61 protein-coding genes and 1 pseudogene are annotated in these 54,416 nt (G+C 62.9%); 36 read left to right on the forward strand and 26 right to left on the reverse strand.

The window, feature by feature from the left end:
• Positions 1–59 precede the first annotated feature (59 nt).
• From H4W01_RS00005 to H4W01_RS00020, 4 genes are all read right to left on the reverse strand, one after another.
• Positions 60–3,029 carry a Tn3 family transposase gene (locus H4W01_RS00005; protein WP_209609247.1) on the reverse strand — a complete coding sequence of 990 codons (2,970 nt, stop codon included), beginning with the start codon at positions 3,027–3,029 and terminating at the stop codon, positions 60–62.
• A 91-nt stretch (positions 3,030–3,120) separates the two neighbouring features.
• Positions 3,121–4,539, reverse strand: a complete 1,419-nt coding sequence (merA, locus tag H4W01_RS00010) for a mercury(II) reductase (RefSeq protein WP_004213247.1) — start codon at positions 4,537–4,539, stop codon at positions 3,121–3,123.
• Between the two features lie 37 nt (positions 4,540–4,576).
• Positions 4,577–4,906: a heavy-metal-associated domain-containing protein gene (locus tag H4W01_RS00015; RefSeq protein WP_004213249.1), complete on the reverse strand. Its 330-nt coding sequence runs from the start codon at positions 4,904–4,906 to the stop codon at positions 4,577–4,579.
• A gap of 12 nt (positions 4,907–4,918) precedes the next feature.
• Positions 4,919–5,314: a mercuric transporter MerT family protein gene (locus tag H4W01_RS00020; RefSeq protein WP_014072602.1), complete on the reverse strand. Its 396-nt coding sequence runs from the start codon at positions 5,312–5,314 to the stop codon at positions 4,919–4,921.
• A gap of 76 nt (positions 5,315–5,390) precedes the next feature.
• Here H4W01_RS00020 and H4W01_RS00025 point away from each other — a divergent pair, with 76 nt between their 5' ends.
• Positions 5,391–5,813, forward strand: a complete 423-nt coding sequence (locus tag H4W01_RS00025) for a MerR family transcriptional regulator (protein ID WP_039330852.1) — start codon at positions 5,391–5,393, stop codon at positions 5,811–5,813.
• Between the two features lie 170 nt (positions 5,814–5,983).
• On the forward strand, positions 5,984–6,544 hold the full coding sequence (locus H4W01_RS00030) for a recombinase family protein (RefSeq protein ID WP_004213255.1): 561 nt from the start codon (positions 5,984–5,986) through the stop codon (positions 6,542–6,544).
• 61 nt (positions 6,545–6,605) lie between these two features.
• On the opposite strand, the gene H4W01_RS00035 is transcribed toward H4W01_RS00030, so the two are convergent.
• Positions 6,606–6,845 carry a hypothetical protein gene (locus H4W01_RS00035; protein WP_209609249.1) on the reverse strand — a complete coding sequence of 80 codons (240 nt, stop codon included), beginning with the start codon at positions 6,843–6,845 and terminating at the stop codon, positions 6,606–6,608.
• A gap of 190 nt (positions 6,846–7,035) precedes the next feature.
• Entirely contained in the window at positions 7,036–7,404 is a 369-nt protein-coding gene (locus H4W01_RS00040) for a DUF305 domain-containing protein (RefSeq protein ID WP_209609251.1), read from the reverse strand.
• A 193-nt stretch (positions 7,405–7,597) separates the two neighbouring features.
• Between H4W01_RS00040 and H4W01_RS00045 the strand changes: the two genes are divergently transcribed.
• From H4W01_RS00045 to H4W01_RS00060, 4 genes are all read left to right on the forward strand, one after another.
• A complete protein-coding gene (locus H4W01_RS00045; protein ID WP_209609253.1) occupies positions 7,598–7,819 on the forward strand; it encodes a hypothetical protein in 222 nt (73 codons plus the stop codon).
• Between the two features lie 157 nt (positions 7,820–7,976).
• Positions 7,977–8,744: a MauE/DoxX family redox-associated membrane protein gene (locus H4W01_RS00050; protein WP_209609256.1), complete on the forward strand. Its 768-nt coding sequence runs from the start codon at positions 7,977–7,979 to the stop codon at positions 8,742–8,744.
• Positions 8,745–8,850: 106 nt separating this feature from the next.
• A complete protein-coding gene (locus H4W01_RS00055; RefSeq protein ID WP_334685088.1) occupies positions 8,851–9,513 on the forward strand; it encodes a DUF2231 domain-containing protein in 663 nt (220 codons plus the stop codon).
• A gap of 10 nt (positions 9,514–9,523) precedes the next feature.
• Entirely contained in the window at positions 9,524–9,994 is a 471-nt protein-coding gene (locus H4W01_RS00060) for a YybH family protein (protein WP_209609258.1), read from the forward strand.
• Between the two features lie 51 nt (positions 9,995–10,045).
• Here the strand turns inward: H4W01_RS00060 and H4W01_RS00065 are convergent, their stop codons facing one another.
• From H4W01_RS00065 to H4W01_RS00090, 6 genes are all read right to left on the reverse strand, one after another.
• Positions 10,046–10,249 (reverse strand): hypothetical protein, encoded by a 204-nt coding sequence (locus H4W01_RS00065; RefSeq protein ID WP_209609260.1) that lies wholly within the window; start codon positions 10,247–10,249, stop codon positions 10,046–10,048.
• Positions 10,250–10,365: 116 nt separating this feature from the next.
• A complete protein-coding gene (locus H4W01_RS00070; protein ID WP_209609263.1) occupies positions 10,366–11,136 on the reverse strand; it encodes a copper resistance protein B in 771 nt (256 codons plus the stop codon).
• Positions 11,136–13,703, reverse strand: a complete 2,568-nt coding sequence (locus tag H4W01_RS00075) for a multicopper oxidase domain-containing protein (RefSeq protein ID WP_209609265.1) — start codon at positions 13,701–13,703, stop codon at positions 11,136–11,138. The genes H4W01_RS00070 and H4W01_RS00075 overlap by 1 nt, the downstream gene beginning before the upstream one ends.
• Positions 13,704–13,855: 152 nt before the next feature.
• Positions 13,856–14,431, reverse strand: a complete 576-nt coding sequence (locus tag H4W01_RS00080; protein ID WP_209609267.1) for an RNA polymerase sigma factor — start codon at positions 14,429–14,431, stop codon at positions 13,856–13,858.
• A 9-nt stretch (positions 14,432–14,440) separates the two neighbouring features.
• Positions 14,441–14,881: a periplasmic heavy metal sensor gene (locus tag H4W01_RS00085; protein WP_209609269.1), complete on the reverse strand. Its 441-nt coding sequence runs from the start codon at positions 14,879–14,881 to the stop codon at positions 14,441–14,443.
• Positions 14,878–15,153, reverse strand: a complete 276-nt coding sequence (locus H4W01_RS00090; RefSeq protein ID WP_209609271.1) for a hypothetical protein — start codon at positions 15,151–15,153, stop codon at positions 14,878–14,880. The genes H4W01_RS00085 and H4W01_RS00090 overlap by 4 nt, the downstream gene beginning before the upstream one ends.
• A 312-nt stretch (positions 15,154–15,465) precedes the next feature.
• On the opposite strand from H4W01_RS00090, the gene copC reads away from it, so the two are divergent.
• Genes copC through H4W01_RS00105 form a run of 3 tightly spaced genes read left to right on the forward strand, consistent with a single transcriptional unit; the run spans position 15,466 to position 17,078 of the window.
• Positions 15,466–15,834: a copper homeostasis periplasmic binding protein CopC gene (gene copC, locus H4W01_RS00095; protein WP_209609273.1), complete on the forward strand. Its 369-nt coding sequence runs from the start codon at positions 15,466–15,468 to the stop codon at positions 15,832–15,834.
• 4 nt (positions 15,835–15,838) lie between these two features.
• Positions 15,839–16,765, forward strand: coding sequence for a copper homeostasis membrane protein CopD (gene copD / locus H4W01_RS00100; protein ID WP_209609274.1), 927 nt, complete (start codon positions 15,839–15,841; stop codon positions 16,763–16,765).
• Positions 16,766–16,808: 43 nt separating this feature from the next.
• A complete protein-coding gene (locus tag H4W01_RS00105) occupies positions 16,809–17,078 on the forward strand; it encodes a flagellar biosynthetic protein FliQ (protein ID WP_209609283.1) in 270 nt (89 codons plus the stop codon).
• 48 nt (positions 17,079–17,126) lie between these two features.
• Here the strand turns inward: H4W01_RS00105 and H4W01_RS00110 are convergent, their stop codons facing one another.
• The gene (locus H4W01_RS00110) at positions 17,127–17,450 is read right to left on the reverse strand and encodes a four-helix bundle copper-binding protein (RefSeq protein WP_334685089.1); all 324 of its coding nucleotides are present in this window, start codon (positions 17,448–17,450) and stop codon (positions 17,127–17,129) included.
• A gap of 94 nt (positions 17,451–17,544) precedes the next feature.
• Positions 17,545–18,390, reverse strand: coding sequence for a DUF4396 domain-containing protein (locus H4W01_RS00115; RefSeq protein WP_334685090.1), 846 nt, complete (start codon positions 18,388–18,390; stop codon positions 17,545–17,547).
• A gap of 330 nt (positions 18,391–18,720) precedes the next feature.
• Between H4W01_RS00115 and H4W01_RS00120 the strand changes: the two genes are divergently transcribed.
• Positions 18,721–20,676, forward strand: coding sequence for an FTR1 family protein (locus H4W01_RS00120; protein ID WP_209609353.1), 1,956 nt, complete (start codon positions 18,721–18,723; stop codon positions 20,674–20,676).
• 47 nt (positions 20,677–20,723) lie between these two features.
• On the opposite strand, the gene H4W01_RS00125 is transcribed toward H4W01_RS00120, so the two are convergent.
• Positions 20,724–21,443: a DUF6118 family protein gene (locus H4W01_RS00125; protein ID WP_209609287.1), complete on the reverse strand. Its 720-nt coding sequence runs from the start codon at positions 21,441–21,443 to the stop codon at positions 20,724–20,726.
• An 8-nt stretch (positions 21,444–21,451) separates the two neighbouring features.
• On the reverse strand, positions 21,452–24,367 hold the full coding sequence (gene traA / locus H4W01_RS00130; RefSeq protein ID WP_209609289.1) for a Ti-type conjugative transfer relaxase TraA: 2,916 nt from the start codon (positions 24,365–24,367) through the stop codon (positions 21,452–21,454).
• Between the two features lie 171 nt (positions 24,368–24,538).
• On the opposite strand from traA, the gene H4W01_RS00135 reads away from it, so the two are divergent.
• The 6 genes from H4W01_RS00135 to H4W01_RS00160 all read left to right on the forward strand — a co-directional run bounded on the left by H4W01_RS00135 (position 24,539) and on the right by H4W01_RS00160 (position 26,671).
• A complete protein-coding gene (locus H4W01_RS00135) occupies positions 24,539–24,907 on the forward strand; it encodes a hypothetical protein (RefSeq protein ID WP_209609291.1) in 369 nt (122 codons plus the stop codon).
• Between the two features lie 8 nt (positions 24,908–24,915).
• On the forward strand, positions 24,916–25,245 hold the full coding sequence (locus H4W01_RS00140) for a conjugal transfer protein TraD (RefSeq protein WP_209609292.1): 330 nt from the start codon (positions 24,916–24,918) through the stop codon (positions 25,243–25,245).
• Positions 25,246–25,258: 13 nt separating this feature from the next.
• Positions 25,259–25,483 (forward strand): conjugal transfer protein TraD, encoded by a 225-nt coding sequence (locus H4W01_RS00145; protein ID WP_031393026.1) that lies wholly within the window; start codon positions 25,259–25,261, stop codon positions 25,481–25,483.
• Complete coding sequence (locus H4W01_RS00150; protein WP_209609294.1) at positions 25,480–25,764, forward strand: hypothetical protein; 285 nt, start codon at positions 25,480–25,482, stop codon at positions 25,762–25,764. The genes H4W01_RS00145 and H4W01_RS00150 overlap by 4 nt, the downstream gene beginning before the upstream one ends.
• A complete protein-coding gene (locus H4W01_RS00155) occupies positions 25,764–26,102 on the forward strand; it encodes a transposase (protein ID WP_209609296.1) in 339 nt (112 codons plus the stop codon). The genes H4W01_RS00150 and H4W01_RS00155 overlap by 1 nt, the downstream gene beginning before the upstream one ends.
• A gap of 95 nt (positions 26,103–26,197) precedes the next feature.
• Positions 26,198–26,671 carry a hypothetical protein gene (locus H4W01_RS00160; protein WP_209609298.1) on the forward strand — a complete coding sequence of 158 codons (474 nt, stop codon included), beginning with the start codon at positions 26,198–26,200 and terminating at the stop codon, positions 26,669–26,671.
• A gap of 329 nt (positions 26,672–27,000) precedes the next feature.
• Here H4W01_RS00160 and H4W01_RS00165 read toward each other — a convergent pair whose 3' ends face one another.
• Positions 27,001–27,456, reverse strand: a complete 456-nt coding sequence (locus H4W01_RS00165; RefSeq protein WP_209609301.1) for a MarR family winged helix-turn-helix transcriptional regulator — start codon at positions 27,454–27,456, stop codon at positions 27,001–27,003.
• A gap of 74 nt (positions 27,457–27,530) precedes the next feature.
• On the opposite strand from H4W01_RS00165, the gene H4W01_RS00170 reads away from it, so the two are divergent.
• The 7 genes from H4W01_RS00170 (at position 27,531) to H4W01_RS00200 (ending at position 34,145) form a co-directional block, all read left to right on the forward strand.
• Positions 27,531–27,833, forward strand: coding sequence for a DUF3861 domain-containing protein (locus tag H4W01_RS00170; protein ID WP_209609303.1), 303 nt, complete (start codon positions 27,531–27,533; stop codon positions 27,831–27,833).
• A gap of 59 nt (positions 27,834–27,892) precedes the next feature.
• A complete protein-coding gene (locus H4W01_RS00175) occupies positions 27,893–29,365 on the forward strand; it encodes an efflux transporter outer membrane subunit (RefSeq protein WP_209609306.1) in 1,473 nt (490 codons plus the stop codon).
• The gene (locus H4W01_RS00180) at positions 29,362–29,844 is read left to right on the forward strand and encodes an MFS transporter (RefSeq protein WP_209609308.1); all 483 of its coding nucleotides are present in this window, start codon (positions 29,362–29,364) and stop codon (positions 29,842–29,844) included. Before H4W01_RS00175 ends, H4W01_RS00180 begins: the two co-directional genes overlap by 4 nt.
• A gap of 322 nt (positions 29,845–30,166) precedes the next feature.
• The gene (locus H4W01_RS00185) at positions 30,167–30,712 is read left to right on the forward strand and encodes a hypothetical protein (RefSeq protein ID WP_126849571.1); all 546 of its coding nucleotides are present in this window, start codon (positions 30,167–30,169) and stop codon (positions 30,710–30,712) included.
• A 156-nt stretch (positions 30,713–30,868) separates the two neighbouring features.
• Positions 30,869–31,513, forward strand: coding sequence for a recombinase family protein (locus H4W01_RS00190; RefSeq protein WP_126849570.1), 645 nt, complete (start codon positions 30,869–30,871; stop codon positions 31,511–31,513).
• Positions 31,513–33,174 (forward strand): IS481 family transposase, encoded by a 1,662-nt coding sequence (locus tag H4W01_RS00195; protein ID WP_126849569.1) that lies wholly within the window; start codon positions 31,513–31,515, stop codon positions 33,172–33,174. The genes H4W01_RS00190 and H4W01_RS00195 overlap by 1 nt, the downstream gene beginning before the upstream one ends.
• Positions 33,174–34,145, forward strand: coding sequence for an ExeA family protein (locus H4W01_RS00200; protein WP_126849568.1), 972 nt, complete (start codon positions 33,174–33,176; stop codon positions 34,143–34,145). The genes H4W01_RS00195 and H4W01_RS00200 overlap by 1 nt, the downstream gene beginning before the upstream one ends.
• A gap of 153 nt (positions 34,146–34,298) precedes the next feature.
• Here H4W01_RS00200 and H4W01_RS00205 read toward each other — a convergent pair whose 3' ends face one another.
• Positions 34,299–34,508: a Tn3 family transposase gene (locus H4W01_RS00205; RefSeq protein ID WP_209609312.1), complete on the reverse strand. Its 210-nt coding sequence runs from the start codon at positions 34,506–34,508 to the stop codon at positions 34,299–34,301.
• A gap of 370 nt (positions 34,509–34,878) precedes the next feature.
• A complete protein-coding gene (locus H4W01_RS00210; protein WP_209609301.1) occupies positions 34,879–35,334 on the reverse strand; it encodes a MarR family winged helix-turn-helix transcriptional regulator in 456 nt (151 codons plus the stop codon).
• A gap of 74 nt (positions 35,335–35,408) precedes the next feature.
• Here H4W01_RS00210 and H4W01_RS00215 point away from each other — a divergent pair, with 74 nt between their 5' ends.
• The 7 genes and pseudogenes from H4W01_RS00215 to H4W01_RS00245 all read left to right on the forward strand — a co-directional run.
• Positions 35,409–35,711, forward strand: a complete 303-nt coding sequence (locus tag H4W01_RS00215; protein ID WP_209609303.1) for a DUF3861 domain-containing protein — start codon at positions 35,409–35,411, stop codon at positions 35,709–35,711.
• Positions 35,712–35,770: 59 nt separating this feature from the next.
• Positions 35,771–37,243, forward strand: a complete 1,473-nt coding sequence (locus H4W01_RS00220; RefSeq protein ID WP_209609306.1) for an efflux transporter outer membrane subunit — start codon at positions 35,771–35,773, stop codon at positions 37,241–37,243.
• Positions 37,240–38,787 carry an MFS transporter gene (locus tag H4W01_RS00225; RefSeq protein ID WP_209609314.1) on the forward strand — a complete coding sequence of 516 codons (1,548 nt, stop codon included), beginning with the start codon at positions 37,240–37,242 and terminating at the stop codon, positions 38,785–38,787. The genes H4W01_RS00220 and H4W01_RS00225 overlap by 4 nt, the downstream gene beginning before the upstream one ends.
• A gap of 5 nt (positions 38,788–38,792) precedes the next feature.
• Entirely contained in the window at positions 38,793–39,824 is a 1,032-nt protein-coding gene (locus tag H4W01_RS00230; protein ID WP_209609316.1) for an HlyD family secretion protein, read from the forward strand.
• A gap of 335 nt (positions 39,825–40,159) precedes the next feature.
• Positions 40,160–40,744: a recombinase family protein gene (locus H4W01_RS00235; protein WP_066659028.1), complete on the forward strand. Its 585-nt coding sequence runs from the start codon at positions 40,160–40,162 to the stop codon at positions 40,742–40,744.
• Positions 40,745–40,748: 4 nt separating this feature from the next.
• Complete coding sequence (locus H4W01_RS00240; protein WP_209609318.1) at positions 40,749–43,727, forward strand: Tn3 family transposase; 2,979 nt, start codon at positions 40,749–40,751, stop codon at positions 43,725–43,727.
• A 33-nt stretch (positions 43,728–43,760) separates the two neighbouring features.
• Positions 43,761–44,972 (forward strand): annotated as a pseudogene (locus H4W01_RS00245) (type IV secretory system conjugative DNA transfer family protein); the annotation flags it as partial.
• A 595-nt stretch (positions 44,973–45,567) separates the two neighbouring features.
• On the opposite strand, the gene H4W01_RS00250 reads toward H4W01_RS00245, so the two are convergent.
• The 3 genes from H4W01_RS00250 to H4W01_RS00260 are packed head-to-tail and all read right to left on the reverse strand — an operon-like array spanning position 45,568 to position 47,507.
• A complete protein-coding gene (locus tag H4W01_RS00250; RefSeq protein WP_133192509.1) occupies positions 45,568–46,521 on the reverse strand; it encodes a replication initiator protein A in 954 nt (317 codons plus the stop codon).
• Between the two features lie 43 nt (positions 46,522–46,564).
• Entirely contained in the window at positions 46,565–46,855 is a 291-nt protein-coding gene (locus H4W01_RS00255; protein ID WP_209609319.1) for a ribbon-helix-helix domain-containing protein, read from the reverse strand.
• A gap of 4 nt (positions 46,856–46,859) precedes the next feature.
• On the reverse strand, positions 46,860–47,507 hold the full coding sequence (locus H4W01_RS00260) for an AAA family ATPase (RefSeq protein WP_209609321.1): 648 nt from the start codon (positions 47,505–47,507) through the stop codon (positions 46,860–46,862).
• A 269-nt stretch (positions 47,508–47,776) separates the two neighbouring features.
• Here H4W01_RS00260 and H4W01_RS00265 point away from each other — a divergent pair, with 269 nt between their 5' ends.
• The 3 genes from H4W01_RS00265 (at position 47,777) to H4W01_RS00275 (ending at position 48,942) form a co-directional block, all read left to right on the forward strand.
• Complete coding sequence (locus H4W01_RS00265; protein WP_334685091.1) at positions 47,777–48,112, forward strand: type II toxin-antitoxin system RelE/ParE family toxin; 336 nt, start codon at positions 47,777–47,779, stop codon at positions 48,110–48,112.
• On the forward strand, positions 48,112–48,426 hold the full coding sequence (locus H4W01_RS00270) for a helix-turn-helix domain-containing transcriptional regulator (RefSeq protein WP_209609323.1): 315 nt from the start codon (positions 48,112–48,114) through the stop codon (positions 48,424–48,426). Before H4W01_RS00265 ends, H4W01_RS00270 begins: the two co-directional genes overlap by 1 nt.
• Before the next feature lie 63 nt (positions 48,427–48,489).
• On the forward strand, positions 48,490–48,942 hold the full coding sequence (locus H4W01_RS00275; RefSeq protein WP_209609325.1) for a hypothetical protein: 453 nt from the start codon (positions 48,490–48,492) through the stop codon (positions 48,940–48,942).
• 77 nt (positions 48,943–49,019) lie between these two features.
• Here the strand turns inward: H4W01_RS00275 and H4W01_RS00280 are convergent, their stop codons facing one another.
• Entirely contained in the window at positions 49,020–49,595 is a 576-nt protein-coding gene (locus tag H4W01_RS00280) for a recombinase family protein (RefSeq protein ID WP_209609327.1), read from the reverse strand.
• Between the two features lie 274 nt (positions 49,596–49,869).
• On the opposite strand from H4W01_RS00280, the gene H4W01_RS00285 reads away from it, so the two are divergent.
• A complete protein-coding gene (locus H4W01_RS00285; protein WP_209609329.1) occupies positions 49,870–50,061 on the forward strand; it encodes a hypothetical protein in 192 nt (63 codons plus the stop codon).
• Between the two features lie 168 nt (positions 50,062–50,229).
• Here the strand turns inward: H4W01_RS00285 and H4W01_RS00290 are convergent, their stop codons facing one another.
• Positions 50,230–50,652 (reverse strand): hypothetical protein, encoded by a 423-nt coding sequence (locus H4W01_RS00290; protein WP_209609331.1) that lies wholly within the window; start codon positions 50,650–50,652, stop codon positions 50,230–50,232.
• Between the two features lie 114 nt (positions 50,653–50,766).
• Positions 50,767–51,117, reverse strand: a complete 351-nt coding sequence (locus tag H4W01_RS00295) for a hypothetical protein (RefSeq protein ID WP_209609333.1) — start codon at positions 51,115–51,117, stop codon at positions 50,767–50,769.
• Between the two features lie 213 nt (positions 51,118–51,330).
• Between H4W01_RS00295 and H4W01_RS00300 the strand changes: the two genes are divergently transcribed.
• Positions 51,331–51,774, forward strand: a complete 444-nt coding sequence (locus H4W01_RS00300; protein WP_443024793.1) for a flagellar hook-basal body complex protein FliE — start codon at positions 51,331–51,333, stop codon at positions 51,772–51,774.
• A 413-nt stretch (positions 51,775–52,187) separates the two neighbouring features.
• Entirely contained in the window at positions 52,188–53,201 is a 1,014-nt protein-coding gene (locus H4W01_RS00305) for a phosphatase PAP2 family protein (protein WP_209609336.1), read from the forward strand.
• Between the two features lie 345 nt (positions 53,202–53,546).
• On the opposite strand, the gene H4W01_RS00310 is transcribed toward H4W01_RS00305, so the two are convergent.
• A complete protein-coding gene (locus tag H4W01_RS00310; protein ID WP_209609338.1) occupies positions 53,547–54,263 on the reverse strand; it encodes a class I SAM-dependent methyltransferase in 717 nt (238 codons plus the stop codon).
• Positions 54,264–54,416 lie beyond the last annotated feature (153 nt).

Raw genomic sequence — 54,416 nt, forward strand, 5'->3', positions numbered from 1 at the left:
GCGTCACCTCAAGGTTTGTTCGCCAGACAACGATTTCTCGGACATAAGCGGAACATGGGCTACGCTACACGCTTCAACCGCGCCATTGGCTCGTTGAGTGGGTGGAATTCACCTGCTGGAAGTCGCCTGGCCTGCTCCCAGAGGTAATCGCCGGTCAGACTGATGTGCGCCCAGCCCATCGGAGAAAGGTGCGCAAGCAGTGCCGCATCGAACGTCGTGCCGACAGCGTTGAGGTGCTGGGCGGCCCGGTCGAGATAGACCGTGTTCCAGTAGGAAATCGCCGCAATCAGCAGGTTCAGCCCAGATGCGCGAAATTCCTGATTTTCCAGCGAGCGATCGGTGAACCGACCCTGCCGGTTGGTATAGATGGCGGCGGCAAGCGTGTGCCTCGCCTCGCCTTTGTTGAGACCGGCCTGACAGGCACGTCGCAGTTCCGGTTGTTCAAGCCAATCGAGCGTGAACAAAGTGCGCTCGATACGGCCCAGTTCAGCCAATGCAAAATCCAGCCTGTTCTGGCGTTTGTAGGCGGCAAGTTTTCGCAAGATTACTGACGGCGCCACCGTGCCATCCTTGATTGAGGCGACAATCCTGACGATGTCATCCCAATCGGCCTCGATCGCTGCCGTTTTGATGGTACGGCCAATCAGATTTTCGATGCCCTTGTATGTCGATGGCGCAGCGATCGAACCCAGCTTGCGGTCGCCAATATCGCGCAGCCGGGGCGCGAAGCGGAACCCGAGTAGGTGGCAGAGTGCGAAAACATGATCGGTGGCGCCGCCGGTATCGGTATAGTGCTCATGCAACGGAAGGTTGCCGGCGCCCAGGACAAGCCCGTCGAGCACGTAAGGCGCTTCACCTGCCGTCGCGGACATGATCCGTGATCCGAATGATGCGAAGTGATCGGAAAGGTGAGAATAGATTTTCACGCCAGGTTCGGCGCCATATTTGGCATTGACGTCCGCCGCCCCTGAACGGCTCCGCCCCGACCGGAAGAACTGGCCATCGGACGACGAACTGGTGCCAGCGCCCCAATGCCGCGCGAAGGGTAATTCGTGATGGGCTGAGATGATCATGGCCAGCGCGGCCTGATAGTTCTCGGGTGAAAGATACCAGTTGTGGGTCCATGCGAGTTGGGCATAGCTGACGCCTTCGCTGGCATTGGCCATCCGCTCCAGCCCGAGGTTGGTGCCATCAGCCAGAATTGCGGCGAGTACCGTGCTGGGGTTGTCGTGCTCCTTGCCTGAGCGCAGGTCACGGAATGCGTTCAAAAAACCAGTGCGTTCGGCGACTTCAAGCAGCAGCTCGGTGATGCGCACGCGGGGAAGCAGGGTATCGAGCTTGCGATCGAGGGCTTCAGCTTCCGGTGGGGTGACAGGCGGCATTTGCTGAAGCTTGAGCCGGTCTCGTTCGAGCGACACTCCCTCAAGCTTGTTTGTTTTCAACTGCTTGGCAAATCGGCGCAGCCGCCAGTCAAGATTTCGTGCCCGGTCAGCGAGGTAGGATGCAGCATTTGAATCGAACGGAAGCACATCCGCCACTTTGGCGGCGTCGCGCCGACCCAGCAAATAGGCATCGAAGCGCTGATAGTTGCGGGTTCCCTCGATCCATACATCACCGGCGCGCAAACGATCACGCAAGGTTGCCATGATCGCAATTTCATAACGTCGGCGGTCGATACGGCCGCTTTCGGTGATGAGACGCTTCCACTGCCGATTGGGGAATGGCAGTGGAACGCCATCGGGAAGGTCGCGCGACTTTCGTGTGTTCGCATCGCGAATGACATCGATGGCTTTGATCAGTGCCGTCCCTGTTCCAGACGCCTTGAAGGTGAAGGCGTCCAGAAATGCCGGGCTGAAACGCCGTAGCGTGGCGTAACGCTCGGTTGCCGTTACCAGTGCGTCCTCGCCGGCAAGATCAGCAAGGGCATCTACTTGGGCCTTTGCCGCAACAAGCCGGTGCCAGCCCACCGCTTCGTCAATCAATTCGAGCGGATCGCCGCCATTCTGGACAGCCTCATCAAGTGCTGTAATCGTGGCGCCAAACAGCCGCATGAGTTGCCCCACCGACTGAATACTATCTTGGTAGCGACGCTCGCGCCCACGCCGCGCGCGCGTGAACATGCCGCCGATAAGTCGGTCAAACATTTGGATCGCGCCATCGGCAAGTCTGGCCTCAAGGTCGATCACTGCGGCCGTCAACGTCGCCCGCCTGCGATTGACGCTGTAATCCGAAAGCAGGAATGCCGGTGCCACGCCGCCCTCGCGGACAAATTGGGCAAAGCGGAATTCCGGAATGGCGCCCCCAACTACCGGGTGGATACCTATGCCGCGAACATAGCGCAGGCGCTCAAGCAAGCCATTGATATTGGCCGCAGTCGGGGCTTCTTCGAAATTACGCAACCACGCCAGCGGTGTCATGCCGAAATCCGGGTTGTTGATTACGAGTTCGTCTAGCCGTGTCAGTTCAGCAGAGCTGAGGCCTTCGACGATTGCGGCTGCGGCAGCTTTGCGTGCGCGTGCCCGGCCAGCAAGACCGGCGCGTTCCAGTGTGTCGCCTGACGGAAGAATGAACCGCTCACCCTTCAGGCCAACCATGAGGGCGCGAACAATCGGTTCACCTCTGTCTGTATACTCGGCGGCTTGCGCGGCAAGATTCAGGGCAAGTGCCAGGTCGCCGCGTCGAAACGGGCGTATGCCAAGATAACGCGCCACGAGATCGGCATGATCGGTACGGGTTTGCGCGCGCTGACCATATGCAGAGAAGGAGGAAGGATCGACGAATAACTGTGCCGCGAGGTACTGAAGAATGACGTCGGGAAGCCCGATCTCGGGTTGCAGACCAAAGCCGGGATGTCGCATCAAAGCGATTTGTGCAGCCAGACCGAGGCGATTTGCTGGACCATAGCGGCGCCCAACCAATTCAACATCTTCCGCAGAAAGGGTATAATGCCCAATGATCGCGGTTTCTTGGACAGGAGGATCGAACAGGCGCCGGCGCTCGTCTCCGGTCAGAAGTCGGCGTCGTGCCATTTTGCTCTCCCGCTGAGGCGAATAACAAAATTGACACCAAAGCGGCTTGCACTGGAGGGAGGCCATTCGTTGCCGGTTGATCCCCGAGCAATCACCCGGCGCAGCAAGACAGTTTGGCGACATCCTTATCAAACGTTTGGGCCGCCAGTTTGAGGCCTTCCACAGTGGTCAGGTAAGGAAATATCGTTGCACCCAATTCCAGGGTGGTCATGCCGTGTTTGATCGCCAGCACCAGTGTCTGGATCGAATCCGCGCCTTCGGGTGCCATGATCTGGCCGCCCAGCAAACGGTCGTTCGCCTTGTCGGCAATCAGTTTGATGAGACCCCGCGTATCGCGTGCTGCCAGTGCCCTTGGCACAGCATCGAGCGGGAGCAGCGAAACCTTGATGTCCAGGCCTTGCGCCCGTGCTGTCGTTTCAGTGAGGCCGGCGCTGGCGACTTGCGGGTCGGTGAAGACGACGGATGGCATGGAGGAATTGTCGTAGCGGTATTGGTTGCCCGTCACCGCGTTGCGCGCGGCCAGTTTTGCGCCATAGGCGGCCATGTAGACGAACTGGTCCCGTCCCGTTACATCGCCCGCCGCGTAAATGCCTGGAACCGACGTTTCGAGGTGGTCATCGACGACGATTCCACCATTACGGGCAAGCACTATGCCGCGCTCCTCCAGCCCAAGCCCGTCGCTATTGGGTCGGCGTCCGGTGGCGATGAGCACCTGTTCCGCCGCGACGGTGTCACAATGCCCCTCGCAGGTCAATTCGACCCCGCTCTGTGTTTGGGCGATACGCTGATAGCCGACACCTGCGCAAACCCGCACGCCCTCGGCTTCCAAATAGTTTTTCAGCGCGGCACTCACTTCCGGGTCCATTTCGGGGAGCAGGCGGCTTCGGCAGCAGATGGTGACATCAACGCCCAGACGCGAAAACATCTGTCCCAGTTCTACCCCGATCACCCCGCCACCGATCACCAGCAGCGATTTGGGCAAGCGATCCAGCGCCAGCGCCGATGTGCTGGTTAGGTAGGGCACGCTGTCCATCCCCGGAATCGGCGGCACGGCGGCGTGCGCACCCATCGCCAATATGACCTTGCCGACCTTCATGGGCGCATCGCCGACAATCAGCGCACCATCGGCAAAGCGTGCCTTGCCCTCGATATAGCTCACACCGTCATAGGCGGGCAGCAGATCGACATATTTTTTTTGGCGCAGCGTCGTGACAAGATCGTCCTTCGACGCCGCCAATACGGACCAGTCATCCATCTGGACAGCGCCCCCAAGGCCGGGAAAGCGCGCGGCGGCAAGCCCACCATGCACCGCTTCGGCGGCGCGGATCAGCGTCTTGGAAGGAACGCAGCCAACATTGACACAGGTGCCGCCAATCGTGCCGTGACCGACGAGCGCCACTTTCGCGCCCAGATCGGCAGCGGCGATCGCGGCGGAGAACCCGGCAGAACCCGCGCCGATGACGGCCACGTCAAATCCTTCCTGCCCGGGGCGGTTGCAACAGTCGTTCATTGCTTATCGCTTTCTTGAGGCGCTGGCGGCGCCCCGCTCAGTTTTGAATAGCGCGCGCCGGATAACCCGCGTTGGTTGATGCAGCGGCAATCGCAGCAGCATTGGTGCGGCGCGGGTTATAGGTTGCGCGCGCGGTCTTGGCTGCGAAATCGACCGTGACCGCCGTTACCCCGGCGACGCCTTCCATCGCCTTCTTCACGGTGATCGGGCAGGTGGCGCAGGTCATGTTCTCTATGGCAAAGGTGGTTTGCTTCTGAGCGGTTGCGGTAGCCGCGGGGCGATCTTGCGCCGTGCCACTAACTGCATAGGCGACCCCGCCGCCAGCCATAGCCAGCACGGCCATAGCGATACATACTGTCTTTTTCATGGGTATTTCCTTTCAATAGAACCAGGGTGCCCACCAGTCGATGGTGAGCGCCAGGATGGCGACGGCAAGGCCCAGCCACAGCACCGCCTTGGTGGTCCAAGCCGATTGTGGACGAGCGCAGTAGGAACCGTCTTCACAGGGCGGTTTCGGCTTGAAATAGACATGCCAGAAGCCGTAGCCGAGCAGCGCGAGCGTTACGCCTGCGACATAGGGCTTGTAAGGTTCGAGCGCCGTCAGGTTGGCGATCCACGCGCCGGAAATTCCGAGCATAACCAACAGTAGCGGGACGACGCAGCAAGCCGAGGCGAGCCCCGCGCCGATCAATGCGCCCGCCGCAACCCAGTTTGCCTGCTTCGGCTCGTGGTTTTCGGTGAGGGCTGGCTGTCCCGCTTCCGGCGTTGAGACCATGGCTTGAATCCCTTGTTCCAACTGAGTGATTCGCAGTGTAGGCTCTGTAGCCACTACAGACTCAAGAGGTATTTTCATGGAGCAACAGGTCGGCATCTTGCGTGCCCAGCTTGCCCGGAAAACAGGCTGCAATCTCGAAACCATCCGCTATTACGAGAAGGTGGGATTGCTGCCGGGGCCGCCTCGCAGTTCCAACGGCTACCGCGTCTATTCGCCGGAACTGGTGCAAAGGTTGCAGTTCATCCTGCGCGCGCGCGACCTTGGCTATGCAATGGATGACATACGGTCATTGTTGTCGCTCACCGATACCGGTGCACAAACCTGCGCGGAGGTTATGGCGAGAACCGAACTCCACCTTGAAGATGTCCGCCGCCGCATTGCAGATTTGCAGAAGATAGAGGTGACGCTGGCGACCACGTTAGCCAGATGCACTGGAGATGACGTTGCCGAATGTCCCATCCTGGAAGCACTCCAGTTTTTACCCCATCAAGGCAATTGACGCCATCTTTGAGGGATTTGATTTTGTGATGTCAGCTTGGAGTATAGCCTAACCGGACGTCAGGGCGCTACCGCGGTTTCTGTCAGATTAGGGTACTAAACGGAATTTGTTGACGAATGTCGTTGCGTATCATAGATTTCAACCTGACATTTTGATGGAGAGAGTGCGCAGTGAAGGGGCAACGGATCGGCTATGTCCGGGTCAGCACGTTCGATCAGAATGTGGATCGCCAATTGGAAGGTCAGTCGCTCGATCGGACCTTCACCGACAAGGCATCGGGCAAGGACGTCAACCGCCCCCAGCTTGAGGCTCTGCTCACTTTCGCCCGCGAAGGCGATACCGTCGTCGTCCACAGCATGGATCGGTTGGCCCGCAATCTGGATGACCTGCGCAAGCTGGTCCAGGGCCTCACCAAGCGAGGTATCCGGATCGAGTTTGAGAAGGAAAGCCTGTCCTTCTCGGGGGAGGACTCCCCGATGGCCAATCTGATGCTCTCGGTCATGGGTGCGTTTGCTGAGTTCGAGCGCGCCCTGATCCGCGAACGGCAACGCGAAGGCATTGCGATCGCTCGGCAGCGCGGCGCCTATCGGGGGCGGAAACGGTCGCTCTCGGATGAGATGATTGCCGATCTGCACCGCCGCGTTGCCGCCGGTGAACGCAAGGCGACCATCGCGCGCGACATGGGCATCAGCCGCGAAACCCTCTACCAGTACCTTCGCGCCGCTGCCTGACACCAATGTTCACATTATGTCCGGAAAATCGTTGTTCAGCGTACAAAGCTTGAGGTGACGCCTAGTAGCCATTATTGTTATAATAGCCGCCGCCGGCGCTGTAACCATGGCCGCCGCCGCGATTATATCCATGGCCACCATTGCCACGGTTGTACCCATGGTTGCCATACCCGCCCTGAGAATGACGATCTTGATTCTGCCAACCGCCATGGTCGCGATCCCGGGCAAGTGCCGCGCTTGGTGCTAAAACACCAGCTGTAGAGGCGACCAGTGCGGCCGCCGCAAATATTTTGCCAAACATTACCATTCTCCTCATCGTTCAATCACGTGAGGTCGTAGTAGATCGTCCGGGTTGAAGCAGTCCTGAATGCGTCTGTCAGCGACCGTTCACGCCAATGTCAGTGGCGAGGCTGTCATCTTATTGCGCATAACGATCCGTGTGAGAGGTGAGTGTCGCCACCTCTCACACGCCCGCTGGCGACGGCTGAGTATCACCGCATCTTTGCTTGCAGCTCAGCGAGTGCCCGCTGATTGTCATCGACGGTCTTTCGGGCCTCTGCCAACACCTCTGCGTTTTTTGTATGACGCATGATAATCTGGGACATTTCAATCGCGCCGCGGTGGTGGGCGGCCATGCTCTTCATCCATGCCTTGGCAGGATCGGGGTCCATCATCCCCTGCATCATCGCCTGGTTCATGCGGTCCATCGCGCCCGAAAGCTCTTTTTGCGCTGGACCCATGTTCTGCATGCTCTGCATCCCCGGCATGGCCATTCCGCCCATTTGAGAGTGTTGGGCAAGCGCCGGTGTGGCGGCGACGGTTGCTGCGGCGATGGTCAAAATATTAAGAAAACGCATCATGCTGGTTCCTTTCTTTGTGGTTCGATCGTCAACGAGCAAGCGGCAATCCGGTTCATCTGGAGCGATTTAGACGCAATTGTCGCTTGCGATTGCCATACTTCAGGCCCGCGAGGGCAAACGCTTCGTGCCGCGTATCATCTTGTAGGTAGGACGGTTGCACCGCCGCTGCCCTAGACACGATCGGAGACATGTTATGACCAAGATGAAATTCGCCGGCAGGCTCCTTCAGACCGTTGCGGCCATCGGTATCGCCACGGCCGGCATCAGCGCGGCATCGGCGCAGTCAAATGGCGGTTCGATGGGCGGGATGAAGATGGCTCCCGGCGACAAGATGGACATGAAGAGCAAGAAGGCCGCCCCGAAGAAGGCCGCTCATCACAAGGGTGGGCACAAGGGGGCAGCCAAGCACAAGTAGAACGTCGATAGCTGCGAGCGGGTTGTCGGGAGCGATCCTGGCGACCCGCTCGCATCGCGACGGCGTGGGCAGGAGCCTGCGGTATCGACGGTTCGAACGGTGACCTGGGGTAACTCGCTCACACTTCTTTGAGCGGACAGAGCAAGCGGAGAAGCACATGGCTACCGGCCCCGCCAGGCAGGCGACGATCTACCGGATGGTGATGGCCGAGCATACGTGCCCTTACGGGCTTAAAGCAAAGGATCTGCTGCGGCGCGAGGGCTATTCGGTCGACGATCATTGGCTGACGACCCGCGAGGAAACCGAGGCGTTCAAGGCGAAGCACGGGGTCAAGACGACCCCCCAGACTTTCATCGCGGGCGAACGTGTAGGCGGCTATGACGATTTGCGCCGCTTCTTCGGCAAGACGGTCAGCGATCCTAAAGCCGTCTCCTACCGTCCCGTGATCGCGGTATTCGTCATGACGGCGCTGATGGCGCTCGCCGCCAGCTATGCCGTGTTCGGCAGCCCGTTCACGATCCGCGCGGGCGAATGGTTCATCGCTTTTTCGATGTGCGTCCTGGCGCTGCTGAAGCTCCAGAACATCGAGAGCTTTTCCAGTATGTTCCTGGGCTACGATCTGCTCGCCAAACGCTGGGTGCCCTATTCCTACATCTACCCCTTCGCAGAAGGTGGCGCGGGCGTGCTGATGATCGCAGGGGCGCTGACCTGGCTATCGGTGCCGGTCGCGCTCATCATCGGGACGATCGGCGCGGTGTCGGTGTTCAAGGCCGTCTACATCGATAAGCGCGAGCTGAAATGCGCCTGTGTGGGAGGGGATAGCAACGTGCCCCTCGGCTTCATCTCGCTGACCGAGAACGTGATGATGGTGGCTATGGCGATGTGGATGGCGCTTGCTCCGGGCATGCTGGCCATGGCGGGCTAGAACTTCGTCAAGATCTCTCATCGATCGGCAACGATCCAAACACAGCACGAGCGAAAAATCACTTCGAGACAGGGAAAATACGATGCGATCGGTGAAGCGGTTGATGATGATTTTGCTGGGCTTTGTCGCACTGTCGACGGGCTCGCTCGCGTTCGCGCATGAAGATCATGACGCGCTGGGCGCAGGGCCCGGGGCGGCCAATAGTGCGGCTCCCGCCAAGGCGAACGATCACATGGCGATGGGTTCGATGACGAGCCCTGGCATGAATATCGCCGGTGACGACATGGCGATGGGTGGCATGCACGACGAGGGCGCCAACAAGAACAAGAGCTTCGGCGAGCGCCTCGTGAGTTGGCTCGGCCGCGTCCACACGATGGTCATCCATTTCCCGATCGCGATGTTCATTGGTGCGTTCGCGGTCGAGCTTTTCGGGCTGTGGCGTCAGAACCGTGACTACCAGCGCGCAGCGCACGTCATGCTGGTCGTTGGCGCGCTGGGGGCCATTGTGGCGGCGTTCCTCGGCTGGTTCGCTGGCGGCTTTTATCTCTGGGACCGCAATCCGATCCTGATGACCCATCGCTGGCTTGGCACCTTGATCGCGGTATTCGGGATCGGCCTCGCCTACCTGGCTACAGCGCACCGCAGAGCCCCCGATCGATCGCGCACTGTCTACTGGGGGTTGCTTGGTTTGATGACGCTGGCGATATCGGTACAGGGGTTCCTGGGCGGCACCTTCATGCATGGCGGCCTCAACCATCTTGCATTCTGAAGGGGGAAAGATGATTTTTGTATTGAGGGTGGCTGTGGCCGTGTCGCTGGTAGTGCCGATTGCGGTCGCTGCTCAGTCTCCATCGCGCATGGCGGACACCAAGGCCGTGGAAGCGGTGCTATCTGAGTACAAGGCGGCGATCGAGAAGCTCGACGCGACCGGGACAGAGCGTCTCTTCGCGACTGACTCCCAGATCTTCGAGACGGGCGGCTCTGAGGGGACTTATGCGACCTATCTCGCCCATCATCTTGGACCCGAGCTGGCGGCGTTCAAGTCGTTCAAGTTTTCCGACTACAAGGTCACTGTCCGCTTCGAGGGTCCGGTCGCACTCGCGACTGAAAGCTATCGATTCAGGATCGAGCCGAAGACCGGGGCTGTTGCTGAACGCCTTGGCGTCGCAACCAGCGTCTTGAGGCGCGTGGGGGGCAACTGGAAGATCGTCAGCATGCACAATAGCGGCCGCAAACCGAAAGGCGCCTGATCAGTCAGCGTCATTGATCCCGAAGCTTTCGGGTATCAACGACGCATATCGCTACTGCTTCTTTGCTGGATCGAGCGTGGTCGGCGCCGGCGTCGTGATCGTCGCAGTATTTGTCGGGTGATCGTGCTCGGGGACGCCGGCATAATGGTTCATCTGGTCCTCGGAGATGTTGGGCGTTTGATCGCCTTTGCCACACGCCGTTAAGGCCAGAGGCAACAAGAGCATGGCCGAGATGATCGCGCTTGTTCTTCTCATGTCACAATGTCCTTCGATCCTTGGTTGAGCTGGTCATCGCGGCAAGGTAGCCATAGGCCGCTCGATTTAGCGCCATTCCGCTTGGCGTGTGCAGCGACGTCGCCCGTAGGACCATCTCAGAACCATGCACGAATACCGGTTCTCAGCGCCCATCCTCCGGCATTCTCGCCGTCCAACCGGGCAAGCCTGGCAGTCCCCCCGAGCTTGCTCTCGTAGACAACCGCAACGTACGGCGCGAATTTGCGGCTGAATTCGTAACGCGTCTGCACGCCCGTTTCGATGACCGAGAAACCGGATTTTACCCGGCGTCCTGGAGCGTCGTTCAGATAGAAATCGGTCTCCAGCGTTGGTGCCACGATCAGCCGGTTGGTCATCAGCAGATCGAAGCTCTGCTTATACCTGATGCTGACATCACCCTTGAAGCCGACGAAAGCGTGGACCTGGGTCTCGAGCCGGTAGGGTGACAGCCCCTGGATGCCGAACACGGCGTAACCGCGGCTGTCGGGCTTGACGTCGTAGCGCACGCCGCCCTGGACATCGAAATAGGTGAATACGTTGCGGCTGTAGAGCGCCTGGAACTCCAGCTGCTCGGTGCGTGGGCCGTTCTTCTCCCCTTCGCTTTTGTACCAGAACTTGTCCCGGTCACCGCCGACCCAACCCTCGGCATCATAATTGCCGACGTTCTTGCCGCGCTGGCGTGAATAGTCCGCCTCGATGCGATTGTAGGTAAAGGTCCGCTCCTCATGACCCATTCCGCCCATCTCGATCTGGCGTTCCATGACGTCTTTTTCCTGCGGTGCAGGCGGACCCGCCGGGACCTCCACGGTCTGAGGTGCGGCCGGCGTGCTTGCCGCTGCCGCAGCTGCGGCAGCCATGATGAACCACATCAATTCGTTCCCGTCCCGTGATCCATTCCAGGCATCGACTGCATTGCAGGCATGGGCATGCCATTTGGCTGACTGACCGATGTCACGATCAGCTTTTGCATCATGCCGCTCTCCATATGATAGAGCAGGTGGCAGTGAAGCGGCCATTCCCCGGCCTCGTCGGCGGTGAGCAGGATCGACTGCGTTTTGCCGGGAGCGATCGTCACCACGTTCTTGTCGGGCAGCCGATCTGCCGACTGACCGTTTTCGACCTGGAAGAACATTCCATGCAAGTGCATCGGATGCGCCATCATCGTCTCGTTGACGAAGGTGATGCGAACCCGCTCGCCAAATGCAACCTTCATCGGCGGTGCCTCGCCGAACTTGGCGCCGTTAAGCGTCCAGATATACCGCTCCATGTTGCCCGACACCTTGATGACGATAGTCCGGGTCGGTGCACGGGTGTCACGCTGCGGGGCGAGTGCTCGCAAGTCTTTTACCGAAAGCACGCGCGCTCCATAAGGAGCGCCTGTGGCCCAGCCAAAGACCCGTCCAGAGCCATCGGTGTCGCCCTCGTCGGCAAGCGATGTCATCGACATGCCAGCCATGCCAGCCATGCTGCCTCCGCCGCCGCTCATGTCCATTCCAGCCGAAGACCCGCTACCGCCGGCCATGCCGGCCATCCCGGTGTCCTGCGTAGGCATGGCCATCTTGCCGCTGCCCATGTCCATCCCGGCCATAGCCTGACTGTTGCCGGTCATGCCCGGCATGCCGCCATCGGTCATCGCCATGCCGTCCATGCCAGCCATCGTATCGGAGCCCATGCCGTAGTCGACGCGCGGGAACGGCGTGCCTTTCTTACCGGCCGACGCCACCTGAACCGCACTCCCCAATCGCGGCGAGGTGTTGCCGGCCATCATTGATGTACCGGCCATTCCTGGCATCGTCGCGTGGTCTGACGACGCAGGAGCGTTACCGCTCATGTCCATGCCCTGCATCGAGCTGTTCGAATGATCCTTTCCAGCCATGGCCATCGCCTTGCCGTCGCCCATGTCCATTCCAGCCATGGCGCCCGAGGTAGAATGGCTCGACCCTGCCTTCGAACTGGCCGAAGACTTCGCCGAACCCGCTGCCTTGCCACTCATATCCATGCCCGGCATCGATCCGCCGGCATGGTCCATTCCCGCCATCGCCATCGATTTGCCATCGCCCATGTTCATCCCAGCCATGGCTCCAGATGCGGCCTCGGTCGAACCTGCCGGCGAATTGCTGGGGGACATCGACGAAGCGTCCGGCTTGCCGGTCATATCCATGCCCGGCATCGAGCCGCCAGAATGATCCATTCCAGCCATGTCCATCGACTTGTCGCCGCTCATGTCCATGCCGGGCATTGAGCTGCCCGAAGAATTCATGCCGGCCATGGGCTTGGCATCGCCGCCCATCGACATGCCCATGCTGCCCATCTCACTCATCAGCAAAACCTGGCGCGGACGCGGCGCCGGTGCCGTCACGGCCATCCCTTCCCGGGGCGCAATTGCCGCCAGCACGGACGCTCTGCGGTCAAGCGTCTCGACCCACAGCGGATAGGCCTGGCCTGCCTTGGGCTCGACGATCACGTCATACGTTTCGGCAACGCCGATGCGGAACTCATCGACCGTGACGGGCTCGACGGCCCGACCGTCGGCCGCGACCACGGTCATCGTCAATCCGGGGATGCGAACATCCATGAAGCTCATCGCCGAGCCGTTGATGATCCGAAGCCGCACCTTCTCACCGGGCGTGAACGGTAGGTAGGGTTTGCGGCTGGTCGGCTGACCGTTGACGAGCAGCGTGTAGTTGCCGACATCGGCGATGTCGGTCGGATCCATCCGCATCTTGTTCCAGGCCGCACGGTCCGCCAAGGTCTTTTTCAGGCCGAATTTTGCGACATCGCGGAAAAGCTCGGGCGTGGTTCGCTTGGAAAAATTATAATATCCCGAATCGCCCTTCAGGTTGCGCAATATTCGCTCCGGCGCGGTGCGCGTATGCTCGGACAACAGCACCACTTCGTCACGGTCTGCCTTCACTGCGATATCGCTGCCGGCTTTGGGGTCAATGATGAACGCCCCGTACTGGCCTTCCTGCTCCTGGGTCGCCGAGTGCGCGTGATACCAATAGGTCCCGGTCTGCCGCAGATTGAAGGTGTAAGTATAGGTCTCGCCAGGCTTGATGCCGGCAAAGCCGTTGAACCCGGGCGCGCCGTCTTTCGATCCTGGCACTAGCAGGCCGTGCCAATGGATTGAGGTCGTTTCCTTCAGATGGTTGGTGACGCGGATTGTCGCTGTCTCGCCATCGGTAAAGCGCAGGACCGGTGCCGTAATTCCGCCATTGACCGTAATCGCCATGTCTTTTCGACCGGGTTCGACCTCAATTTTTTGCCGGTCGAGGACGAGGTCATACGTCCGCGCTTCTGCCGTTCCGGCAAAAAGCATGGTTGTGGCCAGGAGGATAACGGCTGTCGGACGCATATCGATGCCTTTGTGTTGGAAAGTCCCGCCGTCGCTGAGTTTACTCGTCAGTTCGGGCTCATGCAGAAACAACGCGAGCACCCCAAAGGGCGCTTCACATTCTAATACGTGCGGCGCAGCCTGACCCCTCACTCACATTCGCACTGGTGCGCGAAGGTGCGCGGATTATCGAATTTCAGAAACCTAAGTTGCGTGAGCGAAGCGGCTAGCTGCCCGATGTAGCTTCGCTTTGCTCAGGCGGTGCGCCCGCCTAAATTCTCCAGGAGCTTTGCCCGGGCGCGGTACAGCCGGGTCTCCACCGCCTTTTCGCTGATCGATAATATGGCGGCCGTCTCTGCCTGACTGAGCCCCTCGATGGTACGAAGCACCAACGGCTCTTTCAACGTCGCAGGCAAGCGGGCGATAGCCCTTGCTACGCGGTCCAGCTCTTGCCGATCGCCGACCGCGTCATCGGTTGCCGCCTGATTGTCCACCACGGCCTCCGCTTCGGCGCCGATCGGCGTCGCAAGTGACAGGAAGCGCCGAACAGTTCGCTTCCGCCCCCAATCACGGCATTTATTGATCGCGATCGTCGACAGCCAAGTGCGCATGGGCCGCTCACAATCGTAGCGGTGCATTGCCTGGTGCGCGGCGATGAACGTCTCCTGCAACAGGTCGAGCGCCTCGTCCGTCTCGCCCACACAAGCGCGGATTACCCGGAAAATCGGCCGCCGGTTTCGGCGCATGATTTCAGCGAACGCTGTCCCTCGGCCGGCGATGCAAAGTGTCGCAAGCTCCGCTTCGGACAGCGTTTTCCAGTCGAGGCTCACCGCCCAGGCTTAATGGTGATCGTCGGTGAGCGCCTTGACCACCGCCTGGTCGAACTGTCCGGTCTGGTCGGACCGCAAAAGCTGCCGCATGGCAAAGACGTGGGCGAGCGTCGCCTTCTGTAGCTCGCCCATCACGGCGTGGCTCCGATCGACCGCGGCGGCGACGCGGGGGCCGTTACCATGCTCGGTCTCGATTGCTTCGGCCAGCCGCGCATTATCGGCTCTCACTTCTAGCTCGAACGCCTGCCGCTGCACCGCGAACCGTTGCTCCAGCACTTTAACGCGCGCCTGCTGGTTCGCATCCAGCGCCAGCTTGTGATGCAGCACCTCGTGCAACTCGGTTCCGGGTGGAGTCTTCGAAGGGAGCAGCGCCCGCCCGACAAACACACCGCTGATCGCGGCGATGAAACACGCAATCACACCTATCGCCAGCCGGGCGCGCCCGCTCACGGCGTACCGACAAGTAAGGTCGAGGGTGCCAGTGGCGACGTCGGCCCGAAGGGGGACAGGGGGGTCGTTGCACGCGCCTCGCGTGCGGGAATCCCTGCGCCAACGATGCCTAAGACGAGCGCCGCTGCGGTCGTCATCGCCCCGATGCCCATGCTGGCGCTCGCTACAGGTCGTGCGGCAATACGCGCGAGTACCCTGGCTTCTATTGCGTCGACACTGCTCGGCAACGGCGTCTGCGCCAGCCTGGTCAACATCGCGTCGAGGTCGTCCATATCGTTCACTCCACCCTCTAGCATTGTTACGCGAGCGAAGCCCTAACCCCTCATGGTGCCCCCTCCGGCGCTTACGAGCGTCCGGGCGTACAGCTGAGACGCTTGCTGGCCAGGTAACCGCAACCGGCTTCGAGATGACGTTGCACGTGCGCAACAAGCTGCTGTCGCCCACAAGATGTTGTGAGCTGCCGATCTGATGCCATTGCATCTCACGACCGATTTGAGTGAAACTGTCTGCGATGAAGCGATCTGAGGGGTAGCCGATGAAGCCGCGTATGAAGGAGAAGGACCACTGACACGAAAGAGATCTCCATGCGCCGCCTACCATTCCTGATTGCCGCTACCGCACTTGTCGCGTTTGCGGGCACGGCTAACGCCCATCCCAAGCTGCTCTCCGCCAGCCCTGCCGCCAATGCGACCGTGGCGAAGCCGGCACAGATTAAACTCCAGTTCAGCGAAAAGCTCATGGTCGCGTTCTCCAAGGCCGATCTGACGATGGCAGCGATGCCCGGGATGGCGGCAATGAAGATGCCGAGCACTGCGGTACTCGCCGCGGATGGCCGTACGCTGGTGGTTACGCCCAAGGGGCAGCTGTCCGCTGGGCGGTACACCGTCGACTGGCACATCGTGTCGACAGACACGCACAAGGTCGCCGGCAGCTACGCCTTTACGGTGAAGTGAGCCGATGGGAGACTGGTCGCTGATCGGCGTCCGCGTCGCGCTCTACCTGACGCTGGCGGCGCTGTTCGGCCTTGCCGCATTCAGCCTCTATGGGCTGCGGACACGCGAGCGCGGCGACGCGCTTGCGCTGCGTCCCTGGCTCGTCACCAGCGCCGCCCTGAGCCTGTTGTTCTCGGCCGCCTGGGTCGTACTGATGGCCTCCTCGATGGCTGGGACGCCGACATGGCCGATCGACCATGAAGCGGTCGGTGCGTTGCTCACCGGCTCCGCGATCGGGGCGGCATGGAAGCTCCGCATGGTCATGCTCGCCCTTGCGATGCTGGCGGCGCTGGTCGCGGCCGGTCGCGGCGTCTGGCTGGCCGCGGTCGCGCTGTGTTCGGCCGTCGCGCTCGCGACGCTGGCGTGGACTGGACATGGCGCGATGGACGAAGCGGCGATGGGCTGGGTCCACCTCATCGCCGACATTCTCCACCTGATCGCCTCGGGTGCATGGGTCGGTGCGCTGCTGGGGCTGGTCCTGCTCGTCTCCCGGCCCGCGCCGCGCGTCGACGCGGCGCACCTGGAACTGACGCACCGGGCGTTGCATGGGTTCGGCGCGGTTGGGACGGTCGTGGTCGGCACGATCGTCGTCACCGGCCTGGTCAACGGTTGGGTGCTGGTCGGGATCGGCAACGTCACCGCCCTCCCGACGACGCTCTACGGTCAGCTCCTGATCGTCAAGCTGGCGCTGTTCGTCGCCATGCTGGGGCTCGCCTCCCTCAACCGTTTCCGGCTCACGCCGGCATTCGAGCGATCGATCGCCGCGGACGATCATGGGCGCGCGCTGCGCGGGCTGCGAACAAGCCTGGCGGTCGAAACCGCCTGTGTCGTTGCCGTCCTCGGTCTTGTTGCGTGGCTCGGGACGCTGGCCCCACCGGCATCGGGGATGTGATGGCGAGCCGGGCGGTCCTCGCGCCTCCCGGCTTCTCGCGCTGATGGATCAATCGATCCTCTTCGACGAGTCGGGCAGGATGCTCGTGGTCTTGGCGCTCATCTGCGTCGTATTGCTCGTGCCAATGATGATTGTCGGGCTGATCATCAGCATGATCCAGGCCGCCACCTCGATCAGTGAACAGACGCTGAGCTTCGTGCCCAAGCTGATCGCCCTGGGGATCTGCCTGCTCGTATTCGGAGGCGCGGCGATCGGGCTACTGACGGAATTCACCGTCGAGCTTTTCGACGTCATTGCCCGAATAGGGCGTTAGTCGGTGACGTTGATGGCGCGGGCGGCGAACCGCCCGCGCGAGCGAGGATCAGGCCGCCATCTTGTCGCAAGCGTCGGCGCACTTGCGGCACGCTGCCACGCAATCCTCCATGCCGTCGAGCCCTTCGCAGCTCGCCGCGCACGCCCGGCAGATCTCGGCGCACTCGCGGCAGATATGCTGGTGGTGCGCCGACTTGCGCGCCATGAAGTCGATCGTGACAGCGCAAATCTGGGCGCAGTCGGCCATGATCTTCATATGCTCGGGCGCCGCGTGCTTGCCGCCGGCCTCCAGGCAATGGTTCATCGCCATGTGAAGGCAGGTCACATGACATTCGTGGCAAGCGTCCATGCACGCCTGCATTTCGGGGTCCATCTGATGCATCGATCGTTCTCCGTTGATCCCCGCCCACTTTGTAATACGCGCTCCGGGCGATTGCCCCTTGCCCTAGAGCTCCGCCTCGGGATGCTTACATCGTCCACCGCCCGAAAAGCGTCGCGATGATGCCGCCGCCGCCCAGCAATATCAGCGTCAACACCGTCATTGCGACGATCTGAGGCGGGGTCGCGCCAGAGCCTGCTGCCATACCGTCCATGCCTGACATCGTGCCGTGCGCCCTTCCAGACATGGGCGTGGCCGCCTTTTCAGCCGTAACGTCGTGGCCACCGTTGCCGAGTGCGCGTACCGTTCCCATGCCGTGCTTCAACCGAACGCCGACAAGCCAGAGGTTGATCGGATAGGCGACTGCGAAGCCCGCGCCGGTCGCTAGCTGCATCACGGCCCAAAAGCGTATTGATGTCGCATGCATCGACGCCATGTCCCTGCTCATCAGCAACACCATCGTCGGAATCATCCCGGCCATGACGGCATTCATAGAAAGCCATTCAGGGATGAATGACATGCGAAGCGCCCCCCAATAAGAGCCGCCCGCCATGTCGCGCATGAACAACGCCTGGAAAATGAGCAGGCCGAACGCGAACCCGAATACATACTCGACGATGACATCCTGCCACATCGGAAAGCCCCAGGTCAGGCTGAGCGTCGCCGCTGCAATCACACCGGTCGCATCGCCTGCCATGCAGTGGATCGAAGAGCCAAGCGCTTGTTTCCACAGCGGTTTGACAAAGTCCTCATGGCTTACCTCAGGCGGTTTCTGGCACGACAAGACGTAGGCGACCGCGAACAGCGGTCCGCCGTACAGGGTAACAAGGAGCCACCCCCACTTCATGATCTTGAGCTCGGGATTTCGGTTGAACGCGTCCCAGGCAACATAGGCAACGGAAAGCGCGGTCAGCGCAAACCAGCCGAGCACCACTGTGTCGAGCCAAGAGTTAGGGTTAGGCATCGTGATTGTGGCTCTCCTCCATTGCTAGAGGATACGCGGCTCGTAGCCCTATCCCTTGCCAGAGCAACTTAAGCACGTTTGCTGACGATGGCCTGATCGCATCGAGCACCGATCCAGAAAAGCGGGACTTCGCTTTAGGCGAGGCAGCTTGCTGATCTGCCTCATCGCTCTCCTTGGTAACGTGCTAATGCGATACAGTCGCAAAAGCCTTGCTTCGACTTCGACTATCGTTATGAAAGGACCCCCGGCGACCCGACGCTCACCCATCATAATTTTGCGTACCGCCGCGCTTGGGAGATCATCGTGTTCCTCAGCCTGACGAGAGTCCTCGCGGCACTGCTCTTCCTTCTCGCGGTGCCCGCCGGCCTCCACGCGGCGCCCGTTGCCAATCCGAACGATGTGCAGACCGCGTGGCAGCTGCTTGACTATGTGGCCGTCGATTATGGCGGCGCGGTCGGGGGTGGGAGGGTCAAGAGCGCATCGGAATATGCCGAGATGACGGAGTTCGCCAGCTCCGTGTCGTCGCGGCTCGCCACGCTGCCGCCCAGGCCGGAACGGGCGGCGCTGCTCTCGGGCGCGGCACGTCTGCGAACCCTAATCGCCCGGAAGGGCACGCCCCAAGAGGTCGCGAAGCTCGCTCACGGACTGGCGGCCGATTTGCTGCAAGCCTATCCGGTGCCGCTCGCACCCGCTTCGCCCCCCAATTTCGAGCGGGGCGCGGCCCTGTTCGGTTCCACCTGCGCGGCCTGCCACGGTGCGACGGGAGACGGGCGCGGCCCGGACGCCGCCAAGCTCTCAACCCCGCCTATCGCGTTCACCGATGCCGCACGCGCGCGCCAGCGCAGCGTGTTCGCGCTCTATCAGGTCATCACTCAAGGCATCGACGGGACGGCGATGCAGAGCTTTGCCGATCTGCCGAGCGGGGATCGCTGGGCGCTGGCGTTCCGCGCGGGGAGCTTCGCGCTCACCGATGAACAGGCGCGCGAAGGCGAACGGCTGTGGAAGGCCGATCCATCGCTGCGCCAGCGTGTTCCAGACCTGAAAACGCTGGTGAGCCTCACACCCGCCTCGCTCGCGAACGGTATCGGCGAGAAGCGGGCGTTGGCAGTCATGGCCTATCTGCGCCGCCATCCCGAAGCCGTGATCGAACAGGCTCCGGCGTCGCTTACGCTTGTCCGCCAAAAATTGGCGGCAAGTCTCGACGCCGCCCGCAAGGGTAATCGTCGCGCCGCGAAGGAACTGGCGCTGTCGGCCTATCTCGACGGGTTCGAGCCGGTCGAGCCGACGCTCGGCGCGCGCGACGCGACGCTGCTTGCCCGGATCGAGGGCGCGATGGGCGAATATCGCGCGGCGGTCGATCATGGTGCCGCTCCCGACGATCTGGCGAACCGCACTCTCGTCCTCGATAGCCTGTTTGATGATGCCGAAGCGGCGCTCGCTCCTGGCGCATCCAGCAGCGCATCGACGTTCCTGGGCGCGTTCACGATCCTGCTCCGCGAGGGTCTGGAAGCCTTGCTCATCATCGTCGCCATGATCGCGTTCCTGCGGAAAGCGGAGCGATCGGAAGTGCTGCCCTATGTGCATGGCGGATGGGCCGGTGCGCTTGCGGCCGGGTTGCTGACGTGGGCGATCGCCACCTATGCGATCGGGATCAGCGGCGCGAGCCGGGAGCTGACCGAAGGGTTCGGGTCGCTGTTCGCGGCCGTGGTCCTGCTCTCGGTCGGGATATGGATGCACGGCAAGGCGCAAGCCGACCAATGGCAGCGCTATATTCGCGAAAAGATGACGCACGCCCTGTCGGGCCGCTCGGCCTGGTTCCTGTTCGGTCTCGCGTTCGTGGTGGTCTATCGAGAGGTGTTCGAGACGATCCTGTTCTACGCGGCGCTGTGGACGCAAGGGAATGGCGGCGCGCTGCTTGCCGGGGCGGGGGCGGCCGTCGCGGTGCTCGGCGTGATCGCCTGGGCCATGCTGCGCTACAGCCGCCAGCTCCCGATCGCCAAGTTCTTCGCCTATAGTTCGTGGCTGATGGCGGGGCTGACCGTCGTTCTCGCCGGCAAGGGTGTCGCGGCGCTACAAGAGGCCGGGATCATTGACATAGCGCCGATCGCCGATGCGCCTCGCCTGTCGATGTTGGGCGTGTTCCCCACCTGGCAATCCATTGTCGCCCAGCTTCTCATGGCGGTCGCGATCGTCGCGGGCTTCTCGCTCAACCGGCGTAAGGGGCGTCGAACGAAAGAACTCGCTCCAGCGGAATGAACACCGTCTGCCGAACATCTTGCTGGCCAGCGCCGCAGCCGAGAATTTTATTGCCCGCTGTCCGGTCCAACTCTGACCGTACATCGCACCAGCTCGCGGGCCTTGCTCGCTGCCTTGCTGCACCGCTCGATCGCCTCGCGGTTCGCCTGAACGATTAGCGCGCCTGTGAGCATCGCGTTCCATGCCTCGGGCTGACTCACGCCCGCAAGCCGGCGCGCGCCGTCCCACATCGGCATGTCTAGCGTGCTGGCTGCCATTCGCTCGGGCCAATGCCAGCTCGTCGGCGCGATCTCGCGCACAACGAGGCCCGGCACGATCGCCCACGCGACAATGCCGATCGCAACGCCACCCACGCCGAACCATAGCTGCCGGTTCTTTTGGTCGGCTCGCGTCCATGCGGACCCGGCGATGGTGCGAAGCTCGGCCATGACGCGGGCCTTGTCCTCTCCCGCCTTGGCGAGCGCCGCCTGATCCTCGCGCCTCGCGGCGCTGCCCGCTGCCGCAATCCGCTGCGCCATCTGCTCGGGCGTCATCGCCAGCGCCGGACTCCGCGCGATCACGTCGTTTATGACCGCGATCCGGTCGGCTGTGGCGTCCACGCCCTGCTGCATCCGCCCTAGAGTCTCGGAATAGTCGGGCATGTCGATCGCGCCGCGCTCGGCCGTCAGCCCCTCGATCGCCCGCCGCAACAGCATGACCTCGGCCCGGACCTCCGCCAACGCCTCGGCCGCCGCGTCGCTGCCGTCATACTCCGCTTCGTCCGTCATCCCTGCTCCTACCGGCTCATGCCGCGATCGCGGTCCCGCCCGATGCTGACCGACTGCGCTAATTCCTGCCCGATCGACCGCCCCCGCTCCATGCTCAACGCCAGCTCGGGCGCGCGACGGCGCAACACGGATTCGAGCTGCGGGTCGCGGTGCAACCCGCCCGCGATGCCTTCCATGCGCTTGCCCAGCTTCTCCGCGCCCGCGCGATTACCGGCGCGCTCCATGCTGGCCCGCGCCTCCTTCATGCCCTGCCACTGCTCCACGAACCGGCCTGCGCGCTTCTCCGGGTCGATGCGGACCTGGCGCTCCGTCTCCATCGCCTTCGCCGCGCCGCCCGTGTTGCCCTCGGCCGCATCACGCGCAAGCCGGCGGTCGCGCTCGATCGCGCTGGCAAGGTCACGCGCAGCATTGGGCCGGGTCTGGTCGAGCGCATCGCCTGCCTTCGCCAGCGCCTGTTCTTGATGCGCCAGTACCGGCAGCCCTTTCTCCCGCATCCGGCCTATATCCGCTGCGGCGCGCCCATAGCGTTCGATCGCGCGCGCCTGCGAGGGCACTAGCGGCCGATCGGCCGCGACACGCTCCGGCGACGTCGTTTTCTCGGTCGCCGGCTTCGGCCGGAAGCCGTCGAACATGCCCCGCGCCTTGTCGCGGACCTTCGCCACCATTTCACGCGCGAGTTCCGGGAATCGGATCTCGCGCCGATCGGCGAACGCGCGGACCTGGTCCTGCGCGGGGACCGCATAATCGCCGGCCATGTCCTTGCCCCGGTCGCGCGACAAGGCACGGGCGAGCTGGCGCTGATCGGCGAAGTCGTCGCGACCATAATGGAGCTGCACGTCGTCGCGGTGCCGCGACATGCCGACATAGGCACTGTGGCGGTCCATGCCGGGGGTAGCGAGGACGTGCGCGCGATCGACTGTCACGCCCTGCGATTTGTGGAACGTCGCCGCATAGCCGTGATCGACATGGGCGTAATCCTTGGTGTCGAACGCGACGTGCGCGCCGCTGTCGAGCCGAACCTTCATGCCCTCGGCCGACACCTGCTCGATCGTGCCGAGCGTCCCGTTCTTCACCCCTAGCGACCGCTCGTTCCGCAGGAACATCAAGCGGTCGCCGCTCGCGAACGCGCGCGTCCCCCGGTCGGCGCTGAACGTCACGTCGTCGCCAAGGTCGCCGGTCGCGCGAAGTCGGCCGCGCGCCTCCTCGTTCAGCTCGCGGACCTCGGCGTTGGTATGGGTGAGGATAACACGGGATTTGCCCGGTTCGGCTTGGCGCGCGCGATCCCAGCCATCGACCAGCTCGCCCCGCGCCTGCTCGCGCGTGTCGGCCGCGTGGACCATGCCCTTACCGTCATAGGCATGGATCGCCTCGCCGGTGCGCCCGGTCGCCAGCGCACGCGTGGCGTCGCGCTGCCAGTCTTCGCGCTGCCGGCGTATCTCGGTGATCTCGGCCGCGCCGTGCCGCTCGGTGACGCTGCGGAACGCCGCGCCCGCCTCGATCGCCTGCAACTGCTCGGGGTCGCCCACCATCACGACCTTGGCTCCGGCATCGCGCGCCTGGCTCAACACGCGCTCCATCTGGCGCGAGCCGATCATGCCTGCCTCGTCCACGACCAGCACGTCCTTGGGGCCTAGCTGCTCGCGCCCTTGCCCCCATGCGTGTTCAAGGCTGGCGATCGTGCGGGACTGGATGCCGGACCCGCCCTCAAGGTTCTCGGCAGCGATGCCCGACAAAGCCGCGCCGCGCACGGTGTAACCCGCCCGTTCCCATCCATCGCGCGCCACCCCCAACATGGCCGATTTGCCGGTGCCGGCATAGCCGATCACATTGGCGATGCCGCTCGGACCTACTATATGCTCCAATGCGGCTCGCTGTTCTTCCCCGAGCACGAGTCCTTCACTCCCGGCGCGCGTGATCGCCCCCTCGATTGCTTGCGCCGGGAGACCATGCCCAACCCTGCCCGCCAGTTCGTCGCCCGCGCGCTCAAGCCGGTTCTCCACCGCGATCATGTCGCGGGACGTGAACCGCTCCTGGTCACGCCCGTCCTTCCCCAATGCGACCAGCTCGGGCGATCCGCGAACCGCTCCCATCACCTGGTCGAACTGCTCCTTGCCGTCGCTGTGCCGGAACGCGAACGTGGCAAGATCGCGGGTGGTGAACGTCGCTTGGCTACGGGTGATGGCGTCCAGCGCGACATTGGGATCGGCGATGATCTTCTCGCCGTTCTCCCGCGCGATGCGCGTGTGATCCTCGATCCGCTCGGCCTCAAGCCCCTGTTCCGGTCGCCGCGATGCTGCGGGTCCGATCTTGTGCTGCGGCTCCAGCGCGATGCCCTGCGCCTCATAGCTGCGATGGTCGATCCGGCCTTCGAAACCCAACTCAGCCATGCGCTCGTTGACGTGCGCGCTCCACGCCTCGCGCCAGTCCTTCAACAGCTCGGTCGAGTTCCAGTCGCGATTCTTCTTCCCGAACCCCTCCGGTCCAACCTCGCGCATCGTCATCATGACATGCGCGTGCGGCTTGGGCGTGCCGTCCTTCGCCTTGTCCCAATGCACGTTGAGGTCCGCGACCATCCCGCGATCGATGAACTGCGCTTTCACGAAATCCCTGGCGAGCGCGACGCCCTGTTCCTTCGTCATCTCACGCGGAATCGAAAACTCTACCTCGCGGGCAAGCTGCGCGTCCTTCCGCTTCTCGCCGGCCTCGACCTCGTTCCACAGTGTAGTGCGGTTGTTTAAACGCTCCGGCGCACCCTCCGGCAACATCACCTCCGAGTGGATGACGCCCGCCTTGTTGCTGAAGTCGTGATCGCGCCCGAGCCGGTCGTCGTGCAGCTCGGATGCGGAGCGATAGGCGGCGCTCGCAACGGCGCTCGATCCGTTTGCGCGGCTCACAACCTTGGCGGAGAAGTGGTAGATCGCCATGACGCTCTGCACACTGCCCTACTTAGCGCACGTCGGCAACGACGTATAAGCGCGCACTCAAACTCGCTGCGCTCCTCGTGACTGACTTGGTGCTGGTTTGCGATGTGATGGTCTTCCCCCTACCGACCCAGCGCGCTAAGTTGGCGGCGACGATCCACCTGGGGATGAGCGATGGCTACGAAAGTATATGAAGGCAGCAGCAACAAGGTGCTCGCAACGCTCGATGGAATGAAGCTGAACGAAGGGACCACCAATACCCAGATCGCACGAATCGACGCGAACAAGGTCTATCGTGGCACCTCGAACACGCAGCTTCTCAAGATCGATGGCGTGAAGGTGTTCCAAGGCACGAGCAATACCCAGCTTGCCCGCATCGAAAACGGCAAGGTGTATCGCAGCACGTCCAACACACAGGTCGCCGCAATCCACGGTGGCAAGATCACCGAAGGCACCTTGAATACCGTGCTAGGCCGGATCGACGGACCGCATACGATCGCCCAAACAGCGGCGATCCTCCATCTCGTATTCGCACTGATCTGAGGTCTGTCATGCGCAAGGTCAGAGATTACGACGCGGAGCTGCGCGCGCTGAACGACAAGGCCCGCTCACTCAAAGCGAAGCGGGTCGAACAACTTGGCCAGCTCGTCACCGCAACCGGGGCCGATGCGTTCGACGCGGAAACCCTCGCCGGCGTGCTGCTCGATGCGACCGGGTCGAAAGATGCGGGCGCAAAGGAGGCATGGCGCGCGAAGGGCGCTGCCTTCTTTCAACGGCGTGGGCGCAAAGGTGGCGGCGCCGCTGCAATCGACGGATCGGGCGCTGCGACTGAACCGGGCGGCAACGCTGCGGGCGGAAGCGGCACAACGCCGAACGGATAGCAGGGGCTGGGTCGTGCAACGTCGCGAGCGAACGCGCCATCTGATTGAGCTAGGCGGGCTGGTCCAGAAAGCCGGACTGGTCGAGCTGACCGACGACGATCGCGCCACCCTCTACGGGGCGCTGCTCGATCTAGCGGGGCGTGGTCGCGGCGACGATGCCGGCGACGTGCTGGCGCTGTGGAAGCGGCGCGGCAAGCGGGCGTTCGATGCGGAAGCGGAAGGGAGCGAAGCGCAGTGAGCGATTTCGATATCGAGGCAATCCGCCGCCAGGTCCGCGCGATGGATTTCGTGCGCGGCACGCCAACGGAAATCGCGATGTGGCACGAGGACATGGCGGACTCGCGCGCCAACCTGGTCATCGAGGACATGATCCCTACGCACAACGACGATGCGTTTTTCGGGATGATGTTGGATGAGGGCGTGCCCCCTCCCCTCGTGTCGCAAATCCTGCTCCGGCTGCTCGATCATCCCGACGCCGATCGGTCCCTGCCGATCACGCCTATTCAACGGACGACGTGATGCCCAAAACCGTCGATCGGAATGAACAGATTGCGTCCTTCGACACAGGCCCTTTGCTGCGGACGGTGGATGATCTGGACGCGATGCGCGATCACCTCAAAGGCGATAATTTCAATGCACCGGAGATGCGGCACGACCTGCTGCGCCTGCACGGGTTAGCCATGCGCTTCGTCAATGAGGCGCACGCCGATCCGGTCATGGCCGAAGAAATGTTCGACCTGGCGGCAGACCTTGAATGTCGCATCCAAGACCTGTCCGACGCGCTGGCGAGGATGCTTGCTCCGATCCGCACGCTGCAAGCATTGGAACCGAGCGATCAGGAAAGACCGGGTTTTTGATGTGCTCGCCTTTGCAGAACGCTATCATATTCTGATCTTGAGATATTCCGAGCGTAACGACGCCCCGGTCATTACGCTCCCGCTGGGGAAGTAGCATGGGCCTTGCGCGCGCCACCCGTAATCTCGCCCGCACCGCCCGTGCCAACCCGATGTGGGCCTTGTTCGGCATCCTGCTCGCCCCTTTCCGGTTCGCCCGGCACATCATCGGCGTGGTCCTGTTCGCAATGGTGCTGTTCGTGGCGCTATTCCTCCTGCTGATGCTGGCGATCTGGTACTTCGGCCTCGATAAGAACGGCGCTGTCGCTCAGCTTGGCGTGTTCGGGATCAGCGGTGCCGTGGTCCTGGTCACGGCCTGGATGTTCGTCCTGCCCCTGCTTCGCCGGTTCGACTATGGTGATAGCGCCGACACGCATGGTTCGGCCCGCTTTGCCACAGCCGGGGAAGCCCAAGCCCTCAACGACGATCACGGCCTGCTGATCGGTCGTGACGTGAAAACCGGCAAGCCGATGCGCTATGCCGGTCCCGCCCATCTGGGGTCAGTACATAGAACGGACCCAGATATACGCTAAGCGCCGACAGACCCGCTCAGGTGTCGGCAAACACCTGTTTGTCGGACAGCCGTCGGGAATAATGTGGTTTGGGAAAAATCTGCCGTTCCTTGCGGCTCGGTCGTATGGCGGCTTCCGGCGTATGACCTGCCGGTTGTCGAGCCAAAGGCGGTCATAACGGAGGCAATTTGCCGTTTTCGGAAGCCGACATTCTGGGGGTCGTTCTGACCCCTGCAAGCCGTTGGATGAGCTAGGGGGTAAAGTTGTCAAACCGTCCGGTTGTGACACGTAGATCGCGTAGATTGCCACATACGGGGCCCCGGCTGTGATGGCTAAGGTTCTTTCCTTCTCTACTCGCTGCTTGAGTGGTTCGTCTCGCCGGCATCGAGATTGTCGAGTTGCTGTTTCATCTTGCTAAGGGCGCCAGCCATCAGGTGACGCTCTTCCACTGACAGATTTGCCATTGCCGCGGCGCTGAGAGCGGCACGTTCTTTCAGCAACAAAGCACACGCTCGCTCGCCATCGCCGGTCAGGCTCAATCGATGTGATCGCCAATCGGACTCATGCGCGGTGCGGGCAAGCAGGCCAGCGGCCTCCAGTTCCTTGATCGTGCGTGCGATCTGCGCCTTGTCACGCCCTGTCCACGCGGCCAACTCCTGCTGGGAGCTGCCGGGACGCCGGTGAAGGATTGCGAGTAATCGCCCCTGAAAGGGCGCTAGCCCCAATACCCGGATAGCCCCAAGTTCCTGAAGGCGGGCCTGAAAGGCGGCGGAGACTTCCCCGAGGAGGCTGACCAATTCGTCCATGACTCATCATACCATATCAGTTGACACTATCAAGCAACCATGTCACTTGATTCTATCAACTGATGGATTCGCACATGCCTCATTCTTATCGCATTACCGTCCAGAGCCTCGCGACCGATCCTCCGGCGATCCATCCTGAGGGTCTCAGCTTTGATGTGACCAACCATGACGAACTCTTCCAACTGATCGAGCGCGTTCGAGGTGGTGGCGTCTTGCCGGAAGAAGAGGTGGCCGAGTTCACCATCGGTTTGAAGCTGTTCAGCGAGGTCATGCTGCGCCATCGCCGCGAGCCGCTGTTTGCAGACCTCTTCCCGCACTTCGGAACGTTCATGAAGCAGCTGAAAGGCGGCGCCAAAAAGGAAGCGGCGCAGGGATGACTGGCCATGCTTCAACTGCTGGCCGCACTGGGCGCCTTATCGCCCTGCTCGCGACGTCGATGCTGGCGGCGTGCACTGTCGGGCCGGATTTCTCCCGTCCCACAGTGACACCGCCGCCTGCTGCGACCTCTACGTCCATCAACACCGACCTTGCCGCAACCAGGCCCATCGCAGCGGACTGGTGGAAGGCATTTGGCGATCCAGTCCTCGACGCCATCGAACAACAGGTGCTGGCGGGAAACCTCGATATCCAGGAAGCGGCAACGCGCGTGCAGCGAAGCCGCGCCGCCTTGCGCATTGCCGGCGCCGACCTGGGCCCGCGTGCGGGTGCGGCAGCGTCCTACATGCGGGAACGGGCAAGCTCAAAGGGTATCCTCGGTCTGACCGGAGCGGAAGCTCCCGCGTCGGATGCCGCCGGTGGTTCGAACCCGTTCGGTGCGACGACACTGCCAGGCAGCAACGGCTCACCTGCTTACGATCTCTTCCAAGTCGGCGTGGATGCGTCGTGGGAAATCGATCTCTGGGGCAAGAACCGCCGCAATCGTGAAGCTGCGCGTGCCGACGCTCAGGCCTCCTTCTATGACCAGCAGGCGCTCCAGGTTTCGCTGAGCGCTGAAGTCGCACGCGTCTATGCGACCCTCCGCGGTGCCGAAGCCCGGCTCGAGGTGCTGAAGCGCAACCGCGGCACGGTGGCCCGTGGGCTGGAGATCGCACGGCAGCGCCAGCAGCAGGGCGCTGCCAGCCAGTATGACGCGGCGACCGCAGCCGCTCAGCTCTCCGCGATCGAGGCCAGCATTCCCGGCACGGTTCGCGAAGCAGCTGCGGCGCGCAACGCCCTCGCTCTGCTCTGCGGGCAGGAGCCGCATGCACTCGACACCGTTCTCGCGTCGACCGCTGCCGAACTTGTCACCGTGCCGGATGATCTCGCAGGGGGCCTTTCCTCCAATCTGGCGCGTGCACGTCCCGATATCCTGGCCGCCGAAGCGGCGTTACACGCCGCCACGGCGCGCATCGGTGTCGCCAAGGCGGACTTCTATCCGAGCCTGACCCTGGCCGGAAGCTTCGGCACGCAGGCGCTCGGCCTGTCCGACCTCGCAGGCTGGAGCGCGCGACAGTTCATCGTCGGACCCAGCCTGCACCTGCCGATCTTCGAGAACGGGCGCCTCAAGGGACAGCTTCAGCTTGTCGAGGCCGACCAGCAGGCAGCGGCGATCCGTTACCGCGCCACCGTCCTGCGCGCCTGGCACGAGATTGATGATGCCCTGGAGACGATGCGCGCTGAACGCGCCCGCTACGCGGCGGCCCAGCAGGGCGTCGAGCAAAGCCGTATTGCCGTCCATGTCGCCGAGCGGCGCTATCGCAGCGGCGCCACCGGCTATAACGACGTGTTGATCGCTGAGCGCGCCGAGCTGGAGCGCGAAGTAGAATTGGCGGATGCCCGCGCGGCCCACGCGGTGGCGGTGACCAGCCTCTACAAAGCGCTCGGCGGTGGCTGGGTGCCGCCCGCCGCACCAGTCGGGAAGTCCTCGTGACTACCATCACCCACGCGCCTCCATCGCTTGATGGGCCACCTGTCGGCGCTCCGCCGCCCGCTCCATTCGGTCTTAAGCTTGCCACGGGCCTAACGGGCGTCCTCATCGCCGCGATGATGTCCGGCCTCAACAACAGGGTCGGAGCGCTTGGCCTTACGGATGTGCAAGGCGCCCTCGGCCTTGGCGCCGATGCGGGTCATCTGCTTGGTACCGTATATACCGCGGCCGAACTTGCGGCGATGCCGATCGCTGCCTGGTTCGCGGTCACCCTCTCGTTCCGCCGCTTCCACCTCGGCTTGGTAGCTGGATTCCTGGCCCTTGGCATGCTGCTCCCGCTCGCGCCGGATTACGGCTCGCTGCTGACGCTCCGCGCGCTGCAAGGCCTGCTGGGCGGAGCAATGATCCCGCTGCTGATGACCGCAGCGCTGCGCTTCCTGCCCCCTTCCATCAAGCTGCACGGGCTCGGCCTGTACTTGTAGCGGCTTGCAATGATGATCGCCCGGAACTGCAATAAAGGGCGGTTTCCGGCTCACATTGGGTGAGACGTTAGGGGCCGGCAGGCTCACATTGGTTGAGACGCAAATCACAATCGGTGCGACGGACGCGAGATGTTCGGCGATCGGCGCAGGATCGCGGACACGCCATGACGTTGCGACTTCGTGGCCCTTTCGACCTGTGAGGTTGCTAAGCCATGACAGACCGCAGGCATGGTCCGCTCCGCACGACGCTTGCAATCACGCGGTGCTGCCTCCAGTCGAAGGCGACGTGCTCACGATGCTGCAGCGAAAGGACGGGTGCGAGATGACCGATGCCAACCGGATCGCTGCCGCCATTAACCTGCGGGTCCGCCAGCTTGAAGCGCAGGGAATCACCGGGATCGCGCTGGCCAATCATATGATCGGCCACATGCAGGACCTGCACGCCATCTACACCACTGCAAGCGACCGGGCGTTACGCGATCTGTGTGACCGCTTTCCCGGGTTTGAGCGTTATGCCAGAATCATGGAGGAGGTTTCGGAACGGAACCAGGCCATGATGGCCTCCGGCAGCCATCCCCATGGCGATTTACCCGAGTTGCCTGAGCCCATGAAAGCAAAGCTCGTGCACGTGCTGCGCGCTGCCGCCGAACTCGAGCGAGAGGCCCAGGCAGCCGTTGATGGTCGCACAGGCGACCTGTCGGAGCGATTGACGGAGTTGAGGCGAAGTTGGGCCGACGGCTGCGCGCGATTAGTATCCGAATTCAAATCCTCGGATTTACCGCTCGGTTCCCAGGCTTTGGTGGAACAGGTGCTCAAGGCGACAGCAGAAAGAATTTGCAAGGCGGTGGAAAACCGTAGCGCAGCCTGATCGCCGGAAACCGATGCCGGGACCGCCAGGAAAACGAGCGGTTTTCTCGCGGTCGGGCGATGCCGCTTCCGGCTGCCCGAAAACAGCAAGAAAACCCGTTGTGAAAACCAGCGCCATCTTGCACCATGCCGGTGATCTTTTCTGGCGGGGTACGCATTGCTCATCGGCTATATCCGGGTGTCCAAGTCGGACGGCACGCAAACGCTGGAGCCGCAGCGCGACGCACTGTTCGCGGCCGGCATCGATCCATCCCGCATCTATGAGGATATGGCCTCGGGTCGGCATGATGCCCGGCCGGGACTCACCGCCTGCCTGAAGGCGCTCCAGCCAGGCAACACGCTCGTCATCTGGAAGCTCGACCGGCTCGGTCGCGATCTGCGTCACCTCGTGACGACGGCGGAGGATCTCCGGTCGCGCGGGGTCGGGTTGAAGGTCCTGGCCGGTGCCGGCGCGCAGATCGACACAACGTCTGCCAATGGCCGTCTCGCTTTCGGCATCTTCGCGGCGTTCGCCGAGTTCGAGCGCGAGTTGATCGCCGAGCGCACCCATGCCGGCCTTGCTGCGGCGCGCGCGCGCGGTCGCATGGGCGGTCGGCCGCGCAAGATGAACCGGGCGACGCTGACGATGGCGATGGCGGCGATGTCCGATCGGGGTGCCGTCGCAGCCGATGTCGCCAAGCGGCTCGGAATCACGACCACCACGCTCTATGTCTACGTCAACGGCGACGGCACTCCCAAGGCGCCGGGGCAGGCGTTGCTCGATGCTGGTCCCAGTCGGCAACTACAAAGCCAGGCTGCGTAATGAGCGCGGGCGTCACGGTCCCCATTGAGGCGATCGTGACGCTCCGGCGTCGATTGGCGGCACTTCCGGCGAGGCATCCTGAGCGGCAGCCGCTGATGGCATCGACCGCCGAACTCTACGATATCAGCCGCGCCACGCTCTACCGGCTGTTGCGCGGCGAGAGGCGTCCGAAGGACGCGCACCGCGCCGATCGTGGTCTGTCGCGGACGATGCCTGCCGACGAGATTGAGTGGTGGTGCGAGGTCGTCGCGGCGATGAAGAGCCGCACGACCAACCGGCAGGGTCGTCGCCTCTCGACGAAACGTATCCTCGAAATCGTCACTGAACACGGCGTCGAGACCCCCGATCGCGGTCTGGTGAAGCTGCCGTCAGGGCGCTTGGCGGCCTCGACGCTCAATCGCCACATGCGGCAACGCGGGTACGACACCGAGCGGATGACGCGCGAGCCGACTGCGGTGCGCTATCAGGCCGAACGCGCCAACATGCTCTGGCATTTCGACATGAGCCCGTCGGACCTCAAACAGTTGAAAGCCCCGACCTGGATCGATCCCGATCGGGGCGGCGCACCGACGCTGATGCTGTTCTCGGTGGTCGATGACCGGTCGGGCGTCGTCTATCAGGAATATGCGCTGGTTTACGGCGAGGATGCCGAGGCGGCGCTGCGCTTCCTGTTCCGGGCGATGGCGCCGAAGGAGGACAATCCCTTCGAAGGCATTCCGGAGAACATCCAGCTCGATGGCGGCCCGGTCGGCAAATCGAGCGTGTTCAAGCGGGTCATGGAATGTCTCGGGATCACCGTCACCCCGCACATGCCGGCAGGGTCGGACGGACGCCGCACTACCGCGCGCGCCAAAGGCAAGGTCGAGCGACCGTTCCGCACCGTCAAGGAAGCGCACGAGACGCTGTACCACTTCCACGAACCCACCAGTGAGGAAGAGGCCAATCGCTGGCTGGCCCGCTACATCGCCACCTACAACGGTGGCGATCATCGTCGCGAGCCGCATTCCCGGATCGACGACTGGCTCGGGCATCTGCCCGACGGCGGCATTCGCGCCATGTGCGGTTGGGAGCGCTATTGTGCATTCGCCCGCGAGCCCGAACGCCGCAAGGTCGGGCTCGACTGCCGCCTGACCGTCGCTGGCGTTACCTATGAGGTCACGTCCGAGGTGGCCGGCGAAACGGTCGTCGTCTGGTGGGGGCTGTTCGACCAGGAGCTATGGGTTGAATATGGCGACGAGCGGTACGGACCGTTCGATCCGGTCGGAGGGCCGGTGCCGCTGCATCGCTACCGCAAACATCGCAAGAGCCGGCGTGAGATTCGCGCGGATCGGGTTGATGCGCTGGCAACGAAAATCGGGATTCCCCGCTCGGTCCTGACGGGCGAGAATGACATCGTGGTGATCGGTCGCAAGCCTGCCGATGGGATCGCGCCTGTGCCGGCCCGGCCATTTGCCGATCCCGACCCGTTCGGCGAACTCACCTTCGCCACGCCGCTCAAGGCACGCTTCGCCATATCCGAGGAGTTGCGCCTGCCCCTGGGCGGGCTTTGCGAGGAGGACCGCGCCTTCATCGACGCGCTGCTCGCGCGCACGCTCTCCAGGCCCGAGGTGATGGAAGAAATCCGCAGGCGATTCCCGCCCGGCCATAGACGGAGCGGCTGATGCAAACCGAGGTAATGCGCTATTACGGACTGGCCCGGCCTCCGGTCGATCTCGGCTTCTTCGAGACCGAGCATCATGCCCAGCTCACCCATGATCTGAAGACTGCGATTAATGGCGGACGCCTAGTTGCGCTCACCGCCACCATCGGCTCGGGCAAGACCGTGCTGACGCGGCGACTGCGCGAAGAGCTGGAGCGCGAGGGGCGCGTGATCGTGTCGCGCGCGCTCAGCCTGGAGAAGGCCAAGATATCGGTACCGCTGTTGGTCGCGGCCCTGTTCTACGACCTCTCGTCGGAGAAGACCGTCTCGATCCCCAGCCAGTCGGAACGGCGCGAACGCGATTTGCAGGAGCTGTTCCGCAAGGCCAAGCGGCCGGTCGCACTGTTCGTCGACGACGCGCACGACCTCCATCCCAAAACGCTGACCGCGCTCAAGCGCCTCGTCGAGCTTGTCACCGAGGGCGGCGGTCAACTTGCCGTGATCCTCGTCGGCCATCCAAAGCTGCGCAACGACCTCAAGCGCCCTCTTATGGAGGAAATCGGCGATCGGACGACGGTGTTCGAGTTTGGCGGTCTGCGCGACCGTCAGCGCGATTACATCGACTGGGCGCTGCGCACTGCGCTGTCGCCGGGGATTGAGCCCGATGCCGTGCTGACCGAGGATGCCGCGATCCTGCTCGCCGCCAAGCTCAAGACCCCGCTCCAGATCGGCCGTCATCTTGTGCGGGCGTTCGAGGCAGGGTTCGAGGCCAGCGTGAAACCGATCGACGCCGCGACCGTCGAGGGTGTGCTTTCACGCCAGATCGACGACCTCGAACCTCAGCTTACCCGCCACGGCTACGACACGAAGAGCCTGGCGGACCAGTTCTACGCCAAGCCGGCGGAAATCCGCCAATTGCTCCGGGGCGGACTCGACCCGGCTCGTGCGCGCGAACTGACCGACGATATGCGAGCAGCAGGATTGCCGCTTTGACCGCCGTGTCCGCGATCCTGCGCCCATCGCCGAACATCTCACGTCCGTCGCACCGAATGTGATTTGCGTCTCAACGAAACTGCGTCTGCCGCGCCCTTCCGTCTCACGCAATGTGAGCCGGAAACCGTCCTTTATTGCAGTTCCGGCCGCGCATCATTGCAAGCCACTACAGATACTCATCATTTCGCTGGAAGCGGTGACGCCATCGCCCCAGACCTTGGCGATCGATAAACGACGAAAATGGCCGAGAACGACGTCATTGGCCGTGCGAAGTCCATTTTTGCCTTGATCTGCACTGTGCTCAAGTCGGCGGATCATCGCCCCGACCGTGTCAGCGGCGAGACCCGAGACCATCCGCGCCATATCCGGGGTCAGTACATAGAACGGACCCAGATATACGCTAAGCGCCGACAGACCCGCTCAGGTGTCGGCAAACACCTGTTTGTCGGACAGCCGTCGGGAATAATGTGGTTTGGGAAAAATCTGCCGTTCCTTGCGGCTCGGTCGTATGGCGGCTTCCGGCGTATGACCTGCCGGTTGTCGAGCCAAAGGCGGTCATAACGGAGGCAATTTGCCGTTTTCGGAAGCCGACATTCTGGGGGTCGTTCTGACCCCTGCAAGCCGTTGGATGAGCTAGGGGGTAAAGTTGTCAAACCGTCCGGTTGTGACACGTAGATCGCGTAGATTGCCACATACGGGGCCCCGGCTGTGATGGCTAAGGTTCTTTCCTTCTCTACTCGCTGCTTGAGTGGTTCGTCTCGCCGGCATCGAGATTGTCGAGTTGCTGTTTCATCTTGCTAAGGGCGCCAGCCATCAGGTGACGCTCTTCCACTGACAGATTTGCCATTGCCGCGGCGCTGAGAGCGGCACGTTCTTTCAGCAACAAAGCACACGCTCGCTCGCCATCGCCGGTCAGGCTCAATCGATGTGATCGCCAATCGGACTCATGCGCGGTGCGGGCAAGCAGGCCAGCGGCCTCCAGTTCCTTGATCGTGCGTGCGATCTGCGCCTTGTCACGCCCTGTCCACGCGGCCAACTCCTGCTGGGAGCTGCCGGGACGCCGGTGAAGGATTGCGAGTAATCGCCCCTGAAAGGGCGCTAGCCCCAATACCCGGATAGCCCCAAGTTCCTGAAGGCGGGCCTGAAAGGCGGCGGAGACTTCCCCGAGGAGGCTGACCAATTCGTCCATGACTCATCATACCATATCAGTTGACACTATCAAGCAACCATGTCACTTGATTCTATCAACTGATGGATTCGCACATGCCTCATTCTTATCGCATTACCGTCCAGAGCCTCGCGACCGATCCTCCGGCGATCCATCCTGAGGGTCTCAGCTTTGATGTGACCAACCATGACGAACTCTTCCAACTGATCGAGCGCGTTCGAGGTGGTGGCGTCTTGCCGGAAGAAGAGGTGGCCGAGTTCACCATCGGTTTGAAGCTGTTCAGCGAGGTCATGCTGCGCCATCGCCGCGAGCCGCTGTTTGCAGACCTCTTCCCGCACTTCGGAACGTTCATGAAGCAGCTGAAAGGCGGCGCCAAAAAGGAAGCGGCGCAGGGATGACTGGCCATGCTTCAACTGCTGGCCGCACTGGGCGCCTTATCGCCCTGCTCGCGACGTCGATGCTGGCGGCGTGCACTGTCGGGCCGGATTTCTCCCGTCCCACAGTGACACCGCCGCCTGCTGCGACCTCTACGTCCATCAACACCGACCTTGCCGCAACCAGGCCCATCGCAGCGGACTGGTGGAAGGCATTTGGCGATCCAGTCCTCGACGCCATCGAACAACAGGTGCTGGCGGGAAACCTCGATATCCAGGAAGCGGCAACGCGCGTGCAGCGAAGCCGCGCCGCCTTGCGCATTGCCGGCGCCGACCTGGGCCCGCGTGCGGGTGCGGCAGCGTCCTACATGCGGGAACGGGCAAGCTCAAAGGGTATCCTCGGTCTGACCGGAGCGGAAGCTCCCGCGTCGGATGCCGCCGGTGGTTCGAACCCGTTCGGTGCGACGACACTGCCAGGCAGCAACGGCTCACCTGCTTACGATCTCTTCCAAGTCGGCGTGGATGCGTCGTGGGAAATCGATCTCTGGGGCAAGAACCGCCGCAATCGTGAAGCTGCGCGTGCCGACGCTCAGGCCTCCTTCTATGACCAGCAGGCGCTCCAGGTTTCGCTGAGCGCTGAAGTCGCACGCGTCTATGCGACCCTCCGCGGTGCCGAAGCCCGGCTCGAGGTGCTGAAGCGCAACCGCGGCACGGTGGCCCGTGGGCTGGAGATCGCACGGCAGCGCCAGCAGCAGGGCGCTGCCAGCCAGTATGACGCGGCGACCGCAGCCGCTCAGCTCTCCGCGATCGAGGCCAGCATTCCCGGCACGGTTCGCGAAGCAGCTGCGGCGCGCAACGCCCTCGCTCTGCTCTGCGGGCAGGAGCCGCATGCACTCGACACCGTTCTCGCGTCGACCGCTGCCGAACTTGTCACCGTGCCGGATGATCTCGCAGGGGGCCTTTCCTCCAATCTGGCGCGTGCACGTCCCGATATCCTGGCCGCCGAAGCGGCGTTACACGCCGCCACGGCGCGCATCGGTGTCGCCAAGGCGGACTTCTATCCGAGCCTGACCCTGGCCGGAAGCTTCGGCACGCAGGCGCTCGGCCTGTCCGACCTCGCAGGCTGGAGCGCGCGACAGTTCATCGTCGGACCCAGCCTGCACCTGCCGATCTTCGAGAACGGGCGCCTCAAGGGACAGCTTCAGCTTGTCGAGGCCGACCAGCAGGCAGCGGCGATCCGTTACCGCGCCACCGTCCTGCGCGCCTGGCACGAGATTGATGATGCCCTGGAGACGATGCGCGCTGAACGCGCCCGCTACGCGGCGGCCCAGCAGGGCGTCGAGCAAAGCCGTATTGCCGTCCATGTCGCCGAGCGGCGCTATCGCAGCGGCGCCACCGGCTATAACGACGTGTTGATCGCTGAGCGCGCCGAGCTGGAGCGCGAAGTAGAATTGGCGGATGCCCGCGCGGCCCACGCGGTGGCGGTGACCAGCCTCTACAAAGCGCTCGGCGGTGGCTGGGTGCCGCCCGCCGCACCAGTCGGGAAGTCCTCGTGACTACCATCACCCACGCGCCTCCATCGCTTGATGGGCCACCTGTCGGCGCTCCGCCGCCCGCTCCATTCGGTCTTAAGCTTGCCACGGGCCTAACGGGCGTCCTCATCGCCGCGATGATGTCCGGCCTCAACAACAGGGTCGGAGCGCTTGGCCTTACGGATGTGCAAGGCGCCCTCGGCCTTGGCGCCGATGCGGGTCATCTGCTTGGTACCGTATATACCGCGGCCGAACTTGCGGCGATGCCGATCGCTGCCTGGTTCGCGGTCACCCTCTCGTTCCGCCGCTTCCACCTCGGCTTGGTAGCTGGATTCCTGGCCCTTGGCATGCTGCTCCCGCTCGCGCCGGATTACGGCTCGCTGCTGACGCTCCGCGCGCTGCAAGGCCTGCTGGGCGGAGCAATGATCCCGCTGCTGATGACCGCAGCGCTGCGCTTCCTGCCCCCTTCCATCAAGCTGCACGGGCTCGGCCTGTACTCGCTGACGGCAACCTTCGCGCCCAACCTCGCCACCTGGCTTGCGTCCGCCTGGGTGGATGATCTCGGCGACTGGCGTCTGGTCTATTGGCAGATCATCCCGGCCGGCCTGCTCGCTCTCTGGGCGGTTTGGTGGGGCCTGCCGCAGGACCCGGTGCGCACCGAGCGCTTTCGTGAGATCGATTGGCTCGGGTTTGCGACCGGGCCGCTGGGACTGGCGCTGTTGGCCATCGGCTTGCTGGAAGGCGAGCGCCTGGACTGGCTTCACTCGCCCGCCATCGCCGCCGCCCTCATCAGCGGTGCCGCTCTGTTCGCGACTTTCCTGATCAGCGAGTGGTTCCACCACCTTCCATTCATCAAACTCCAGTTGCTGGAGAGGCGCAATTTCTGGCTCGCCTTCATCGTGTTCATGAGCATTCTCATCGTGCTGCTGGCAAGCTCCGCGCTCCCGGCCGACCAGCTCGTCCATGTTCAGGGCTTCCGCCCGCGCGAGATCGCGCCGATTGGCTTGATTGTCAGTTTGCCGCAGCTCGTGCTGGCGCCGATCATCTCGGCACTTCTATACAAGAAGTGGCTGGACGCCCGCCATCTGATGGCGCTCGGCCTGTTCATCGTCGCCGTGGGCTGCTTTCTCGGCAGCTATGTGACCAGCGAATGGATGGTGGAGCAGTTCTGGACCGTCCAGGTCTGCCAGACCATCGGGCAGCCGTTGGTGGTCATCCCGCTCCTCTTTCTTATCACAGGAGTGGCAGCACCGATGGAAGGACCGTTCGTGTCCGGCCTCGTCAACATGCTCCGCTCGATCGCCACGATCCTGGGCAGCGTCATCATCCAGCAGGGTCTGATCGACCGAGGTGCAGCGCACACGCGTGGCATGGTCGACCGTGCCGGTCGGCTCGGCGGTCTGGGCGACGCACATAGCTTGCTCGAACGCTTCGAGGTGCAGGCGACCACCTTGGCGATCGCCGATCTCTACCGCCTCATGGCGTTGATCGCTGTGGTGCTAATCCTTCCCACCCTTTGTCTCCAATATCTGCCGGCGCCCTCGCTGCCCCGGCAAACCAAGGACTGATCACGATGAAGATGCCGAAAAGCGCCCGCATTGCAGCTGGCGGGCTCATTGCCATAGCCGTGCTGGGCGGAGGCTGGGCGCTCGCGCATGGCGAGGGCAGTGCGGCAAGCCAGAGTACGGATGACGCCTACGTCCAGGCCGATTTCAGCACCGTTGCCCCCAAGGTTGCCGGACTGATCGACCGCGTGCTTGTCGAGGACAACCAGCAGGTCCGCAAAGGGCAGCTCCTCGCGGTCATCGATGATCGCGACTACCGCGTGACGGTCGCGTCGGCAGAAGCCGAGCTGCGTGCTGCCGAGGCTAATGCTCGCGGCATCCAGGCTACAATCGCGCGGCAGGGAAGCGTGATTGGCCAGAGTGCGGCGGCCATCGATGCGGACGAAGCGGCGGTCGCCTTGTCTCAGGCCAACGCCCGGCGTTACGCTGATCTGGCGAAGGACGGCTCGGCCAGCCTTCAGGAGCAGCAGGAAACGTCCTCCAGGCTGCAAGCCGATCTTGCGGCCCGCCGACGCGATGCGGCTGCCCACGCTGCGGCGCACGCGCAGGTTCCGATCCTGCAATCCGATCTGGCCAATGCGCAGGCGGCGGTAGCCAAGGCTCGGGCCGCGCTCGATGCCGCGCGCCTTAATCTTAGCTACACGCAAATCCGTGCCCCTGTGGATGGCGTTGTCGGTCGCCGCACGCTGCGCGTCGGCAATTTCGTGACTGTCGGCGCACCGCTTCTTGCGGTCGTGCCGTTGCGAAAAGCCTACGTCGAGGCCCGTTTCCGCGAAACGCAGCTTGAGCGCATCCGCCCTGGCCAGCATGCGGTTGTGCGGTTCGATACGCTGCCTGGGCTCGAATTGAAGGGGCACGTCGAGAGTATCGCGCCCGCGACCGGCGTGTCCTTCGCAGAAGTGGCGCCGGAGAATGCTACTGGCAACTTCACCAAGATCACTCAGCGCCTGGCTGTCCGCATCGTGTTCAACGACGGCCAGCCCGAGGCTCGTCGACTGCGGGTCGGTATGTCAGCCGTACCAACAATCACCACCAACTAAGGACAGAGGCACGGCCATGATATGGGATGCTAGCGGTTCGTCACGAACTGAGCGTCAAGACCCGGCGGTTTCGCCATTGCGCACCGGTGGCTATCGATCATTCTGACCCTGAAAGCTGTCCGGCAGGCAGGTCCCCGGATTCGGCCATTCCTCCGGCCTGACCAATGGCGCGCGAGTTGCGCGACCTGCGGGGTCTAACCTGTCGGAAAACACATGTTTTCGGACACCCTTGGGTGATCCCTCGGCTTTGGTCGGCAATCCCGCGCCTGAATAGTCGACAAACCCTGTCGCTTTGATGTAGTGTACGACAAAGTGGTTTTGAGGGTTTGTCGTACATGCTGGTCGGATATATGCGGGTGTCATCGGCCGATGATCGCCAAACTGTCGATCTTCAGCGCGACGCTCTGGTCGCGGCGGGTGTCGATCCGCGTAATTTGCATACTGATAAGGCATCGGGAGCACGCGACGATCGACCGGGCCTGAAGGACTGCCTCGATTATCTGAGTGCGGGCGATACGCTGATCGTGTGGAAACTCGATCGGCTTGGGCGATCGTTGCCGCATTTGCTGGCGATCGTCACTGACCTGAAGGCGCGTGGCATCGCGTTCCGTTCGCTGACTGAGCAGATGGATACGAACACGCCGCACGGCGAACTGCTATTTTCGCTGTTCGGCGCGCTGGCGCAATATGAGCGCGCGCTGACGCGCGAGCGGGTGATGGCGGGACTGGCGGCTGCAAAGCGTCGAGGGCGCCAGGGTGGACGGCCTCCCATGATCGACACTGAGACCCTTGAACGGATTACTGCCGCGCTTGATGGCGGAGCAAGCAAGGCATCCGTCTGTCGCACCTTCAAGGTGCCGCGTTCGACCTTGATTGGCACTCTTGCCCGGATCGGTTGGGCGCCGCCCGCCAAAGCCTAACCCAATGCCTCGTCGCGCCGTGCTGTCGGACGAGCAACGCATGGCGTTGCTCGCACTTCCCGATGATGAAACCACGCTCGTTCAGCACTGGACGTTGAGTGAGGATGACCTGGCTATCATCGTGCGCCGCAGGCGACCGCATAATCGTCTGGGTTTCGCGATCCAGCTATGCGCGCTGCGCTATCCCGGCCGTTTGCTGCGCCCGGGCGAATTGATCCCCGATACGCCGCTCGCGTTCGTCGCCGAGCAATTGCAGATCGCGCCCGAGGTGCTGGCCGATTATGCGACGCGCGGCCCGACCCGGTACGAACAGCTCGATGCGCTGCGCGAGGGCTTTGGGTTCACACAGTTCAGCCGGCCATTGCGAGCGGCGTTGCAGGAATGGCTGCTGCCGATTGCGCTGACGACGACCAGCGGGGCTGGGCTGGCACGGTCGCTACTAGGCGAGTGCCGACGACGGCGCATCATCGTACCTGGCATCAGTTCGGTCGAACGGATGGTTGCGCAGGCGCTGCTCGACGCCGAGCGCCATGTCGCCGAGCATCTGACCCGAGGGCTGGAGACTGGGCAACGCCGTCTGCTTGATGCCCTTCTTCTGCCTCACGCCGGCACGAACCTCAGCGGCCTCGGATGGGTGCGGCAGCCGCCCGGCAAGCCCGGTCGCAAGACGTTCGCCGTCATCATCCGGCGGCTAGCTCTGCTGCGCGATATTGGGATCGATCCCGATATCGCGGCAGGCATACATCCTGAACGCCTGCGACGCCTCTGTCAGGAAGGGGCTCGGCTGACGGCGCAACATGTCCGAACGCTGCAAGCAACGCGGCGCCGTGCGACGCTGGCGGCAACCGTACTCGAAACCATCGTCACGCTCACCGACGATGCGGTGCTGATGTTCGACCGCCTGCTGGGTCAGATGTTTCGGCGCGAGCAGAACAGCGCAGACACAGCGCTCAAGCGCGACCGGCGCAACATCAACGGTAAGATCCGGCTACTTGCCCGGCTCGGCGATGCCCTGCTCACTGCCAAGGTGTCGGGCGGCGACATCGGCGCCGCGGTCGAGGCCGCAGTTGGATGGGATGATCTTGGCCGTGAAGTCGATGAAGCCCGCAAGCTGATCCGCCCCGATGCCGTCGATCCCGTTACCGTCGCCGCAACCAACTACCCCGTTCTCCGACAGGTCGGTCCCTTGTTCATCGCCTCGTTCACGTTCGGAGCGGTCCCGGCCTGCCATACGCTCGCGCGAGCAGTCGCTATCATGCGCGACCTTCATCTAGGTCGCCTGAAAAAACTGCCGCCGGATACACCAGTTGCCTTCATTCGGCAGGCCTGGCGTCGCGCGATCGGCCCCGGCATTCCCGATCGCAGAGTTTATGAATTTTGCGTCCTAGTCGAGCTTCGTGACAGGCTTCGTGCCGGCGACATGTGGGTCGAGGGAAGCAGACGCTATCGTGCCGTCGAGCAACAGCTTATTCCAAGTCCGGTATTTGCCACCATGCGCGCAGCCGGCCCTTTGCCGATCCCGGCACCCGATACGGCCAGTGCCTGGCTGGACGAACGGCGTACCCGTCTCGCCCGGAGATTGGCAGAGGTCGAGCGGAAGGCGGAGACGGACGCGCTGGAAGACGTACAACTCAGCCTTGGCAAGCTGCGGATTTCGCCGTTGAAGGCGGTCACGCCGGATGAAGCGGATAGCGCCCTTGCGCCGCTCTACGCCCATCTGCCCGCGATCCGCATCACCGATCTCCTTGCTGAAGTCGATCGATGGACCGGTTTCAGCCAGTGCTTCACGCATCTGCAAAGCGGTCGGGTTGCCGATGAACCCCGCGCTATCCTGACGGCGGTGCTCGCCGATGCGACCAATCTTGGCCATAAGCGCATGGCAGAAGCCTGCGATCTCGTGACCCAACGCCAACTCAGTTGGCTCGCCTCATGGCATTTACGCGAGGAAACCTACGGTAGGGCTCTCGCCCGGTTGGTCAATGCCCAGCACACCGCGCCGCTCGCCGCCCTGTTTGGGTCCGGGACCTCGTCCAGTTCGGACGGTCAGAACTTCCTGCTTGATCGCCGTGCTCAGGCGACCGGCGCAGTCAATCCGCACAAGGGGGCGGAGCCTGCTGTCTCCTTCTACAGCCATGTCTCGGATCGCTACGCGCCGTTTCATTCCACCGTCATCTCCGCATCCGCAAGCGAGGCGGCGCAGGTGCTGGACGGGCTGCTCCATCATGGTGCCGATCTGCACATTGAGGAGCATCACGTCGATGGTGGGGGCGTTTCCGACCATGTGTTTGCGCTATGCCATCTACTTGGATTCCGGTTCGCGCCGCGCATCCCTAACATCGCCGCGCGCCGGCTTCACCTGTTCAACGGAATCGAACCTGGCCCAGATATCGCGCCGCTGGTCGCGGGCAGGATCGACGAGGCCCTGATCGCCGCACACTGGGACGACGTGCTGCGCTTGGGCACCTCGATCCGCACCGGCGTCGTGAGTGCATCGATCATGCTGGAACGGCTCGGCTCCTATCCACGGGCCAATGGCCTGGCCTTGGCACTGCGCGAGATCGGCCGCGTCGAGCGCACCCTGTTTACACTCGACTGGATCGAGCAGCCCGAACAGCGGCGCCGCGCAACCCGCGAACTCAACAAGGGTGAGGCCGAAAATGCTCTGAAACGCGCCATCTTCTTCCACCGGATCGGCCGCATCCGTGATCACGCCCTGCAAGCCCAGACCCATCGGGCGAGCGCGCTCAACCTCGTCGCCGGTGCTATCGTCCTGTGGAACACGACCTACCTGCAAGCCGCCCGCATGCATCTTGCCAGTCTCGGCCGGTCGATCCCGCCGGACCTGTTGCAACACCTTTCGCCGCTCGGATGGCAGCACATCAACCTCACCGGCGATTATCTTTGGACCGACCCCGATGCGCCATCGTCCGCCCTCAGGCCGCTTCGCCAGGTGCACGCCGTCGAAGGTCCGGCGAAACCTTAGCGTATATCTGGGTCCGTTCTATGTACCGACCCCCATCTGCTGACGATCGCCCCCACCCGCACCGGCAAGGGTGTCGGCACGATCATCCCCAACCTGCTCGAATATCCGTTCGCGGTCGTCTGCATCGACCCCAAAGGCGAGAACGCCCGCATCGCCGCGCGCCAGCGCGGCAAGTTCGGCGCAGTCCATGTCCTCGATCCGTTCGGCGTCACTGGCCTGGCCTCGGCAGCGTTTAATCCGCTCGATCGCATTGACCCGCACGGCCTCGATCTCGCCGACGATTGCATGACGCTCGCCGACGCGCTGGTCCACGACGCGCCCGGCGAAGCCGGCGACGCGCATTGGAACGAGGAAGCCAAGGCGCTGATCGCCGGCATCCTGCTCCACATCGTCGCTACCGAACCGCCCGCGACGCGCACCCTGGATACGCTGCGCGATCGACTAACCCTCGCCCCGGCCGATCTGGCGGCGCAGCTCGCCGCGATGCAAGCGCAAGGTGGCCTGGTCGCGCGCGCCGCCAATCGCCAGCTCGGCAAATCCGATCGCGAAGCGGCCGGCGTGCTGTCCGCCGCGCAACGCCATACCCACTTCCTCGACTCCCCGCGCATGGCGACGGTGTTGGGCGGCTCGGACTTCACGTTCGCGGGATTGAAGGATGCGCCGACGACGGTGTTCCTCGTGCTGCCGCCCGATCGGCTCGCCAGCTACGCCCGGTGGTTGAGGCTGATGATGGCGCAAGCCCTGACCGAGCTGGCGCGCGCGCCGGGTCGTCCGCCCTGGCCGGTGCTGTTCCTGCTCGACGAGTTCGCGGCCCTCGGTCGTCTCGAACCGGTCGAACGCGCGATGGGACTGATGGCGGGCTATGGCGTCCAGCTCTGGCCGATCCTGCAGGACGTTTACCAGCTCCGCGCGCTATACGGGCAGCGGGCCGGCACCTTCCTGTCGAACGCAGGGGTGCTACAAGTGTTCGGGGTCAACGATCAGGACAGCGCTAAGCTCGTCTCCGACCTGGCCGGGCAGGAAACCGTCGTGTTCGAGACCATGAGCCGCGCGCTCGACGCGGAGGAAAGCGGCCTGTCCTACGGGCAGCAGCACGTCGGCCGCGCCCTGCTCACCCCCGATGAGGTCCGCACGCTCCGCCCCGATCGCCAGCTCCTGTTCCTCGCCGGGCAGCGGCCGATTATCGCCGCCAAGCTGCGCTACTATGACGATCGCGAGTTCGCCGGGCGGTTTGATCCGACGTGATTGATCCCTGAAAGCACGAACGACGGTGATGATGCCGATACGGGCGGACCGATTTAAGCCCCGCTGGTGACGTTCGCGCGATCTGCGCCCCGAAACCACCTGAAAGCCCCCCTCCTGCCCTCACCCCGCTCCTGACGGCTGTGGAGGGGGGATTCCGTCGCTACCCTGTCCCACTTCTTTCCCGCTAAGCCAGCGGCGCTTGCGCCGCCCTTGTGACGCCGAAGGCGGCACGAAGTGAAAGCGCATCGGCCTGTAGGCCGATTCCATTGGTCTTCTTTTCCGTCTTAAGCGTGGGCTGTTTGACGTTAAGAGATTCTGTTAAATATGAATCGTTAAGTAGGTTAAGTTGCAAAAACCGGTCTTTTCCTGCCTAGAAAACAAAGGCTTACGGTAACCCCCGGTGGGTGAAAACACGTGATTCGGTGTGTGAAAACACGATAGTGCGGTGTGTGAAAACACGAGTCCAAGGTGTGTGAAAACACGATAGGAAACGGCTCGGGAACGTCGATCGCCGGTGTCCAAGGGGCTTCGCCTCCCCTTGGTCTCAACCGCGCCGCGCCGCTTTCCGGGGCAGCGGTGTGTGATAACACGATAGTTAGGAGCGCCCTGAAAGTCGGTCCATGAGGTCATCGACCTCTGTGGTGCGCCGTCGATCGGCTTCCATGCGGTCGCGTCGGTCCTGTTCGGCCTGGAGCTGCTCGGAGAGCGCCAAGGCTTCCGCCTCCCCTCTCAACCGAAATTGAATGGCGGGGCTACCATCGTTCGTCGCGACCATTTCCACTGCGTAATCGGGGAGTTGGTTGGTCTCCACGATCTTGCGGAGCATCCGGTTGAACTCCTTGGGTTTGCTGTCGCTGCCGGTCTTGTCGCGCAGCACCTCCACCCGGCACGTCCACCCGCCGCGCTGATTCCCGGCGTGCTTGCGGGCGATGCGATAAAGCGCCCGCTCAAGCCCGCCGGTCAGCAGGAAATAATCGGGGTGCATGGTAAGAAGCGACCGCTCCGCCATGATCCCCTCATAGACCCAATCCGACAGGGTGATGGTCATGCCGCGAGGCTGGTCGGTGTCGGGGTCGACCTCTAACGTCCATTTGTCGAGCCAATTGAAGCCCGCTTTGCTGCGCCGCTTGGGGGCGCGGATCGACGTCGAAATGGAAGTCGTCTGCAACCGCTGTAGCGCGGCTTGAAGATCTTGATAGGCGCGTCCGCTGGTGTTGCGCTTGATCGCCCGCAATAGGTCGTAGGACGTGGTTGTAAGCGTCCTGGGTAGGTCGTTGACCCCCTGCTCTCGCATCCGATTGAGCGCCGACGTGGCCCATATGATGATATCGGCATCCCAAATTGTCGCCATGCCGTAGGCGGGTATCGCCTCGATCTTCACCCAGGTCGCACCGTCCGGACTGGTATATTCGATCGGCTTGACCCGCTTGCGTTTCTGCAAGGAAAAGAACGGCCGTTCCATCGTCTCCCGCTGATCCTTGAGCGGAAGGTCGCCCATGATCGGCAGGAACAGGTCGAACTCCGGGCTAGGATCGCGCCGCTTTTTCATAGTTCAATCCTGCACATTTGCAGGTGTGCATATGTGCACACGTTCAAGCACGTCCGAACTGCTTGTCGGCGTCGTATTTGGCGACCAGCTCGGCGATCGCTTCGGCCAGCAAATCCTGATGGCTGCGGCGCGTCCTCGCCGCCAGCACCCGGAACGCTTCGGCGGTCGGATCGGCGGGTTCGAAATAAGCGCCCAAGTGATACTTGCCCGGTCGTTGCCCGCTCGATCGCGACGCGCGCGCGTCTGGCGGAGAGGCTACGCGCTCGGCCGCAACGGATTCCGGCTTCGGTTTCGTGGCGACTGCGGGCGCGAGGAGCGATGATCGTCGTGCCATAATATCAAGCCTTCACATTTGCAGGTGTGCAATTCTGCAATTCATCAAATAGGAACTGGCGAAGCGACGCAATCTCCTGGGCGGCTTTGCCATTGGGTTCGTGCTCGGTCACGCCAAGTCCGTAGGGCCATGCTGCCCGATAGGCGCTGCGCTCCCTGATGACTGCGCGCGCGACCTTTAGCCCGGTATCTTCCGCCAGCGTCCTTGCATCATCCAGCAGCGTCGTTGCTGTGGGCGGGGCCGCATTGAGCACGACAAAGCCGGTCCTGCCGGTGCTGATGATGAGCTGGGCCGTGCGTTTGATCGCGTCCAAGTCGATGAGGGAAGGGCGGCACGGTATCAGCACGAGATCGGCCCGTTGCGCGGCTGCGGCTGCCTCGGCTCCGGCTGCCGGGGGCGTGTCGATGATAGTGAGGTCGAAACCGTTTGCCTCGGCCGCGTCGATCGCTTGGTTCAAGCGGCGCGCGCTGATCGGCTCCACATGGGGTAGCTCGGCTTCGCGGCGCTCGCTCCACGCTGTCGCGCTTTCTTGTGGGTCAAGGTCGAACAGTGCCGTCCTGATGCCTGCCGCTTGCGCCGCAACCGCCAGATTGACCGCAAGCGTCGTTTTACCGACGCCGCCCTTTTGCGCTGCAAGTGTGATTATATGCACGTGTGCACACCTTCAATGTTGATAACGTGATAGTATGCAGAATGGCAGGATCGCACAACATCTTCTTGTCGGCCGAGGCAGACCTCCGGGTTGGGTGGGCGGGTACAACAACACTGCCGCCTCGGCGGCCTCTATGTTCGCGCGAGCGATCGTAGCCCGTCAGGGGCGAGACGCCAGCACGGCGGCTCGATCGGAGCTGCCAAGCGGAGATAGAGCGCGGCCCCTTGGGGCGCGTCCAACCCTTGACGATCAGACCAATGGTAACATATATGGAACTGATGGTGCTAAAGGAGTATGAGGACGGGGAAGGGCGAAGCCCGTTCGGACTCTGGTTCACCGCGCTGGATGCGGTAGCGGCCGCAAAGGTGACGGTGGCGCTGAACAAGGTCGAACGTGGCGCGATTTCCAACGTCAAACCGGTGGGAGAGGGCGTCTCCGAATACAGGATCGATTTCGGGCCTGGCTATCGCGTCTATTTCGGCATGGACGGCCAAACCCTCGTTATCCTCCTGAGTGGCGGCACGAAGAAGCGACAGCAGCGTGACATCGACACCGCCAAGTCGCTGTGGGCGGACTACAAGGCGCGGAAGAAAGGAAGATCGTGATGGCTCTCACTCGCAACTTCAAGGACACTGTGCGCGCGCGTGTTCAAGCGGACCCGGCATTTCGCTCGGCGCTCCTCACCGAAGCGGTCAACGCCTTTCTCGTTGGTAACATCGAGACGGGTAAGGCGGTCCTGCGCGACTACATCAAGGCGACGGTGGGTTTCGAGGAATTGGCCGAACGAACCGGAAGGCCATCCAAAAGCCTGATGCGGATGTTCAGCCCGGCGGGCAATCCGGCTGCTGACAATCTGTTTTCGGTCATCAGCACGCTGCAACGCGCATCGGGTGTAACACTGGAAGTTCGCGCCGCGTGATTTGAACCTGAAAGCGGCAACTTTCCGCTTTCGTTCTCATCGGCCATGACTCATAGGATCGTCATGCCGATCGCGCGCGAACATCGCTGGCTCTACCCGATCGACTGGCGCGAACTGTCCAACCTCATCCGGTTTCGGCGCGCCAGAGGGCGCTGCGAGCATTGCTGCCGCCCGCACGGCCGCGACGTTCTGCACTTAGGGAATGGCGTCTGGTGGGACGCGGACGCCGCGACCTGGCGCGACGGGCAGGGCAGGGGGCTTCGCCGCCTGCCGTCGCCGGACGAGCTGGCGCGGGCGCAACCGGGGCTCGCCGGCATCGACCCGCCAGCGCCCTTGCGAATCACGCGCGTGGTCCTCGCCAGCGCACACCTGAACCACGATCCCGGCGACAATCGGCCGCGTAACCTCGCGGCGCTCTGTCAACGCTGCCATATGGTCCACGACGCGGCCGAACACCGTAGGCGCCGTTGGCTCAACGCCTTCCGGGTGCGCGCGATCGGCGACCTGTTCGCCTAACTGCCGGGCCGCAAGGCCAGGCCCCAAGGGTTGGGTGGATGGGACAATGACGCGGGCCGGCGAACGACGGCCTCCATCTAGGCCGGTTGGCTAAGCGAGCTGCGCCCGCCCGGTATGTGCCGGTAGAGCGTCGACGGCTGCACCCCGAGCTGCGCCGCCACCTCCTCAACGGTGATGGTCGGATCGGCGAGCATCGCCTTTGCTCGCTTGATCTCGGCCGGCCCCATTGCCGGCTTGCGCCCGCCGCGCCGCCCCAAGGCCCGCGCCTGGGCAAGCCCGGCATGGGTGCGCTCCAAGGTCAGCTCGCGCTCGAACTCGGCGACGGCCGCGAAAACGTGGAAGACGAGCCGCCCGCCCGGACTAGTGGTGTCGATCGCCTGGGTGAGCACGCGAAGGCCGATCTCGCGCTTGGCGAGATCTTCGGCCGTCTCCACGAGCTGCCGGACGGAGCGCGCGAGCCGGTCGAGCTTCCACACCGCCAGCGTGTCACCGGCGCGGAGATAGTCGAGCGCTGCCCGCAACTCCGGCCTGTCGCGCTGCGCGCCCGACACCTTCTCCATAAACACCTTTTCGCACCCGGCTTCGCGGAGCGCATTGAGCTGTAGGGCAGGGGACTGGTCCCTGGTGGACACGCGCGCATAGCCGACGAGCAAGGGGCTTCTCCGAAAACTCGACGCGACCTAGCCGGATTTCGGAGAAGGAAACAAGAGGCGGTTTTGGGAAGCTAATCGGGCTATTCTGCGACCTCGGCCGCGATAGGCGCGGGGTATCCCGCGAACGACCGTTCGCGGGAGATATGGCATCACAGCGAAGAGCCCAATAAACGGGAGGCCGAAGCTGATCAACGCAACGCGCCATCTGTCGCGGGTCCTGACACATCGTCCTGATAGGTGTATGAGTTAATCCCAAGGAGAGAGGTGGCTTGCGATGTCTGAGTCGAACCTAGCCTATTACGAACGCCGGGCGCAGCAGGAGCGGACGCTCGCAGAGAAGGCTGACAAGGTGGAGGCTCAATCTGCACATCGGCTGCTCGCCACCTTCTATGCGGAGAGAGTGGACATTTTGAGCACCAAAAAGGTGGACTGTTCCGCAAAACTGTTCCGGTGGGAGGTACGCTGAGGGCGCGGCCGGTGGCGTGTCGATGGATCGACGGCACCTCCTGCGGTATTTCATACACACCGGCCGCGTTTGCCTCTGTAGGGCAATAAAAACGTAGTACAAAGCGAGCTAACGATTAGGTGACTGTAGCTAACACGCACAGTCTGCAGACAGCGTGTCCTGCTCTGGTCAATGGTGATCACCACCATGTCCGTCGCTGTCATGACCACCGTCGTAGGAGCCGTGGCCACCATCATGACCTCCAGCATAGTCATGATCGCCTCCGTAGCCGTAGCCGCCGTCGTGCCCGCCATAGCCGTAGTCGTGATGGCCATAGTAGCCGTGCCCATGCCCGCCAGTCACGATCGAAACCGAATACCCGCGCGAATAGGCGGGATACCCGCCGTAAGCCCCGTAGCCGCGGTGGAGGTGGCGACCGCCATATGCCGGGTAAGCGGCATAACGATAAGAACCATGGCCTCCATAGTGCCCGCTTGAAAAACGCCCATGGCCACCCGAGTGATGGCCGTGATGACCTTGCGCGGCAGCGACGGATGGAACGACGATCATGGCTGTTCCGGCAGCCAAGGCCAGCAGGGATGCTTTCAACATCGGGCTTCTCCTTGAACTAGACACCGACTCCAACGATCGAACAACCGAGAGGATGCCGGAATACGCCTGAGCCGACCCTAAACGAGCGGTCGTGCAAGCGCAGCGGAACGGGGGTCAATGCCCAACGTAACCTTGATCATGGCCGCTATTGCCGTTCTGGTTATACCCGCTGCTCCGATCCCGGCCGTGATCGCGCTGCTGCCGGTAGGAGCGGTCGCCGGCATAGGAACCGCTATTGCCGTAATAGCCATTCGAACGGTTGTTGCGGGGGTCGTAGCCGCCTCGACCATACCCGCCTTGACCATGGCCGCCCTGGCCGACCCAGCGACCGCCGTGCTGGCCACCATGATCGCCTTGGGCCTGCCAACCGCCATGATCCCTGTCTTGCGCGAGCGCCGCGCTTGGGGCGACCGCGAGGGCCGCAGTGGCCGCGAGCGCTGCGGCAGCGATGATCTTGCGCAACATGGTAACTCTCCTTGGTCGCCCGCGACATCAGCAGGCAAAGGAGAGAATAAGACCTGAGCAATGAGATGAGGCTGAACGGCCTCGACAGCCGATGTTCATTCGTTCTCGGCGCGCCGGCAGCACTTAATTTCTGTTAACCATGATGTAACGACTTGGCCCTACGTCTTCTGAATACCGGGTTGGAGCCCGGGGGAGGGCTGCCGCGTGGGCGACATTTCGATCAATAACGTGCTGGCGGCACGTAGTGCGATCCTGGATAGGAATGCCGCGCTGCGCAATGTTGCGAGCGTTTCCGGCACAGTCGCCGGTCCAGGCGCGGTCGGGCGACCAAGCTTCGAATCTGCGATGAACGCGGTGCTCCAAAAAGGCGTGGGGCCGGGAGGCCCAAGCGGTACGAACACAAGTGCTGCAATAGGCCAGACCAACCCTTCTCAGCAGACGAGCTTCGCATCGACGTTCAAGGCGGAATTGCAGAAGGTTAGCCAACTCGGTGAAGAGGAGGACGCCGCCGCTGAAGCCTATGAGCGCGGTGAAACGACCGACATCGCGAAGGTCATGCTCGCCGGCCAGCGATCCTCGATCGCGTTCGAGGCGACCCTGCAGGTCCGCAACAAATTGCTGTCCGCGTACAAGGACATCATGAGCATGCCAATTTAGTACGGTGGCCGAGGGCTCGCGCAAGGGGTAATCTCGTTTCGTGCGTATCTGTCATTAAGGGCTCTGACGCGGCACCACTGGCGTCGACTTCCCCCAAGGCGGCAAGAGCAGGAAACTCAGACGACATATTCAAGCAACTTGTCCTGGCATCTCACCGGCATCGCGGGCTGCCCCGTAACGAGCTGCATCACTAAGGAGATAGCGCGTGGTAAGGCGATCACCCAGCCTCGCCTGCACCAGCGGTAATCATCAGCCGCATGGCATCGAGGACAACGACGATGGCGTGCAGCGGGCGGTCTGCCGTGCTTGCGGCTGCGCACTGATGCGGACCGCGGCGACGCCGCGTTGGTATTTTTCCGGGCTGCTCGGCACTGCGTCGGGGCACGTAGATCGGGAACAGCGCACGGCTCGTCATGAGCTTTCATATTCTCAGCTTCGGAAATGAGCGCCGCCCGCCGAGCGCGGGCCGCCAAAGCAGTGCCAGCGAGCGAACTACGCCCAGGGTGATCCCCCTTGCGTGGCTGTTCGGCGTCGTGGCTTTTAGCCTTGCGGCGGTTGCCACGTTGATGGCGTGGGCGGGGATCACGGTCGAGGCTCCGTTATGGCTCGGTGTCCTGATTGGGGCAGCCGTTGGCGCCTTCAGCGCCATCGGTCTCTGGTTCCGCACTCCGCGGTCCGAGAATCAGCGCATGTGGCGCGACGCCGCCGAATATTTCGGCGTGTTCACGAGCCTCTGTCTGATCGGCGCCGTAGCCCCCTATCCTTTGGCGGTGATGAGTTCGGGCTTCGCGGACGTGCCGCTCGAACGTGTCGACCAGATGCTGGGGTTCGACTGGCTGGCATGGTACCGGTTCGTTGCGGATCGCCCTGCGATACAGTGGCTTGATCGCGCCGCCTATGAAAGCATCTATGCCTCACCCGCGTTACTGCTCGGCTATTTCGCGTGGACCGGGCGCAAAATCGAGGCGCGCCTGTTTATTTTCTCGTTTTGGGCCGCCGCGACGCTCACGCTGGTGGTGTTCGTTTTTGTTCCCGCAAAGGGCCCGCTTGCGCTTCTTTGGCGTGGGCCGCTGCCCTATGTGCCCGCGAACGCGCTATATCAGGCCGAGCTTATTCCAAGCCTAAGAAATAATGCCCTACACCGGATTAACCTGGGCGAATTGCAGGGGCTGGTTTCCGTTCCCAGTTTTCACGCTGCGAGTGCGCTACTCTTCATCATAGCGGCCTGGCCAATCCGGTCTCTGCGGTGGCCAATTATGATTGTGAACCTGGCGATGCTGCTGGCGACGCCTGTAGAAGGAACGCACTATCTCATCGACATCATCGCCGGAGCCGTGGTCGCGCTTGTCGCGATCATGGTCTCGAAAGCGGTCTCTCGCGACTTCGCCAGAGAGCAGCTCGGGAAGCAACCTTGCTTGACGGTATGAGCGCGCGATCCGCGATCCAGACGGCTTTCAGGAGGTTCGCGACGCGCTCGCGAGACTGGCTGTACGATCGACGAGAGATTGGCCCATGCTTGGCGTAGTCAACGCGTCTGCCGCAAGTTATCGCCTTTCGGAAGCCGGCTACAAAGCTGGAGGAACCACTGCCTGCAAGCGCGCGTCTCGCAAAACCTCGCGCCAGTTGAGCGCCTGCGCTGTGTCCGTCAAACTGCTCGGGTACGCACCACCTTGCGGGAGAGCCCTCAGGATCGGCGCGGGCGGGCGGACATAGGTCGGGGCTAGATTACATCCCGTGGGCGCCGTAGGCATCAGCAGGGAGAATACTTCGCCTTACGCAGGCCGTCTCTCCGGTGAGGCTGCCGCCGGCATCCCTCCGGCGCGTTGCAGGAGCGTCGTGAGAAAGAATGGGCGGCGGTGCTCAGACTGAAGAACAAAACCAGGCGACCAGCTAAAGGCGTCGTGGATACGCCGCGACCGGCGCGATTCCGGATCGAGCCGGAAAAAGTAGTGATTGGCCAACATGCACATGCCGTCCGGCGCCAAAAGTGCTGCGATGCGCATAGCCAAGGCCTTCAGCAATGCGTCGTCAAGCGGAGACAGGTAATAGAGTACGTCGGCGACGACCACGAGATCAAAGCTGCCATCGAAAGCGCTTGGTAGGGAAAGCAGGTCCTGGGCCTCGAACAGCAGATTTTGCTGATCTGCGTGAAGGACGCGGGCACGGGCCACTGCCGAGGGAGCAACGTCTATTCCTACCACGTTGTCCGTACGGGAGGCGAGATGGCGCGACAGCAGCCCAAGGCCACAGCCAAGGTCGAGTGCGCGCGCGAAACGTCTGGGGGGCAGAAGCGAGATCAGCACTTCATATTTACGGTGCTGGTACCTGTAGCGAGCGGATGCCGCCGACCATGGGTCGGAATCGGCAGCATAAATCGCTTCAAGCGCAGCGGCGGACCCAATGGTGGGCCGCAGTCGTTCAATACGCGCGTCGGTGCGGGCGCTATGGAGGAACAGTCCTATATCTCGCAGGTTCATAAAAGCCGGCATTTTCCAGATTCCTGTCGAACGACGACGGGGCCGAGATGCGCGTCATGGGCCACATTCGCTCAGCGCTCGCATTCTCGCAATCAGTGATCGCCTGCGCCTCGCTCAACGGCCGGCATGTGACTGCTCGTAAGCCAGTCGTCAGCTTGCGCCATG

Source organism: Sphingomonas sp. PL20 (assembly GCF_017875905.1).
GTDB lineage: Bacteria > Pseudomonadota > Alphaproteobacteria > Sphingomonadales > Sphingomonadaceae > Sphingomonas > Sphingomonas echinoides.

Coding starts and splice junctions, on each gene's coding strand:
- H4W01_RS00005 (WP_209609247.1), bottom strand. CDS start 3,029: ATGGCACGACGCCGACTTCTGACCGGAGACGAGCGCCGGCGCCTGTTC.
- merA (WP_004213247.1), bottom strand. CDS start 4,539: ATGAACGACTGTTGCAACCGCCCCGGGCAGGAAGGATTTGACGTGGCC.
- H4W01_RS00015 (WP_004213249.1), bottom strand. CDS start 4,906: ATGAAAAAGACAGTATGTATCGCTATGGCCGTGCTGGCTATGGCTGGC.
- H4W01_RS00020 (WP_014072602.1), bottom strand. CDS start 5,314: ATGGTCTCAACGCCGGAAGCGGGACAGCCAGCCCTCACCGAAAACCAC.
- H4W01_RS00025 (WP_039330852.1), top strand. CDS start 5,391: ATGGAGCAACAGGTCGGCATCTTGCGTGCCCAGCTTGCCCGGAAAACA.
- H4W01_RS00035 (WP_209609249.1), bottom strand. CDS start 6,845: ATGTTTGGCAAAATATTTGCGGCGGCCGCACTGGTCGCCTCTACAGCT.
- H4W01_RS00040 (WP_209609251.1), bottom strand. CDS start 7,404: ATGATGCGTTTTCTTAATATTTTGACCATCGCCGCAGCAACCGTCGCC.
- H4W01_RS00045 (WP_209609253.1), top strand. CDS start 7,598: ATGACCAAGATGAAATTCGCCGGCAGGCTCCTTCAGACCGTTGCGGCC.
- H4W01_RS00050 (WP_209609256.1), top strand. CDS start 7,977: ATGGCTACCGGCCCCGCCAGGCAGGCGACGATCTACCGGATGGTGATG.
- H4W01_RS00055 (WP_334685088.1), top strand. CDS start 8,851: ATGATTTTGCTGGGCTTTGTCGCACTGTCGACGGGCTCGCTCGCGTTC.
- H4W01_RS00060 (WP_209609258.1), top strand. CDS start 9,524: ATGATTTTTGTATTGAGGGTGGCTGTGGCCGTGTCGCTGGTAGTGCCG.
- H4W01_RS00065 (WP_209609260.1), bottom strand. CDS start 10,249: ATGAGAAGAACAAGCGCGATCATCTCGGCCATGCTCTTGTTGCCTCTG.
- H4W01_RS00070 (WP_209609263.1), bottom strand. CDS start 11,136: ATGTGGTTCATCATGGCTGCCGCAGCTGCGGCAGCGGCAAGCACGCCG.
- H4W01_RS00090 (WP_209609271.1), bottom strand. CDS start 15,153: ATGGACGACCTCGACGCGATGTTGACCAGGCTGGCGCAGACGCCGTTG.
- copC (WP_209609273.1), top strand. CDS start 15,466: ATGCGCCGCCTACCATTCCTGATTGCCGCTACCGCACTTGTCGCGTTT.
- copD (WP_209609274.1), top strand. CDS start 15,839: ATGGGAGACTGGTCGCTGATCGGCGTCCGCGTCGCGCTCTACCTGACG.
- H4W01_RS00105 (WP_209609283.1), top strand. CDS start 16,809: ATGGATCAATCGATCCTCTTCGACGAGTCGGGCAGGATGCTCGTGGTC.
- H4W01_RS00110 (WP_334685089.1), bottom strand. CDS start 17,450: ATGGACCCCGAAATGCAGGCGTGCATGGACGCTTGCCACGAATGTCAT.
- H4W01_RS00125 (WP_209609287.1), bottom strand. CDS start 21,443: ATGACGGACGAAGCGGAGTATGACGGCAGCGACGCGGCGGCCGAGGCG.
- traA (WP_209609289.1), bottom strand. CDS start 24,367: ATGGCGATCTACCACTTCTCCGCCAAGGTTGTGAGCCGCGCAAACGGA.
- H4W01_RS00135 (WP_209609291.1), top strand. CDS start 24,539: ATGGCTACGAAAGTATATGAAGGCAGCAGCAACAAGGTGCTCGCAACG.
- H4W01_RS00140 (WP_209609292.1), top strand. CDS start 24,916: ATGCGCAAGGTCAGAGATTACGACGCGGAGCTGCGCGCGCTGAACGAC.
- H4W01_RS00155 (WP_209609296.1), top strand. CDS start 25,764: ATGCCCAAAACCGTCGATCGGAATGAACAGATTGCGTCCTTCGACACA.
- H4W01_RS00160 (WP_209609298.1), top strand. CDS start 26,198: ATGGGCCTTGCGCGCGCCACCCGTAATCTCGCCCGCACCGCCCGTGCC.
- H4W01_RS00165 (WP_209609301.1), bottom strand. CDS start 27,456: ATGGACGAATTGGTCAGCCTCCTCGGGGAAGTCTCCGCCGCCTTTCAG.
- H4W01_RS00170 (WP_209609303.1), top strand. CDS start 27,531: ATGCCTCATTCTTATCGCATTACCGTCCAGAGCCTCGCGACCGATCCT.
- H4W01_RS00175 (WP_209609306.1), top strand. CDS start 27,893: ATGCTGGCGGCGTGCACTGTCGGGCCGGATTTCTCCCGTCCCACAGTG.
- H4W01_RS00185 (WP_126849571.1), top strand. CDS start 30,167: ATGACCGATGCCAACCGGATCGCTGCCGCCATTAACCTGCGGGTCCGC.
- H4W01_RS00195 (WP_126849569.1), top strand. CDS start 31,513: ATGAGCGCGGGCGTCACGGTCCCCATTGAGGCGATCGTGACGCTCCGG.
- H4W01_RS00200 (WP_126849568.1), top strand. CDS start 33,174: ATGCAAACCGAGGTAATGCGCTATTACGGACTGGCCCGGCCTCCGGTC.
- H4W01_RS00205 (WP_209609312.1), bottom strand. CDS start 34,508: ATGGCGCGGATGGTCTCGGGTCTCGCCGCTGACACGGTCGGGGCGATG.
- H4W01_RS00210 (WP_209609301.1), bottom strand. CDS start 35,334: ATGGACGAATTGGTCAGCCTCCTCGGGGAAGTCTCCGCCGCCTTTCAG.
- H4W01_RS00215 (WP_209609303.1), top strand. CDS start 35,409: ATGCCTCATTCTTATCGCATTACCGTCCAGAGCCTCGCGACCGATCCT.
- H4W01_RS00220 (WP_209609306.1), top strand. CDS start 35,771: ATGCTGGCGGCGTGCACTGTCGGGCCGGATTTCTCCCGTCCCACAGTG.
- H4W01_RS00230 (WP_209609316.1), top strand. CDS start 38,793: ATGAAGATGCCGAAAAGCGCCCGCATTGCAGCTGGCGGGCTCATTGCC.
- H4W01_RS00235 (WP_066659028.1), top strand. CDS start 40,160: ATGCTGGTCGGATATATGCGGGTGTCATCGGCCGATGATCGCCAAACT.
- H4W01_RS00240 (WP_209609318.1), top strand. CDS start 40,749: ATGCCTCGTCGCGCCGTGCTGTCGGACGAGCAACGCATGGCGTTGCTC.
- H4W01_RS00250 (WP_133192509.1), bottom strand. CDS start 46,521: ATGAAAAAGCGGCGCGATCCTAGCCCGGAGTTCGACCTGTTCCTGCCG.
- H4W01_RS00255 (WP_209609319.1), bottom strand. CDS start 46,855: ATGGCACGACGATCATCGCTCCTCGCGCCCGCAGTCGCCACGAAACCG.
- H4W01_RS00265 (WP_334685091.1), top strand. CDS start 47,777: ATGGAACTGATGGTGCTAAAGGAGTATGAGGACGGGGAAGGGCGAAGC.
- H4W01_RS00270 (WP_209609323.1), top strand. CDS start 48,112: ATGGCTCTCACTCGCAACTTCAAGGACACTGTGCGCGCGCGTGTTCAA.
- H4W01_RS00275 (WP_209609325.1), top strand. CDS start 48,490: ATGCCGATCGCGCGCGAACATCGCTGGCTCTACCCGATCGACTGGCGC.
- H4W01_RS00285 (WP_209609329.1), top strand. CDS start 49,870: ATGTCTGAGTCGAACCTAGCCTATTACGAACGCCGGGCGCAGCAGGAG.
- H4W01_RS00290 (WP_209609331.1), bottom strand. CDS start 50,652: ATGTTGAAAGCATCCCTGCTGGCCTTGGCTGCCGGAACAGCCATGATC.
- H4W01_RS00295 (WP_209609333.1), bottom strand. CDS start 51,117: ATGTTGCGCAAGATCATCGCTGCCGCAGCGCTCGCGGCCACTGCGGCC.
- H4W01_RS00305 (WP_209609336.1), top strand. CDS start 52,188: ATGAGCTTTCATATTCTCAGCTTCGGAAATGAGCGCCGCCCGCCGAGC.
- H4W01_RS00310 (WP_209609338.1), bottom strand. CDS start 54,263: ATGCCGGCTTTTATGAACCTGCGAGATATAGGACTGTTCCTCCATAGC.